This window comes from Acidocella aminolytica 101 = DSM 11237, from assembly GCF_900129125.1.
Lineage (GTDB): Bacteria > Pseudomonadota > Alphaproteobacteria > Acetobacterales > Acetobacteraceae > Acidocella > Acidocella aminolytica.
Genome location: NZ_FQVJ01000009.1, coordinates 1 through 55,784, shown reverse-complemented (window position 1 = coordinate 55,784; position 55,784 = coordinate 1). Strand labels below are relative to the sequence as shown.

The following is a 55,784-nucleotide window of genomic DNA, read 5'->3' as shown; positions in this document are numbered from 1 at the left end:
GCGAGCGCGGGCGTGATGGTGGCCACACAATCGTTGCGGGAAGAGCTGGCGGGGCGCGGGTTCAGAAATCTTCGCCCTTGGTCGCGCGGTGTGGATTTGGAAGCGTTCAGCCCCAAACCGCGTGAGGACTGGCCCTTCCCGCACCCAATCTTTGCTTATGTCGGCCGAGTGGCGGTGGAGAAGAATTTGCGGGCCTTTTTGGCGCTAGACCTGCCCGGCTCAAAGCTGGTCGTGGGCGACGGGCCGCAGCGTAAGGCGCTGGAAGCTGAATTTCCTACGGCACATTTTGTGGGCGCCCGGCACGGCGCGGCCCTGGCGGCGGCTTATGCTGGGGCAGATGTATTCGTGTTCCCGTCCAAAACCGACACATTCGGGCTGGTGGTGCTGGAAGCCCTGGCCTCGGGCTTGACGGTGGCGGCTTATCCGGTGACCGGGCCGAAAGATATTTTGGGCGAAGCGCCGGTGCCAGTTGGCGCGCTAGATGATGATTTACGCACCGCTTGCCTTAAGGCTTTAGACATAGACCGGACCAATTGCCGCCCCTATGCGGAATGTTTCTCCTGGCGGGCCTGCGCGCAGCGTTTCATGGATAATCTGGTGCCGACGCGAGAGCTAGTGCACTGACTCATTCGGATGATTCAGTGATTTGACTGAGCTTTTCGAAGGTCGATGCCGCCGTTGCGGTCCAGACAAATGGGTTGGAATTCTTGTTGTACGCTTTGATGTAGCGCTTGATGGCGACTTCGAGATCCGCAACGGATTTGAAGACGCCTCGGCGGATTTTGCGGCGGGTAATGATCGAGAAAAATCCTTCGACGGCATTGAGCCGCGACGCTGAGGTTGGCGTGAAATGGAACGTCCATCGCGGGTGGTTCGTAAGCCGTTCGAGAACCTCGGGATGTTTGTGGGCGGCATAATTGTCGACGATGGCGTGGATGGCTTTGCCAGCCGGCACGTTCCGTTCGACGGCGTTGAGAAAGCGAATGAATTCTTGATGTCGATGCTGCTTCATGCAGCGTCCGATGATCGTCCCATCAAGAATATTCAACGCAGCAAAGAGCGTCGCCGTGCCATTGCGCTTGTAGTCATGGGTCATCGTTCCGCATTTTCCTTGCTTGAGCGGCAAGCCCGGCTGAGTGCGGTCGAGCGCTTGGATTTGGCTTTTCTCGTCGATGGAGACGACGACGGCGTGAGCCGGCGGATCCATGTAAAGGCCAACGACGTCCTCGACCTTCTCGGCGAATTTTGGATCGCTGGAGCGTTTGAATGTGCGCAAGCGGTGGGGTTGCAGACGATGGGCCGCCCATAGGCGCTGGACGGCTCGAAGCGAAATGTTGAACGCCCTGGCCATCGCGCGGCCGGTCCAATGGGTGGCTTCTCCGGGAGATTCCGAACAGGTCGGCTCCAGTACTTTCGCGATGGTCGTGGCGGACAGCGGCATCTTGCCGGGTTTGCGCGTCTTGTCATGCAGGAGCCCATCGACGCCTTGCTCGCCGTATCTTTGTTGCCAGCGCCATACGGCGGGACGCACTGAGCCAGCTTGCGTGTCACTTCAAGCGCCGGTAAGCGTTCAATCGAGAACAAAACGATCTTCGCCCGCTGGACATCCTTCAGCGGGCGGTTACGGTCGCCGATAATGGCGAGCAGTCGCTCGCGATCTTCCACAGGGACGATGACACTGACGGTTTAGGACATGTCACAAGATTCGCATGCCCGGCCAAAAATGTGAATCTTATGAAAGCGCCAATGCACTAGTATGTTAACGGAAGCTTGTGAGACGCCGTTTTTGTAACAAGCGTCCACAAAACTTTCCGCAATAAGAAAGACCCCTTACGGGACCTTTCTTCGTCTTAGATCGCCAGCAGCAGGCGACGAGGATCCTCAATGCTTTCCTTCACGCGGACCAGGAAGGAAACCGCCTCGCGGCCATCGACGATACGGTGATCGTAAGACAGCGCCAGATACATCATCGGGCGGATTTCGATTTTGCCGTCCACCACCACCGGGCGCTCCTGGATCTTGTGCATGCCAAGAATACCGGACTGCGGCGGGTTGATGATCGGCGTGCTCATCAGTGAGCCATACACACCACCATTGGTGATGGAGAAGGAGCCGCCGGACAGTTCCTCCAGCTTCAGCGTGCCTTCCTTGGCGCGCTTGGCGAAACCGGAGATCTCGGCTTCAATCTCGGCGATTGACTTGGTCTCCGCGTCGCGGATCACCGGCACCACGAGACCATTCGCACCGCCAACGGCAATACCCATGTTCACGAAGTTCTTATAGACGATCTCGTCACCGTCGATCTCGGCATTCACCGCCGGAAACTCAGCCAGCGCCGCGCATACCGCCTTCACAAAGAAGCCGTTAAAGCCCAGGCGGATGCCTTTGTGCTTCTTCTCGAAGGTGTCGCGGTAGGAGGCGCGCAGGCCCATCACCGCGCTCATATCCACCTCGTTGAAGGTGGTGAGCATGGCGGCGGTGTTCTGCGCTTCCTTCAGCCGGTTGGCGATGGTCTTACGCAGGCGGGTCATCTTCACCCGCTCCTCGCGCACATCGGCGGTGCGCGGCGCCTTGGCGGCGGGCGCGCCCTGGGCAGCAGCGGGCTTGTTCACGAAGGCCAGAACGTCACCCTTGGAGATGCGGCCATCTTTGGCGGTGCCAGACACATCGGCCGGGTTCACGTTCTTCTCGGCCATCATCTTGGCGGCGGCGGGCAGGGCGCCCACGCCAGGACGGGCCACCGGGCCGGGAGCTTCCTGCTGGGCGTTCACGCCGGTCTTGGGGGCGGAAACTTCAGCGGGCTCTTTCTTCGGCGCGGCGGCACCGTTTGCGTCCACACGGCCCAACAGATCGCCGGGCACAACCTCGGCCCCTTCCTCAGCGGCGATTTCGGAGATCACGCCAGCTTCCGGCGCGTTCACCTCAACGGTGACCTTATCCGTCTCCAACTCGACGATGGGCTCGTCCGCGGCAACGGCCTCGCCAACCTTCTTGATCCAGCGGGCGATGGTGGCGGAGGCGACACTCTCGCCAAGCGTGGGAACCTTTATATCGGCCGACATGGAAACTCCTGCTTTTTTGTCGTATGGGAGGGGTTAAACGGTAAGCGCCTCGTTGACCAGGGCAGCTTGCTCAGCGGCAAAAGCCTTAGCCAGACCAGCGGCGGGAGACGCCATGGGTACGCGGCCCACGTAGCGGGGGCGCGTCGCGGCGTTGCCCAGCGCGGTGAGCACTTTTTCGATACGGCGGTCAACGAAGAACCAGGCGCCATTATTCTCGGGCTCCTCCTGGCACCATACCACTTCCGCGTTCTTGTAGTCCGCGATCGCAGCTTTGAGCGCCTTCGCCGGAAAGGGGTAATATTGCTCCAGACGCACGATGGCGACATCCTTGATGCCCCGCTCGCGGCGCTCGGCCAGCAGGTCGTAATAGACCTTACCGGAGCAAATCACCACGCGCTTCACCTGGTCGGGCGCCACCAGCGTGTCGATCTCGGGGATCACGAACTTGAAGCTGGTGCCTTCCGCGAAATCCGTCAGCGGCGACACGCATAGCTTGTGGCGCAGCAGAGATTTCGGCGTCATTAGGATCAGCGGTTTGCGGTAGTTCCGCTTCATCTGGCGGCGCAGCGCGTGGAAATAGTTGGCCGGGGTGGAGATGTTGCCAACGATGATGTTGTTCTCAGCGCAAAGCTGCAGATAACGCTCAGGGCGGGCGGAGGAGTGCTCCGGCCCCTGACCTTCCTGCCCATGCGGCAGCAGCATCACCAAACCGGACATGCGCAACCACTTGGTTTCACCGGCGGCGATAAACTGGTCGATGATCACCTGCGCACCATTGGCGAAGTCGCCAAACTGCGCTTCCCACAGCACCAGTGTGGAGGGGTCGGCCACGGTGTAGCCATACTCGAAGCCCAGCACACCGACCTCAGAGAGCAGCGAGTTGAAGATCTCGATACGCGCCTGGTTTTCATCGATATTGTTCAGCGGCACATATTCATTCTGGTTGGTCTGGTCCACCAGCACCGCATGGCGCTGGGAGAAGGTGCCGCGCTGCACGTCCTCGCCCGAGAGGCGCACGCGGTGGCCATCCAGTTGCAAGGTGCCGAAGGCCAGGGCTTCACCGGTGGCCCAGTCCAGCCCTTCGCCGGTCTCGAACATCTGCTTCTTGGCGTCGAGTTGGCGGGCGATCTTCGGGTTCAGGTTGAAGTCCTGCGGCGGGGTGTAGAGCGCCTTGCCCACTTGCTGAAGCTGCTCCATCGGGGCGGCAGTGACACCGTCATGCTGCTCACCATCGTCACCGGCCTGCTTCAGCCCGGCCCAATGGCCTTCCAGCCAATCCGCCTTGTTGACCTTGTAGTCCTTGGCACCTTCGTAAGCGGCTTCCAGCTCCTTGGCGTAATCATCCAGGATCGCTTTCGCCTCATCGGCGGTCACGGAACCTTCCTGCTCCAACTTCTCGGCATAAAGGGCGCGGGTGGTCTTCAGTGCGCGGATCGCCTTATACATGATCGGCTGAGTAAATGCCGGCTCGTCATTCTCGTTATGGCCATGACGGCGATAGCAGACGAGGTCGATCACCACGTCGGTTGAGAACTCGCAGCGGAACTCAGCGGCGATCTGCGCGGCATAAACCACGGCTTCTGGGTTATCGCCATTCACATGGAAAATCGGCGCCTGGACGGACTTAGCAACGTCCGTGCAGTACATGCCGGAGAAGGCGTGGGCCGGAACCGTGGTGAAGCCAATCTGGTTGTTCACTACCAGATGCACGGACCCTCCGGTGCGGTAGCCGATGAGCTGGCTCATCGCCAATGTTTCATACACTAGCCCCTGGCCAGCGAAGGCAGCGTCGCCATGCATCTGAATCGCCACGGCGGATTTGCGGCTGGTATCGCCCGCCATATCCATGCGCGCGCGGATCTTACCGACCACCACCGGGTCCACTGCCTCAAGATGCGAGGGGTTGGGCTGCAAGGAGAGGTGAAGCTGGTTGCCGTTGATCACCAGATCAGTCGAGGTGCCGAGATGGTATTTCACGTCGCCGGAGCCTTGCACGTCATCCGGCTTGAAGGAATTGCCCCCGAATTCGGAAAACAAAGCCACCAGCGGCTTCTTGACGATATTCACAAGGGTATTCAGGCGACCGCGATGCGGCATGCCGATAGCCACCTCGCGCACGCCCTTGGCAGCGGCAGCCTCGATGATTGCGTGCAGCGCGGGAATGGTGCTCTCACCGCCCTCAAGCCCGAAGCGCTTAGTGCCGACAAAGCGCTTCTGGCAGAAGGTCTCGAAGGAGTCAGCTTCCGTGAGCTGCTTCAGGATCTTCGCCTTGGCCTTCTTGTCGTAAACGGAGAGCCAGGGCGCGCCTTCAATCTTGCGCTGGATCCAGCTTTTCTGCGCCGGGTCCTGGATGTGCATGAACTCAACGCCAATCTCGCCGCAATAGGATTTGCGCAGCGCGGCCATCACTTCCTTGAGAGTGGCGGTCTCAAAGCCCAGCACGCCGTCCAGGAAGATCGGGCGGTCGAAATCAGCGGCTTCGGTGAAGCCATACGAGGCGGGATCGAGCTCGGAATGATAGGCCTTGCCTTTAAGGTGCAGCGGGTCGAGCTGCGCTTCCAAGTGCCCTCGCACGCGGTAGGCGCGGATGAGCATGAGGGCGCGGATGGAATCCAGCGTCGCCGCGCGGGTCTCGGCCGGGGCGGCAGTGCTGGGCTTAGCCTGCTTTGGCGCGGCCTCGGCGCTCACGGTCTCGAACACGGAGGGGCGAGGCGCCCAGGAGGCACCGGACGCATCCGTGAAGATGGCACGAGTGTCGTCATCCAACGCCGCAAACAGGGCGGCGAAATCAGGGTCAATGGAACTGGGGGATTCGACCCATTTCGCATAAAGCTGCGCAATGAACTGAGCGTTCGCGCCATTCATCGCCGTCGCAATTACGTCCACACCGGCCATAAACCTATCCTCTCCTATCGAGCCCAATGCTCCGACAGCACAACGAACCTTCCAGCTGTGCGCCATTCAGTACCTTCTTGCGGGGCATATAAGGCACTGGCGTTATTGTACCGTTACCCGTAGCAATGGGGCTGGGTTGCTGAACGCGCATGGTTGCGCTGCAACTGCCCCAGGCTGGGCAACAGGCCGAAAAAAACCCCATGGCGTGACCGCCATGGGGCAAGAAAATCAGGCGCTCAGAGCCTTCAGCATGGTGCTGCCCAGCGAAGCCGGGCTGTCCGCAACGAAGATACCCGCTTCCTTCATGGCTGCGATCTTCGCCTGGGCGGTGTCCTTACCACCGGAGATCACGGCACCTGCATGGCCCATGCGGCGGCCCGGAGGTGCGGTGGCGCCAGCGATGAAGCCCACAACCGGCTTCTTGATCTTGTGCTTGGCCAGGAATTCCGCGCCGTCGATCTCGGAGGGACCACCAATTTCGCCGATCATGATAATCGCCTGGGTCTCATCGTCATGCAGGAACATATCCAGCACCTCGATGAAGTCAGTGCCCTTCACCGGGTCGCCGCCAATGCCCACGCAGGTGGACTGGCCAAGCCCGGCGGCGGTGGTCTGCGCCACGGCCTCATAAGTGAGGGTACCAGAGCGGGAGACGATGCCGATGGAGCCGCGCTTATGGATGTGGCCCGGCATAATACCGATCTTGCACTCATCCGGGGTGATCACACCGGGGCAGTTCGGGCCCACCAGACGGGACTTAGAACCGCACAGCGCGCGCTTAACTTTCACCATGTCCAGCACCGGAATACCCTCGGTGATGCAGACGATCAGCTCAACGCCCGCATCGATGGCTTCCAGGATGGAGTCAGCCGCGAACGGCGGAGGCACATAGATGGCGGAGGCATTGGCGCCGGTCTTGGCCACGGCTTCCTCAACCGTGTTGAACACCGGCAGGTCCAGATGCATCTGGCCGCCCTTGCCGGGGGTCACGCCGCCAACAACCTTGGTTCCGTAAGCCAGCGCCTGCTCGGAGTGGAAGGTACCTTGGGCGCCGGTGAAGCCCTGGGTGATGACCTTGGTTTCCTTATTGACGAGAACGGCCATTACGCAGCTTCCTTCACGGCTTTGACGATCTTTTCGGCCGCATCGGCCAAGTTGTCAGCAGGGATGATGGGCAGGCCGGACTTGGCCATGATGTCTTTGCCAAGCTGCACGTTGGTGCCCTCAAGGCGCACCACCAGCGGCACAGAGAGCGATACTTCGCGCGCCGCCGCGATTACACCTTCCGCGATCACGTCACAACGCATGATGCCGCCGAAGATGTTTACCAGAATGCCCTCGACGTTCGGGTCGGACAGAATGATCTTGAACGCCGCAGTCACACGCTCTTTGGTAGCACCGCCGCCAACGTCGAGGAAGTTCGCGGGCTCGGCGCCGTAGAGCTTGATGATGTCCATGGTCGCCATGGCCAGGCCCGCACCGTTCACCATGCAGCCGATATTACCATCAAGCGCCACGTAGGAGAGCGAGTACTTATTGGCTTCCAGCTCCTTCGGGTCTTCCTCACCTTCGTCGCGCAGCGCCTCGATCTCGGGGTGGCGGTACAAGGCGTTATCGTCGAAAGACACTTTGGCATCCAGCGCGTAGATCTCGCCGGAGCCGGTGACAACCAGCGGGTTGATCTCGATAATCGCCGCGTCCAGCGCCGTGTAGGCATTGTACATAGCAATCAGGAACTTGGTGAAGGTACCAACCTGCTTGCCCTCAAGGCCCAGGCCGAACGCCAGCTTGCGGGCATGGAAGCCGGAAATTCCGGAGGCCGGGTCAATCGGCGCGCGGAGGATTTTCTCCGGGTTGTGCTCGGCGACTTCCTCAATCTCCATGCCACCCTCGGTGGAGGCCATCACGACGATCTCGGAAACCGAACGGTCGATCAGCAGGGAGAGATACAGCTCGCGCTTGATGTCGCAGCCTGCTTCCACATAAACGCGACGGACTAGGCGGCCGGCAGCGCCGGTCTGCTTGGTGATCAGCGTGTTGCCGATCATCGCGGCGGCGGCCTCACGGACTTCGTCCAGGCTCTTGGCCAAGCGCACACCGCCCTTGCCGTTCGGGTCGTCCTTGAACTTGCCCGCACCGCGGCCACCTGCGTGGATCTGGGATTTCACGACATAGACGGGGCCGGGAAGCTTCTTGGCGGCGTCCACCGCTTCCTCGGGCGTCCAGGCCACGTAGCCGTCCAGAACCGCGACGCCATAGGCCTTCAGCAGTTCCTTGCCCTGGTATTCATGTATGTTCATGTGGAGTTTGCCTACCTGTCTTTAAGGTTACAAAGGGGGCGTTGCCGGGGGTGCTACTCCCATTCATCCAGCCCGGCAAGCAGCATTGTGCATCGCGAAAGGCCTAAAAGGCCAAAAAACGTCCTTTCATTGCATGTTATGTCAGATGCGGCAGAGCGAGATAGGTTTCGCTCTGCATCTCTTCGAGTCGGGACGCGGTCCGCTCAAAGATCGAAGCGCCCTCACCGGCCCGGTACAAATCATCCGGGTACGCGGCGGCTGAAGCGTAGAGCTTGCACCGATGCTCATAAAGCGCGTCGATCAGCGTGACGAAGCGCCGGGCCTCGTCAAAATTATCCGGCGACAGCCGGGGGATCCCGTCGATCAAAAGCGTGTGAAAATGGGTGGCGATAGCCAGATAATCCCCCGGCCCGAGCGCCACCTTGCACAGCGCCTCAAAATCGAACCGCGCCACCCCATTGGCGGCCAGCGGCACATTCAGCTTGCGGCCCTGGATCAGCAGGGTCTCGGATTTCGGGGTGTGCCCTTCGGTTAGATGCTCAAATACCCGGTCAATCGCCGCATCACCGCGGCTGTCGGCGGGCACCACCCAGGCCTTCAACCCATGTTCGCGACCGCGCCGGTAATCCTGCTCTGACTCCAGCACCAGCACATCCAGGCGTTTCTTGAGTAGGTCGATGAACGGCAGGAATGCATCGCGCCCCGGTTTCCCTTCATACAGATTATCCGGCAACGTGTTGGAGGTGGCCACCACCACCACCTGCCGGGCGAACAGCGCCTCGAACAGCCGCCCCAGGATCATCGCATCCACAATGTCATGCACCTGGAACTCATCGAAACACAGCAGCGCCGCCTCTCCCGCGATCAGGTCCGCCAGAGGAGGAATCGGGTCGTCGATGGCCGGGTTGCGTTTGATTTCATGGAAGCGCCGGTGCGCCTGCTGCATGAAGTCATGGAAATGGATGCGTTTCTTGCGCGGCACCTCCGCCGCTTCGAAAAACAGATCCATCAGCATGGATTTGCCGCGCCCGACCTCACCGACAATATAAAGCCCGTTCGGGTGGTCTTGCACCTCATCCACCGGCTTGCGGCGCAACATACGGGCAAACCAGCCATTGGGCGGCTGTTTCGGGTTCGGGTCATAGCCGCGCAGCTTGGCCCAGAGATCCTGCAAATGCTCGGCCGCCACGGCTTGCGCGGGGTCGTGTTTCAAAAGCCCGGCCGCGACGCGGGTGCGGTACGCCGCCATGACGCCGGGTTCAATTTTTTCCAACTTGGACATACGGGGCCGCATATTGCGCGCCCTGATGCGGCGCAGCAACCCGCCCGCTTGCATGGCGCCTTGCACGAGACGGGGGAAGCGCCTACCTCTGGCCCCAACGCTTTGCCCTTGCTGCACAAGGATACAACCCATGGATGTCGCGAATTTCCGCGCCCTTCGCGCGGCCGCGGTTTCAACCGAGCCTTTTTCCCATATCCTGCTGGAGCACTTTATTACGCCGGACGCATTGCCCGCTGTGGTTGCGGATTTACCGCCCATGAAAGGGCGCGGCAGTTTTCCTATCAGGGCGCTGAAACTGGGCCCGGCGGCGAAAGCGGCCATCGCGGCGCTGGAAGGCGAGGAGTTCCGTGTCATCGTGGCCGAAAAATTCGGACTGGATTTACAGGGCGCGCCGCTGATGACCACGCTGCGTGGCAATTCCGGCGCGCAGGACGGGCAAATCCATACTGACTCTTCGGCTAAGCGCGTCACCATTTTACTGTATCTTAACCCCGGCAATGGTGTGGCCTGGGCCCGGCATGAAGGCTGCCTACGGCTGCTGCGGGATGGGCAAAATCTGGATAATTACGCCAAGGAAGTGCCCCCCGTGGATGGCACGCTGCTGGTTTTTCCCAACGGCCCGTCCACTTGGCATGGTCACAAACAATTTATTGGCCAGCGCTATGTGGTACAGATGAACTACATGACCACCAGCACCAAGGCGAAGGCCGAGATGCGCCGCCACCATCTCTCTGCCTTCATCAAGCGCGTCACCCGCGCCGCCTGAGCCTCAGCCCAGCCGCACAGCGCCCGTCAGGCTGAGCCGGATTTGCGCGCCGGGCGGGTAATCCGCCGCCCGGCCCTGCGGCAACTCCACCGTCAGGCAGGGGTCCGGACCGCATATCAGGCGCAGCCCCGTGCCGGTCTCCCGCACGGCCCGCACCCGGAAATAAGCCCCCGCCGGGTCCAGACGGATGGCCCCGGCATGGGCAGCCCAGAGCGCGCCGCCGCGTTCAAAAATATTGTCATATCCCAGCAGTTCCGCCGCCACGCGGCTGGCCGGGGCGGAAAACACCGCCCGCGCCGGGCCGTGTTGGATAATGCGCCCCTCCGCGAGTAGCGCCACTTGGTCCGCCCGGGCAGCCACGTCATGGTCATGCGTGGCCGCCAGCACCGGAATCCCGCGGGTGGCGGCGATGTTCGCCAGCCAGTCCAGTGTGGCGTCACGGGTCATCGTGTCCAGCCCGGCGGAGGGTTCGTCCAGCAGCAATAATTTCGCCCCATGCGCCAGGGCCCTGGCCAGCGCCACACGCTTGGCCTGGCCGCCGGACAATTCATCCGGCCGGCGCGCGGCCAACGGGGCCAGCCCCAACCCATCCAGCAAGGCCCGCGCCTGGGTTAGTCGTTCCGGCCGTCTTAGGGCATAAGCGGTGTTTTCCAGCACCGAGAGATGCGGAAACAGCAAAGTGTGCTGCGGCAGATAGCCGATGGGCCGCCGCTCTGGCGCCAAGCCGCCCCAAGGCGTGCCCTGCCCCGGCAACAGCCCGGCCAAAGCCCGCAACAGAGATGTTTTGCCAACGCCCGAGCGCCCCAGCAACGTGGTAAAGCCGCGCACCGTAAAACACGCCCGCATACAAACCGGCGCGGGCAGCGTGTAGTCGATCTCGATGCTGTTCACGCCGCGCGAGCCTTGAGTCCCAGCCAAAGCGGCACCGGCAGCGTGACCAGCAGAAACACCACCACCAGCGGAAACACCGCCTGCAACCCGAGATCCTGCACATCCGTCCATAGCTGCACCGGCATCCCGGCCGGATAATAGGCGACGATCAAAATCACCCCGAATTCGCCCAGCGCCCGCACCCAGGCCAACGACAAAGCGGCGGAGAGTCCCCGGCCCGCCAACGGCAGGGTCACACGCAGCCGGGCCTTCCATAGCGGGTCACCCAGCGTGCGCGCCAGTTCCTCATAATCCTCGGGTACCTGGGCAATCGCCCCGCGCGCGGCGATCACGTAAGTCGGCAGCGCTGCATAAATGGTGGCCAGCAGAAACGCCGCCGGGGTGTTGGTCAGCACCACGCCCAGCGCCCCAAACGCCCGTCCCAGCGGCGCCGCCGGGCCGTACACCACCGACAGCAAAATCCCTAGCGCCAGAGTTGGCATCAGCATCGGCATCAGCACAATCGCCTCCGCCAGCATCACCCACCGCCCGCGATGCCGGGCCAGATAAAACGCCAGCGGCGTGCCCAACAGCAAAATCACCAGCATAGCCAGCGCGCCCCCCAACAGCGAGGTGGCGATGGACGCCCAGTCCTGCGCGCTCAGCCACGCGCCCTGCCACGCCACGCCACTGGCGAACAGGCCGGAGAGCGGCAAGGCCAGAAACATCAGCACAAACAGCAGGAAGGCGGCGCGCAGCACGTCAGATCGCGCGGCCCAATCCCAACCCATACCCGTAACGCTTGAAGATAGCCTGCCCATCCGACCCGGCCAGGAACGCGACATATTCCGCCGCCGCCTTCGGGTCAGACGCCGCCTTCAGCGCCATGGCGTAGAATACCAGCGGACTGGGATGGATGGTTCTAGTCTGGCCATTCTTCTCCTTCAGGGTCAGGCTGGCCTGGTCATACACGCTTTTGGCCAGAGCGGGGTTGGAGAGATTAACCGCGTCCGGCAGCTCAATAAACGGCAACTGCTGCGAAACCACGGCGCTCTTATACCCCAGCGTCGCGTCAATCTGCCCGGCCTCCAACCGCGCCAGCAAGGAAGGCTCTGCGAAAATCTGCGCGGGGTTGAGCACCGCCCCCGCCACCTTCGCCGCGAAACTCGGGATTTTGTAATAAATCCCGGCCAGTTGCAGGGCGAACAGCACATATCGCCCCTGCGGGTCGGCGGTGGGGTCGGTGCGACCCAGGCGGATGGCCGGATCCAGGAAGATCTTTGTCCAGTCCGCCCCCTTGGCGGCCTTGAACCGCGTTGCGAATTTGGAGAACGGCGAATAGGCCAGAACCATGGAGGTGCTGGCCACCGGCACCGCTTTGTCCGCCAGCCCAGCCGCGCGCACAATCTTCGCCGGACCGGCGGACACGGGCACAAAGACATCCGGCTTCATCGCCCCGCCGGAGATTAGATGCGCCAGCGCCACCGCGCCATGGCCAATGCCATGCACCGCTGTTCCGGTCGCGGCGGTAAAGGCGGGATTGAGCCCCTGATCCATCAATCTTCCCATCGATCCGGCGTAGGCAACGGTGATGCTCTCCCCTGCGAAAGCACGCGATGCGGCGGACAAGGCCAGTGAGGCGGCAAGCAGCAAACGGCGCGAAACAGGCATGGCGGACCTCCGATATGTTCATGAAAACATATCGTACAGCCCGGGTGACGGTCAAATCCGGCCCGTGCTTAAATGAAACCATGGCCGAAGACCAAACCCTCAAGCTGCGCCTGCGGCTAAATAGCGCCCAGGGCGTCGTGATGGGCCCAGGGCGGGCGGAGTTGCTGGCGTCGATCGCTGAAACCGGTTCCATAGCCGCAGCCGGGCGGCGCATGGGCATGAGCTATAAGCGCGCCTGGAACCTAGTTGAGTCCTTGAACAACAGCTTCACCGCCCCTCTGGTGGAAACCGCCAAGGGTGGCGCCAGCCATGGCGGCGCCCGGCTCACCGCATTGGGTGAGGAGCTACTGGCCGCCTACCACGCCCTGGAATCAGCCGCCCTGCACGCGGGGGCCGATGCTTTAAAGCGTTTCGACGCCGTTCTAGCGGTTCCGCCCACGCGAAATCCCCGCTAGGGTGTGTCCGCGATGCTGACCGACCTGCCCAATCTGCTGACCCTTTCGCGCATCTGCGCCATTCCCCTCCTGGTGCTGCTGGAGGCGATTGGCGCCCCTTGGGCGGATTTTGGTGCAGCCCTGCTGTTCACCCTAGCGGGCATCACCGATTATCTGGACGGCAAGCTGGCCCGTGAACGCGCCCAACTGTCGGATTTCGGGCGGATGCTGGACCCGATTGCCGACAAGCTGCTGATCGGCGCCACGCTGATGTGCCTGGTCGGCTTCAACCACATGCCTTCTTACGGTATTTATCCCGCCATCGTGATCATGCTGCGGGAGATTTTGGTCTCCGGCCTGCGGGAATATCTGGCGGGCATCCGCATCGGACTGCCGGTCACCAAGCTCGCGAAATGGAAAACCGGCGTGCAAATGGTAGCCCTTGGCCTACTGCTGCTGGGCGACCAGGGCGCGCGTTTCATGGGACTGGGCGGGCTGCCGGTGGGCGGCATCGGCTTTGTCATGCTCTGGCTCGCCGCCGTGCTCACGCTGATTACCGGCTGGGACTATCTCACCGCCGGGCTGCGCCATGCGGGCGTGAACCATCCCGCCCCCTGACGCAATTTGACCATTCTCGCCATCTCTGGCTGGTCTGGCGCGGGTAAAACCACGCTCATCACTGCCTTGATTCCGCTGTTCAAGGCGCGGGGGCTCAGCGTTTCCAGCCTCAAACACGCGCATCATAACGTGACGCTGGACAAGCCCGGCAAGGACAGTTTCCGCCATGCCGAGGCAGGCGCGCAGGAGGTTATTTTAACCACCGAAGGCGGCTTTGCGTTATTCTCCCGCACACCCGCGCAGCTGGAGACACTGCTGCGCCGGCTGCTGCCGGTTGATCTGGTGCTGGTGGAGGGATTCAAGCAAGAGCCCATCCCGCGCCTTGCGGTTTATCGGCCCAGCCTTGGTAAGCCCGCCCCCTGGCCGGACACTCATCTTCTGGCCATCGCCACGGACGAAACGCTGCCGGATTGTCCCGTCCCCGCTCTCCCGCTTGATCAACCGCGCGTAATCGCGGATTTCCTGATTCAACAGCTTGAGTTAAACAAGCCCTGCAATCGCTGAAGGAGCAGAGTCTTTGCGCATCCCCCTTGCCCTGTTGGCCGCTCTTTCCCTCACTAGTTGCGCCGGCGGGGGAACCTTCCTGGAGCATTCGGTCTGGCCCGGGGGCAACCCCAACGCCCCTGTCGCCAATAGCGAAACCGCCCAGCGCGCCCTGGGCGACAGCCCGGCCATCACGCCGCTGCAAGTCCAGGCCGGGGATGTCTGGCCCGGCCCGGTCAAGCCCTTCCCGACCCTCAGCCAAGTGGAACAAAACGCCTCGCTGCCGCTGGGCCAGGGATATATTCCCTCCCTGCCCTCGCCATATCCGCCTGGTCCGAAAGGCCATATCAACGGCGCTGAGAACGTGACCGTCGGGGGCGCGCTTTACCCCACGCAAGACGGTCAAACCGTGCCGATTCCCGCCACCCCTGGCGACGCGCGCTAGGCCGCCCATGCAAATCCTCTATTTTGCCTGGCTGCGCGAACGCATCGGCAAAACCGGCGAGGAGCTGACACCCCCCTCAACCATAACCACCGCCCGAGCCTTGGTTGGCTGGCTGCGTGGCCAGGGGGCCGGGTACGCGGCGGCCTTCGCGGATGAGAAATTGATCCGCTGTGCGATCAACCAGGAATTCTGCCCGCTCGACTCATCCCTAGAGGGCGTGCGAGAGATCGCGTTCTTCCCGCCCGTAACCGGAGGCTGACCCGTGCGGCTAGTGGCGGTTCAAGAGCAGGATTTCGACTCAGGCGCGCTACTTGCCTCATTAAACAATGGCGCGACCGGCGGCATTGCCAGCTTCACCGGTATCGTCCGGCAGAATGAGACAGGCACGCTGGCCGCCCTGCGACTGGAACATTATCCCGGCATGACCGAAGCCGCGCTGGAAAAACTGGCGGACGAGGCCGCAACGCGCTGGCCCCTGACCGGCTGCGTCATCATTCACCGCGTCGGGCTGCTGCTGCCGGGGCAAAATATCGTATTCACCGCCACCGCCAGCGCCCACCGCGCCGCCGCGCTGGCCGCCACCGCCTATCTGATCGACCAGCTGAAAACCCGCGCCCCCTTCTGGAAGGCCGAGGAAACCACCGGCGGCGAAACGCTCTGGGTGGCAGCGCGGCAGACAGATCATGACAGTGCCGCATCCTGGCACAATGAGGCCCAAAATTTGCCGCACGGCACGGGTCGTTTATAGGAACCTCATCATGGACCTCAAAGATCACATTCGCGGTATCCCGGATTTCCCGAAACCCGGGATTCTCTTTTACGATATTTCAACCCTGCTCCGGGACGCCGATGCCTGGCAGGTGGCGATGGGCCGTATGGCCAACCGCGTGCGGGCTTATCACCCCACCGTTTTGGCCGGTGTGGAAAGCCGTGGCTTCCTGCTGGCCGCGCCGCTGGCACTGAAGCTGGGCTGCGGGTTCGTGATGTTGCGCAAGCCCGGCAAACTGCCCGGCGCCACCGTGGGGCTGGATTACGCGCTGGAATACGGCACCGACCGTATCGAGATTCAGGCCGACGCAGTTGAGCCCGGCGCGCGCGTGGTGGTGGTGGATGATTTGTTGGCCACCGGCGGCACCATGGCGGCTGGCATCAAGCTGCTGCAAAATGTGGGCGCTGAAGTTGCCGCCGCCGCCGCCGTGATCGAACTTACCTTCCTACACGGGCGGGACAAGCTGGATGTCCCGGTCGAGACCTTGGTCCAGTACGACAATTGACGAAACCCTGGCCGTGCGTAATCTCCCAGACTTCGAGACAAGGCGGAGTCCGACCAAGATGAAACGCCGGCATTTGCTCGGTGCGCTGGGCGCGGCGGCCCTGCTACCAAACAACGCGCTGGCCCAGACCGCGCAGCGCCCGATTACCCTGCTGGTGGCGGGGCCAAAAGGCGGCCAGACCAGCCGCTGGGGTAGTGCCTTCGCCCTTGCCATGTCGGACACATTTCCCGGCACACCGAACGTCGTGGCTGAACCCATCGGCGGGCTGGATGGCGTTACCGGCGCCAACCGGCTGGATGCGCTGCTGGTACCAGATGGGCACAACGGCGCCATCCTGCCTGGCGTCACGCTAATTGCTTACCTCACCGGGGATTCACGGGTTCACTACGACCCCACCCATTGGACCCCGCTGCTGGCGGGCTGCAATTCCGGCGTGCTGATGCTGCGCGGCCCCAAGGGCACGGTGCCCACGCTCAACACGCTGCAAAAAATGGCCCCGCTGCGGATGGGCGCGGCGGGACTGCAAAGCAACGACATCGCCGCGCTGCTGGCACTGGCCCGGCTAGGCATCCCCACCGCGCCCATCTTTGGGCTACATGATAGCGCGGAGAAAATCCGCGCCTTTATCGCCGGTACGGTGGATGCCGTGTTTATCTGTGGCGAGGGCGTGCCGGAGGACATTACCCCGCTGCTCGCCTCCGGCGCGGTGCCTGCTTTCTGCATCGGCGCGCCTGGCCCTGGCGGCACGGCAGGGCCAGACCCGCTATTCCCTGGCCTGGCCTTGCCTACCGCACTGGGCCCCGCGGTCAGCCCGTTGCTGGATTCCACCTATGAGGCCGCTGCCGCCGCCGCGCGGCTGGATTTCATGCTGGTGCTGCCGCGCCTGACCGACCCCAACGCCGTGGCCCTCTGGCGCAGCGCCACCATGAACAGCGCGAAAACCCCAGCCGTTCACGCCGCCGCCGAGGCCAGCTCCATCACGCTGCAGCCTGCCCCGGTTCTGGCCAACGCGCTCACCGCTTTGTCGATCGTGCCGACGGAACAGCCGAAATTGCTGTCCTTCCTGGCCAAAACCTATGGCTGGCAGCCGGGCTGACCTTGGCCAAGCCGGTTAAAACCTATGCCTGTACCGCCTGTGGCGCGGTATTTCCAAAATGGGCCGGGCGTTGCGAGGCGTGCGGCGAATGGAACACGCTGGAAGAACAGACTGCCCCCAAAACCTTGCCCGGCGGTTTGAAAGACAATGCGCGCCGCACCGGCAGCAAGCTGGAATTTGTTGGGTTGGCGGGCATTACCCCGCCGCCGCCGCGCGTACCCACCACCATCACGGAGTTCGACCGTGTTCTCGGCGGTGGGCTTGTGCCCGCGTCCGTCGTGCTGGTGGGCGGAGACCCGGGCATCGGCAAATCCACCTTGCTGCTCCAGGCCAGCGCGGCCTTGGGCCGAGCCGGACAGGAGGTCGTATATATCTCCGGCGAGGAATCCATCGACCAGATCCGCATGCGCGCCTTGCGGCTGGGCCTAGCCAACGCCCCCCTGCATCTGGCCGCTGCCACCCAGCTTGGCGACATTCTCACCTCACTGCCGCATTTCCCCAAAGTCGCCTTGGTGGTGATTGATTCCATCCAGACCATGTGGGCGGAAGGGATTGATTCCGCCCCCGGCTCGGTCACGCAGGTCCGCGCCGCCGCGTTTGAGCTGATCCGCGCCGCCAAAACCCAGGGCTTCGCGCTGCTGCTGGTGGGTCACGTCACCAAGGAGGGCGCGCTGGCTGGCCCCCGCGTACTGGAGCATATGGTGGACGTGGTGCTGCATTTTGAAGGCGACCGGGGCCACCAGTTCCGCATTCTGCGCGGCATGAAAAACCGTTTTGGCGCCACGGATGAAATCGGCGTGTTCGAGATGACCAGCCAGGGGCTCTCGCAGGTAGCCAATCCCTCAGCGCTGTTTCTGGCGGAGCGGCGCGGCAATGTGGCGGGCAGCGCGGTGCTGGCGGGGTTGGAAGGCTCACGCCCCGTGCTGGTGGAAATTCAGTGCCTGCTGGCCTCCAACCCGGGCGGCTCGCCCCGGCGCTCTGTCATTGGCTGGGATTCCGGGCGGCTTTCGATGCTGCTGGCGGTGTTGGAAACACGCTGCGGGCTCAAGCTCGCCATGAATGATGTGTATCTCAACGTCGCGGGCGGTTTGCGGGTGAATGAGCCCGCGGCGGATCTGGCCGTGGCAGCTGCCCTCATCTCCGCCGCCTCGGACGTGCCCACCGACCCGGAAATGGTATTTTTCGGTGAAATCGGCCTCTCGGGCGAATTACGGCAGGTGGCGCAGACCGAGCTGAGGCTGAAAGAGGCCGCGAAACTCGGCTTCGCTCGTGCCGCCGGGCCAAAACGCGTGGCCGGCGGCACGAACAAGCTGAGCGTACCTAAAACACTCTCCATGATTGAGATTGGGCATTTGACAGATCTTGTGAGTATTATCGCCACCGGGCAAAAACCAGGCGCCAAGCGCGAGGAGGGCGAATGACCTGGGTTGATGGGGTAATACTGGGAATCGTGGCACTCTCCGCCGTGTTCTCGATGGTACGCGGCTTTGTGCGTGAGGTTTTGGGCGTTGCCGCCTGGATCGGCGCGCTGTTCGCGGCTTTAAAATTTTACGCCCCAGTACAGCCTTATGTCGCCTCTCTGCTGCCGCACGGCATGTCACATTTCGCCATTTACGGCGCCATGGCGGCGGTGTTTCTGATCACGCTGATCATCCTCAGCATCCTAAGCGCGCTGATCGGCGGGCTCGTGCGGGATTCCGCGTTGTCCGGGCTGGATCATTCACTGGGGCTGGTTTTTGGTATCGCGCGCGGGGCCGTGATTATCTTTCTTGGCTATATCGCGCTCGGCATGGCAGAACCGGCCACAAGTTGGCCCCAGCCCGTGGCACATGCCCGCTTTCTGCCGCTGGCGCAGGAAGGCGCCACTTGGCTCACCGGCTTTCTACCGCAGCAATATCAGCCAAAAATCCAGTCCTTGCCGGGAACGCTGGTGCCCGCCGCCACCACGTTGATGAAACAGCCCGTTGAAGGCAGCGCGCTTTAAATAAAATCCTGCAGCAACGGCCCAAACCCGCGCCGGTGATGCGGGCAGGGACCGTGTTCCAGAATTGCGGCGCGATGCACAGCCGCCGCGTACCCGGCATTCTTTGCCCAGCCATAATGCGGGTAACGCGCATCCAGCTGCCGCATCAGCCTGTCTCGGATTTCCTTGGCCACGATTGATGCCGCCGCGATTGAGAGGCTCAGTCCATCCCCGCCCACCAGCGTCGTGCAGGGAATGGCAATGCCGGGTGTCTTATTGCCGTCCACCAGCACATGGTCCGGCACCAAAGGCAGCGCCGCAACCGCGCGGCGCATCGCCAGAAACGAGGCATGCAGGATGTTCAGCCTGTAAATCTCCGCGACAGAGGCCGCGCCGACTCCAATCTCCGCCTTTGACTCCCGCAACGCCAACAGCGCCGCCGCGCGCTTTTTCGGTGTCAGCTTCTTGGAATCATCCAGCATCGCAGTTAGCTTTTCCGGCAGCACAGCAGGCAGAACCACCGCCGCCGCCAGCACCGGCCCGGCCAACGGCCCACGCCCGACTTCATCCACCCCAGCCACGCGCCCACCCAGCGCCGCTTCACGCGAAAAATCAGGCATCCCGTTTCGCCCCGAAAAACTCTTTCAACAACGCCGCGCACTCCTGCTCCCGCATCCCGCCGATCACCTCCGGCTTATGGTGCGTGGTGGCGTGGGCAAAAAGGCGCGGCCCATGCTCCACCGCCCCGGTTTTGGGATCGTAAGCGCCAAATACCAGCCGGCCGACCCGCAGCGCCGCAACCGCCGCCGCGCAAAAGGCGCAGGGTTCCAGCGTTACCGTCAGGGTGCAATCGGCCAGATATTTCTGCCCGCGCGCCGCCCGCGCCGCGCTCAACGCCAGAAACTCCGCATGGGCCGTGGGGTCTTGCCGCTCTTCCACCTGGTTGGCGGCCACGGCCAGCACGGCGCCGGAAGCATCCGTCACCACCGCCGCCACCGGCACCTCACCCGCCATGGCGGCGCGGCGCGCTTCGTCCAGAGCCATTTGCATAGGCGAGGTCATGACCGCAGCAATTGCCTCAACCCTCCGGAAAGGTCTAGTTGGAGCCATGAAAAAACGCCCCTTGATCGGCCTGACACTGGATGCGGAACCCGCCGGCGGCTGGTCCAAATATCCCTGGTACGCGCTGCGCCAGAATTACACTGAAGCCGTGACCGCCTTTGGCGGGCTGGCCGTGGCCCTGCCGCACGATCCTGACCACGCCGAGGATTATCTGGACCGGCTGGACGGGTTGATTGTTACCGGCGGCGCGTTCGATGTGGACCCCACTTTGTATGGCGACATCGAAACCCACGACACCGTGGCCCTGAAATCCGACCGCACCGTGGCGGAACTCGCCCTTCTGCGCGGCGCCATGGCGCGGAACATGCCGGTTCTGGGCATTTGCGGCGGGCAGCAGCTTCTTGCCGTGGCGCTGGGTGGCACGCTGCACCAGCACATCCCGGACGCCATCCCCGGCGCGTTGGAGCATGAGCAGAAAACCAGCCATTATGAGCCTGGTCACAAGGTAGAGATTCTGGTTGGCACCCAGCTGTTCGGCGTTACGGGGCCGGTGATGCAGGTCAACACCTCCCATCATCAGGCGGTGAAATCCGCCGGGCGCGGGGTGGTGAACGCCATCGCCCCGGACGGGGTGATTGAAGGGCTGGAGGACCCGGCACAAAAATTCTGCATCGGCGTGCAATGGCACCCGGAATATCTCGTGGATGCGGGCGACGCCGCCCTTTACCGCGCCTTCCTGGCCGCCTGCCATGACTGAGGAGACCGCAGAGCGCGGCGAGCGCATCGCCAAATTCCTCTCCCGTGCCGGTGTAGCTTCCCGTCGTGACGCGGAAGCTATGATCGAGGCCGGGCGCGTGCGGATGAACAACGAGGCCGCGACCCATCCCGCCATGTTCGTGAAAAAAGGCGATCTGGTGGTGGTCGACGGCAAGCCGGTGAACGAGCCGGAACGCACCCGCCTGTTCCGCTATCATAAGCCCGACGGTCTCGTGACCACACACAAAGACCCCGAAGGCCGCCCCACCGTTTTCGACTCCTTGCCGCCAGGAATGCCCCGCGTCATCTCCATCGGGCGGCTGGACCTAACCTCCGAAGGGCTACTGCTGCTCACCAATGACGGCGAACTCTCCCGTCGTCTGGAACTGCCGGACACAGGCTGGCTGCGCCGTTACCGGGTACGCGTGCATGGCGGCGTCTCTCAGGAAAAAATTAGGCGCCTCGCGGAAGGCATGGTGGTGGAGCGCGTGAAATATGGCCCCATCGAAGCCGCGATTGATTCCGTGCAACGCTCCAACACCTGGCTTTCCATGAGCCTGCGTGAAGGCAAGAACCGCGAGATCCGCCGCGTGATGCAGGCGCTGGAACTCCCGGTTACCCGCCTGATCCGCGTGGCGTATGGCCCGTTCCAGCTTGGCAACCTACCGCGTGCTGGCATTGAGGAGGTGCCGGGCAAAATTCTGCGTGAGCAAGTGCCGGGCCTATCCAAATGACAGGCCCAAAACTTATCGCCGGGCGCTGGAAGGGACGCAAGCTGCTGGCGCCGCAAGGGCATGACACACGCCCCACCAATATCCGCGCCCGCCAGGCGGTGTTCGATATTCTCGCCCACGCCCCCTGGTGCGATCTACAGGCCGCAAACGTGCTGGACGTGTTTGCGGGCACCGGCGCCTATGGGCTGGAAGCTCTGTCTCGCGGCGCCGTCTCGGCCAGTTTTATCGAGCACGCCCCGGCCGCTCTGTCCGCGCTGAAAGCCAACATCGCCGCCCTGAAGCCCGAGAACGCCCGGCTCATCGCCGCCGATGCGCTACACCCGTCCACCGGCACGCCGCATGATCTAGTGTTTCTGGACCCGCCTTACGGCCAAGCCCTGCTGGCCCCTGCCCTGGACGCCTTGGCCGCCAAAGGCTGGCTTGCCCCCGGCGCCATCATCGTCGCCGAGTTGGGGCCAAACGACACGCTGGAGATCCCCGCCCCCTTGGCCGAGCGCACTCATGGCAAGGCGCATTTAAAAATCTGGCGGGTTTAATCCATATTGGCCAAGGCGCGCAGCCCTGGCAGATCAAGCCGCAACAGGCGCGGCGTCACCCGACGGATCAGCCCCTCATTTTCCAGTCGGGAGAAAGCCCGCGTCACCGATTCCGGTGCGGCGCCGAGATAATCCGCGATATCATAACGCGACATCGGCAAATCCAGCATTTGTTGGGCTTCGTTGAAATATTGCGCATGTTGCGCGCAATCCAGCAGAAACGCCGCCAAGGCACGGCTAGTCTTCAAACGCCCCACCACGATCATCTGCCGTTGCGCCGCCCGCAGCTCATGGATCGTATGCACCAGCACATGCCGCTGCACACGCGGATTCTCTTCCAGAAACATATCAACCTTGCGGACCGGAAGTTCATAAACCGTGCAGGGTGTAACTGTCTCAGCCGTGTTGAAATAAAAGCCCGTTTCCTCCAGCCCGAACAAATCGCCCGGCCAATGAAACGCGACGATATGGCGTTCCCCATCGGGCAACATGCGGCTGACCTGCACAATGCCCGTGACCAGCAAATAGAGCGACCCGGCGACCCCGCTTTGTTCAAAAATCCGTGTCCTCGCGGTTTTGAACTCAACATATTTTGCCAGCTTAATCAGCGCCGCTTCGTCATCCGGTGACATACGCAGCCATGCCGAGGCCAGCTTTATCGCACGACTTTCTGGTCCTGCCATCATTTCATCTTTCATCAGACCTCACCCAGCGCACGGCTGACTTTTGTCAGTGCGCGCCGTGGCTAGTCTCAGCATCTCTAACCGCCAGAACCGGTATAGCATTGACAAACCGCAAACCGGACAACGCAAAGAGGAGTAGTTATGCGGGAAAAATCGATCGAACAATTCATTGCTGAAACCAACATCGAGAATTTCCGCCGCCGACTGATCAACGCGCCTGACGAGCAAACCCGCGCCCTGCTCACCGACCTGCTGCGCGCCGAGGAAGCCAAGCTGGTGGCCTTGAAGAAGTCATCTGAAGCTCAGTAAAGGTCGAAATACTCCGCCGTCTCGGCGGCGGGGATCTCATCACGCAGACGGTTGATTTCGGCGGTTTTTACAATGGTGTAAACCTTCATGAACGCTTCGCCCAGCATCTCAGTCAACTCATTATCTGCCCGCAACGCCGCCAGCGCTTCATGAATTTCCGTTGGCAATTTCTTGAAAGAGCTGTCCGCTTCCTTCAACCCGTTCCTTTGCGGGGTCAGCACGGCCTGCTGTTCCACCCCCAGTAGCCCTGCCGCCAACGTGGACGCCGCCGTGAGATACGGGTTGGACAAAGCCGACGGCACCCGGACCTCCAGATGCTGCCGCTTATCCTTCGACGCCTTGATTCGCACGGAGGCTGAACGGTCCTCCACCCCCCAGGAGACATTGGACGGCGCGAACGTCCCCGGGCGGATCCGCCGGTAGCAATTCGGTGTGGGGTTCCAGATGGCCTGCGCGGCTGGAGCGTGGTCCAGAATCCCTTGGATAAAGCTTTTCATCAAGGCGCTCATCCCATCCGGGTCCGCCTCATCCAGAAACAGGTTCTTGCCCGTCTCCAGATCGTACAAGGACAAATGAAAATGCGAGCAACTGCCGGAGAGATGCGCATAAGGCTTGGTCATGAAAGTGGCCAGCAGCCCCTCGGTACGCAGATATTCCTTCACAGTATTCTTAAATACAAAGGCCCGGTCCGCCGCCGCGATGCCATCAAGTGCCGCGAAATTCAGCTCCCACTGCCCCGGCCCAAACTCACCATTGGCAGTGATCATATCTACACCGCTGTCCTTCAGCACCCGCATCAGCTTATCAAGGACCGGATGCCGGTGCGTGACCGCGGTCACGAAAATTGGCGCGCCAGCATAAAGCGGCTGCCTGGTTTCCAGATCGACCACATAAAACTCGAACTCATGACCCATCTTCACGCCGAATCCCCTTTCGGCGGCTTTCGCCAACATCGCTTTCAGCACGGTACGCGGGGCGGCCATCTGCGGCGAACCATCATACCATTTTGTATCGCAGATTACCCGCGCTGTTTTGGCCATCCAGGGCACATCGCTCACCGTCTCCGGGTCCGGCACCATCAGGCAGTCCGCGAAATTGATATCCTCATTATAGCCTGTGCCCGGAATGGGGTTGGAGGATGTGTCCAGCGTGACGGTGCCACCATATAAATTCAACCCATTACGCGTGTAAGACGCCACATGGTCAATCGGCACGGTCTTGCCACGCGAGAGCCCAGCCAGATCCGGCAGCTCAAAGCGCACATACTCTATACCTTTTCTGCGCAGGCTGTCGGCGAAGGTGGCGGCACTTTCCGACGTATGAGAGAAATACAGGGACATTCCGGCTCCAGCTCTGAAAGTTTAGGCCCAAACTCAAGCAAGAACCACGCCACCCCTAGGGCCGGACGGCAGCGCGGGTGAAGAAGCTCAGCCAGGGCGGGCGCGGCGTGCCCGCATCCGCCTGCCAGTGGGAAATGGTAACACCCGAGGCCGTGGCCAACAGCCAGTAACGTGCCGCACCATCCACCGCGCCGGTCTGCACCGCAATCTCCCGCCCCCCGGCCAGAAACTGCCAGCTTTGAATCACGCCGTCGCGCGGGGTAAAGCGCACAGCCGGGCGCCCCGCATGCCAGACCACCAGCGCCAGCGGGCACGGCTGGTTTTGCTGGCAGGCATCATATTCGGCAAGCCAGCCGATGCTGTGGCGGTCCGGCGAAATGCGAATTTGCGCGAAATAGATCTGCTGGCCTTCCTCGTCCTTATCGCGCTTCACATGAACAACGCGGCCATTCTTGTATTTAATAACCAGAGGTCCCGAGCCATCGCCCCGGGCCAGCTTGCCTTGCGGTGGCACCGCATAAGGGTCATCCGGCCCGGCAACAGCATTGGCGCTGGCTACCATCGGCATGGCCAGCGCCGGCACGGCCCCCAGGCAGAACAGCCCCGCCAGCAGGAGACGCACCGCCCGCATCAGGCTGGCGCCAGGGTTTGCACGGCAATATCCAGGAAGTTGCCAAACAGCTTTTGAGACGCCTGATACAAGGCTGGGAATTGCGCATTCACCTCCGCCTGCATCAAATCCAGCCCGCCGGGTCCGCGCACACGTTCCAGCGCCGCCTTGTATTCCGGCAACCCCGCCCATTCAGCCGTGGTGGTGTGGGTCAACTCCATGTGAAACTGCATCCCGTAAGCACACCGCCCCCAACGCTGCGCCTGGATCGCGCAGCCCGGTGAGGTAGCCAGGGAGACTGAATGTTCCGGCAAGCGCTTCACCTCCGCCCCATGCCACTGCATACACGGCCAGCTTTCCGGTAATCCGGCAAAGATCGGGTCCGCCTCAACCCGCACCTGGCTGATCCCCACCTCGGGCACGTCCATCGGCCCAACCTCTCCGCCCAGCCCTTGCGCCAAAAGCTGATGCCCCAGGCACATGCCCAGATAAGGCCGCCCGGCGCGCACCCATGCGGTCACAGCCTTCATTTCATCCAGCAGCCAGGGGAATTGCGCCGTCTGCCACACATCCTGCGGCCCGCCCATCACCAGCAGCACATCAAACCCTTCCAGATCCGGGATGCTCTCGCCTTCATCCAGCTCCACCGCATGCATGGTGCAACCCCTTGCCTTCATCACCTCACGGAAATTACCTGGATGTTCCGAAGCGACATGCTGGAATACGAGAATTTTCAAGGGCAACACTCCTATTCTTTTGGCTTGCCCCACTATTGCAAGGAATATTTTTTTCGTGAAGCACCCGCCCACGAAAAACCCCCTCCCGCCACAGGCGAAAGGGGGTTTTGTAACCGTTAACGCCCGAAGCAGGCGTCAGCGACCCATGAAATTACCGGGTCTTTTCCATGGCAATCATCATCTGCGCGGTGTCCTCCGCTGGCAGGGCCGAGCGCAAGGAGAGCCAGATGATGAAGATGCTCCACAGCCCGACAAGCACAACACCCGGCCAGAACCCAAGCACGCCATAGCCACCGCCAACATCGCCCAGCGCCGAGAGCACCCACATGCCGCCGAACCAGGGCAACAGCCAGCCGATATAATGCCAACCGAATTCAGATGCTGGCTTGTGCAGAACCAGGTGGAAATACCCGGCATACGCCAGGAAGCCGACCAGCAGCAGGATGAACAGGAAGCTGTCCGTCTCAAACCCAGTCCAATAAATGACCCAGTTGCTGCAAATGAAGGCCGCGGGGGCGATGATATTCGCACCCCAGAGCGTGAAGGAGCGCTTCAGGTCCGGCTGGTTGCGGCGCAGCACCATCAGCACAATCGGCCCGAGACCATAGGTCAGCACGGTGATCGAGGTGATATAGCCAACCATGAGCTGCCAAGCCGGGAAGGGCAGCAGAAACACCACCCCCACAACCCACATCACGGCCACGGCGGCCCACGGCACCTGGGCTGAGTTCAACCGCCGCAGCCAGCTTGGCCCGGCATTCGTCTCACCCACCGCGAACAAAATACGCGCGCCGCCGGTCACATAGATCAGCCCGCAGCCGCCTGGGGAAATAAAGGCATCGACATAAAGCAGCGTCGCCATCCAGCCAATGCCGAGCGTGGCCGCCAGGCCGGCGAAGGGACCCGCCGCGCCGGTAAAGTCCAGATGCGACCAGCCTTGTGCCAGATTGCCAGGTTGCAGCGCCATCAGGAACGCAACCTGCAACAAAATATAAATCACCGCCGAGAGCAGCACGGAGCCGATCACCGCCAGCGGAATGTTCCGCCCAGGATTGGCGCTTTCACCGCCCAGATCAATCGCGGCACGGAAACCAAGATAAGAGAACACGATACCCGCCGAAGGCAGCGCCGTGAACACGCCGGAGAGCTGATACCCGGTGGGGTCGGCCTTCCACACACCCCAATGGGTGCTGGCGGCAATCAGCACCACCACGGTCAATACCGGCACCGCGATCTTCCACCAGGTGATCGCATTGTTCACCGCCAGCAATGTCTTCACCGCAAACAGGTTCAGCACCGCCAGCACGCCCAGCAGAAGCGCGCATACAATAAATCCGGTCGCTGTCAGCAGACCGGAACTATGAGGCTGTATGAAATAAGGCAGATAGTTATTGGCGTAAGTGACAATCGCTTCTGCTTCCACCGCGGGCACCGCAACGTAAGAGAGAAACAGCATCCACCCCCAAATGCGGCCCAGCCCCTCGCCATGGCTGGCGTGGCTCATATGCACCAGCGCGCCGCTGCGCGGGAACAAAGCGGCCAACTCCGCGAAGCATAGCGCGATCAGCATGATGATCACCGCGCCGACAACCCAGCTCCAGATACTCAGTGGGCCCGCGATGCGCGATGCATGAAATGCACCGAACAGCCAGCCAGATCCGATCATACTGGTGGTACTGGCGAATAATAATCCGATGATATGCGCGTCGCGCCTCAAGCCGCTGGGTTTGCCTGCCGTCTCTGATACGGACATCAGCCTCTCCTTTTTAATGCAAACAAGAACTGGCTAAATCCCATGCAGAATCCAGGCCAGCACCAGACTTAAAAGCCGTTCTACGCCCGCATTCAGCATTACAGCAAGGCAATTTTACCGGACCATGACAAGAATAGCGCCAAATGCCTCTCGGCGGGACTCGCAGCTGCATGATATGAATTCATATGCCTATTCGCCGTCTTGCTGAAACGACCATCAACCGTATCGCCGCCGGTGAAGTGATCGAGCGCCCCGCCGCCGCGGTGAAGGAGCTGATAGAAAACGCCCTGGATGCCGGCGCCAAACGGGTTGAAGTGATTCTCGCGGGCGGCGGGATCGAGCGGATCGAAATCATTGATGACGGCCACGGCATCCCCGCCGAGGAACTGCCCCTGGCGATCGAACGCCACGCCACCTCCAAACTGCAAGACGAAGCCCTAGTGCAAATCTCCACCCTCGGCTTCCGGGGCGAAGCTTTACCCTCCATCGGGGCCGCCGCCAAGCTCACTCTCATCAGCCGCCCGGCCGGGCAGGACTCCGCCTGGCGGATTGACGTTGCAGGCGGCGCCATTAGCCCCGCACGGCCCGTGCCCGGTACCAAAGGTACCCGCGCCATTGCCGAAGATCTGTTCTACGCCACCCCCGCGCGGCGCAAATTTCTCCGCGCCCCGCGCGCCGAGGCCGAAGCCGCCGAGCGCACGGTCTGGCGCCTCGCTTTGTCCGCCCCGCATGTCGCCTTCCGCCTGGTTTCGGATGAACGCGTGCTGTTCGATCTCCCCGTCCAGGACGACCTCGCCCGCATCGCCGCCTTATTCGGACGTGAGGCCGCCAATGCCATGCTGCCGCTGGAGGCCACGCGCGATGATGTCCGCCTCTCCGGTCTCATCGGTCCCGCCAGCCTCAACCGCGCCACCGCCCGGCTGCAAAGTTTTGTGGTGAATGGCCGCCCGGTACTGGATTCCATGCTGAAACTCTCGCTGCGCCTTGCCTACCGGGACGTGATTCCCACCGGGCGTTTCCCCGTGGCGGCGTTACGGCTGGACCTGCCGGACGAAGCCCTGGATGTGAACGTCCACCCCGCCAAATCCGAACTGCGCTTTGCTGACCAAAACGGCGTGCGCAGTCTGGTCATCGGCGCCATCAACCGGGCGCTGGCGCAGCCAGTCAGCCTCGGCACGGCCCCCACCGCCACACTAAGCCTCGCTTTGCGGCCACCGCCCTCCAGCCCGCGTCACACGCCGCCCCCGCCCCCCAGCCGCATTGCCCGCGGCTTCGCAGAAACCGAACTCGCCCTCGTCACGCCGCCCGCCGCCCGGCCGGTTTTTGAATCCCCCGCTCCCGCGCCAGAACCTGCCACACTGGAGCATCCACTCGGCGCCCCCCTGGCCCAAATTCTGGACACTTATGTGCTCGCTTTGGCCTCAGACGGCGCCCTCGTCATCGTAGATCAGCACGCCGCGCATGAGCGGCTAACCGAGGAACGTTTGCGCGCCCAGTTCACCGAAGGCCGTATTGCCTCCCAGCCCCTATTGGTGCCGGTGGTGGTGGATTTCCCGCCCATGGAAGCCGCCCGCCTACTCGCGGAAACCGAAACCCTCGCCAAGCTCGGCCTGGAGATCGAGGAATTCGGCCCCGGCGCAGTATTGGTCCGCAGCGTGCCCGCCGCGCTGAAAAACCCGAATGCCGCCGGACTCCTGCGCGACCTCGCGGAGGAGTTCGCCGAAACCGGCACGCCTTTGGCTTTAGAAGCCAGGCTTGATTCCGCCTTGGCTCGGCTGGCCTGCCATCATTCCATCCGCGCCGGGCGCCGCCTGCAACGTGAGGAGATCGACGCCCTCCTGCGTGAAATGGAAGCCACGCCACGCGCTGCCACCTGCTCCCACGGGCGTCCCACATTTCTGAAACTCACCCGCACGGACCTCGAAAAACTCTTCGGCCGCCGGGCTTGAGCCGCACCGCCTCCGCCGCCATGCTCCCACGTGGACAAGGAGTGGATAATGCGGAGCGAAACCGAAGCGCTGATCAAAAACTATTACACCGCCTTCAATAACGGCGACTGGGAAGCCATGCTTGCCTTACTGAGCGAGGATATGTGGCATGACATCAACCAGTCCGGCGCGGAAACCGGCAAGGATGCATTCCGTGCCTTCATGGCCGAAATGCACCGCTGCTACCGCGAGCGGCTGGAAAATATTGTGGTCATGTCTGACGAAACAGGAACCCGTGCGGGTTCGGAATATGTGGTGCATGGACAATATCTCACCACCGCCGAGGGCCTGCCCGAAGCGCACGGGCAAAAATACATCCTGCCAGGTGGCGCGTTTTTTGATGTCGCCAACGACAAAATCACCCGCGTCACCAATTATTATAGCCTCCAGGACTGGCTGGATCAGGTTTCCCAGCCCTGAACGCAAAAAGGCCGAAGCATTGCTCCGGCCTTTCCATTTCGGCAAATTGTTTCGATTAGAACAGTAAGCCAGCTTCCAGAGTGCCAACAAACTGAAAGTTGCCATTGCCGCTGTTACCATAACCGCCACCGCTGGTCTTGGTCAGCAGGTAGTTCGCACCAGCGTTCACGCGGGCAAAAACGTCCTTATACTGCCAAGTCGGGGAGACGGCCAAGCCAACGGCCTGATCGTTCGGAGTGACGAACCAAGCATACTGGCTGCCGATGGACTTTTCATACTGCACCCAACCGCCGATGGAGTACGGGGTGTTGGCGAAGCTATAGTCAGCAAACACAGCCGCACCGAAGTTGGAGGTGTACTTGCTGATGTTCGCCTTCGCGTCCGGCTTGGCGTACACATACTGCACTTCCGGCACCAAGTTCAGGTTGCCATGAGTCCAGCTATAGAACGCGCCGAACATCTGGGAGTTGATAAGATTGGTGATGCTTCCAACCTGCGAGCCGTAAGAGGTCACGTTCGGGCCGGTGGTGCGGCCGAGATTGCCACCATAATACACATACAGTGAGTTATTATCGTCGAAGCTGTAATCAACGGAGGCTTGCAGGAAGTTGAACACATTGGTGTCCCAGCCATCGCCGAATTCAACCGTGGCGGTCAGCGGGCCTTGGCTGTAGGTCGCGGACACGCCCTTGGACTGGCTGTTCTCCACATACCAGATATCGGTGACCATCTGGGTGGCATTATTCCAGTCGATGCCGGACTCGTAACCTTCTACGGAGCCGATCATACCGGCGGAGAAGGTCACCGGCGAATCAGTCGGCGCAACGGTGATGTAACCGGCATAAAGCGGGCCGGTCTTGAACTTGCTGATGCTGGTCTGACCCGGGCGGCTGAACAGCGTGCCCACCGGAATCGCTCCACCATTGGAACCAACTTCAATAGTGTACTGCAGAACGCCGGAAGTCTTCTCCAAATTGATCAGCGCGCTGCCAACATTCATGCCGGTATCCGGCTGATGCCCCGCGAGGCCGGAGGTGTAGGAGCCGTAACCGTCCATGCCACCGCTAAGCTCAAGAGTACCAAGTGGGCCGCCATCGATCTTAATCGCGGTCGGGCCGTTCATTGCGTGAGCCGCATTCATAGCCATAAGAGAGGACGCAGCCATAAAGCCCAGTCCCAGAAGTTGCCGACGCATCTTAATCATTATGCCTCCTCAGTGCGCATTTTTCCGCGCGTGATGCCTAAAGCGTAATCCGACAGCGCCACAAGCAACGGAAAATCGCCTGAACATGCGCCATCGACGGTAACCAATTCGCAATCTACATGCCAACCATTCTAGAGCGCCAGTTCAAACAGCACAGCATTTCGCTTTGCGGGGAGCCTGTGGCTGAAATGACACATTTTGGGGCATAGGCGCTTGAGTTTATAGCTTTAATATTTCCGAAGCTTTACTTTTGTGCATTCATATCAATCCCACTGGGCACAAAAAACCCCGCTTTAGGCGGGGTTTTTTCAAAAGCCGTCGGGTCCGGTTTTCAGCTCATTTCAGCCAAAAGGCTGGGCTGTGTATCGCGTGCCTCGTTATTATCGGTCAGCGCAATCGGGTAATCGCCTGTGAAGCAGGCATCGCAGAAAGCAGGGGACAATGCATCGCGCCCTGGCTTGCCCAGCGCCTTATAAAGCCCGTCGATGGTAATGAAAGAAAGGCTGTCTACACCAATCAACTTCGCCATTTCGTCAACGGAGTTGCGGGCCGCCAGCAGTTTGCCGCGCTCCGGCGTATCGATACCGTAGAAGCAGGAATGGGTGGTCGGCGGTCCGGCGATGCGCATATGCACTTCCTTCGCCCCGGCCTGGCGCACCATCTCCACAATTTTCTTACTGGTAGTCCCACGCACAATGGAATCATCTACCAGCACGACACGCTTGCCCTCAATCATGGCACGGTTTGCCGAATGTTTAAGCCGCACGCCAAGATGCCGGATCTGATCGGTCGGCTCGATGAAGGTACGCCCCACATAATGGTTGCGGATGATGCCCAGCTCGAAATTGATGCCAGAGGCTTCCGCGAAACCCATAGCGGCGGGAACGCCGGAATCAGGTACAGGCACCACCACATCTGCCTCGGCGGGCGCTTCCATGGCCAGCTGCGCGCCAATCTTCTTGCGCGCGCTGTAAACGGAGTTGCCTTCCATAAGGGAATCCGGCCGCGCAAAATAAATATATTCAAACACGCAAAAGCGCGGCTTCTGCGGAGTGAAGGGCTTGATGCTCTGCACGCCGCTATCGTCAATCAGCACGATCTCACCCGGCTCAACATCGCGCACAAACTCCGCGCCAACGATATCCAGCCCGCAGCTTTCGGAGGAGAGCACCCAGCCCGCCTTGCCATCCGCGCCGCTCAGCTTGCCCAGCACCAGCGGCCGCACGCCCAGCGGGTCACGCACGCCAATCAAGTGCTCATTGGTCAGCGCGACCAAGGAGTACGCGCCGATCACCTGCTTGATCGCGTCGATCAGCCGATCCACCACATTAGAATAAAGTGAAATCGCGATCAGATGCACGAACACTTCCGAGTCCATAGTGGACTGGAACAAGCACCCCCGGCGGGTGAGTGCCTTGCGCAGCGTATGCGCGTTGGTGAGGTTGCCGTTATGGCCAACCGCAAAACCGCCAAACTCGAATTCCGCGAACAGCGGCTGCACGTTACGCAGCACCGTGTCGCCCGTGGTGGCGTAGCGGTTATGGCCAATGGCCCTCGGACCGGGCAGCCCAGCCATCACCTTGGCATCGCCGTAATTATCGCCCACCAGCCCCAGCCCTTTGTGGGAGTGAAAGCGCACCCCGTCATGGGTAACTATGCCGGTGGCTTCCTGGCCGCGATGTTGAAGCGCATGCAGCCCGAGTGCCGTGATCGCCGCCGCGTCCGCCACGTTCCAAGCGCCGAATACGCCACATTCCTCATGGGGCTTGTCGTCGTCGATCATGCTGGTCCCGCCTTGCTCATTCGCGCCACCAACTAGCGATGTGACAGCCATATGTCGAGGCGCGGCGACGCATAAGAGGACCCACACTCACACAGTTTACCCAACCGAGGCCAAAGCTGCCCCTAAAATCGTCAGAAAAAGCTCGGTCTGGCTGGCTGAAACACAGAGCGGCGGGCTAATCCGCAGAGCTTGGCCCTCTAACCCGGCTAGGCTGGTAAGAACAAAACTCCGGCGCAACGCCACGGCCAAACGCCGCGCCCCTTCAGGGTCCGGGGTCTTTTTGTCCTGATTCAGAACATCAAACCCAAGCACCAGCCCCGCCCCCCTGATGGGGCCCATGCACGCATATTGCCGCGCCAGCGTTTCCAACCCGCGCCGCAGGCTGTCCCCTATACGCACGGCATTGCGCAATAGCCCCTCGGCCTGGATCACATCCAGCATCGCGAGCCCGGCCGCCGCCGCCACCGGGCTGCCGCCCACATGCGCCAGCCCCGGCACGCGTTCCACCGCGCGGGCAAAATGATCTTGGCGCATCACCACGCCGCCCATCGGGTAGGCATTCCCCAATGCCTGCCCCAGCGTCACGATATCCGGCACCACCCCATGCCGGAGAAACGCCCACATCGCCCCGGTGCGGCCCGGCCCGGTCTGGGTTTCATCGGCAATCACCAGCCCGCCACCCCTCCGCACAGCCGTGGCCGCCGCCGCCCACAAACCCGGCGGGTCCACAAAAACACCGTCCGTGGCAAAGGCGCTGTCCAGCACCAGCGCGGCCACGCCCTCACCCACCGCTGCCAGCGCGGTAGCGGCCTCTTCCACCTGGGCCGCGAACCACGCCTCTAATGCCCTCCCGCCCGCCAGGGCCGGGTCAGGAGCCGGAATTGTCCGCACATAAGGCGGCAATTCCTCGCCCATCAACGCCGGAGAGATGTCCACCGCCGCCAACCCGCCATGGCTGGCCCCCCGCGTAACGATAATCCCACGCCGCCCGGTCACGGCCCGAGCTGCCCGCAATGCCAGATCCACGCTCTCCCCTCCCGAGCAGGTCATAATGAACCGCTCCAGCGGCGCCGGAAAATATTTCAGCACCCGGGCCGCATAGCCTTCTTCCAGGCCGGTGAGGCACCGTGCGGCTGTGTTCAGCGTCGCAGCCTGAGCGGCCATGGCGGAGACAATTTCAGGGTGCCCATGCCCCGCCACCGGCGCGCCCGCCGCGAAATCCAGATACCGCCGGCCTTCCGTATCATATAGGTAAACGCCTTCGCCCCGTACCAGCGTCTCCGGCAGATCCTGATACCGCATCGCGGCATGCAGGGCCCTCAAGCTCGACACACGACCTCAAACCACGCCGTAGTTGGCCTGCGCGTCAATGAAACATCCTGTTTTCGCCCTGGGAGGCGTGTGGCTTCCAACAACATGCTCCAAACATCCTCTGAAATACGTTGGAGATACAACATTTTTTCTGTTGGAACTGCAACACATTATTTTGCCTTTTCCACACTGTTTCGTCACGTCATGTTTCATGCAGCCCGCCGCCCTTGCCATACTGGGCTTGCCCCGCCAGAGATGAACCCGGATAACCACCACCGAGATGCCTGCCCTGTTTTCCCTCCACCGCCTAGACCGATATGTATTGGGCCAGCTTGTCCTGGCCCTACTGCTGGTGACCACGGGTCTTGTGGCGCTGATCTGGTTGACCCAGTCGCTGCGCTTCATCCAGATCATCGTCAGCCATGGGCTATCGCCCTTTGTGTTCGTAAAGCTCACGGCGCTGCTGGTGCCCAGCTTTTTGTCCACCATCCTGCCCATCACCTGCTTCATCGTGGTGCTGTTCATTTACGTCCGCCTTTCCGGTGACAGGGAAATGACCATCATGCGCGGACTGGGCCTGTCGGATTCACGGCTCGCCCGCCCGGCGATGATTCTGGCGCTGGCCACCACCATCATTGGCTACGGGCTCAGCCTGAGCGTGGTGCCCTGGACGCTTTCCGTGTTCCGCACCTATCAATATGAGATCCGCAACCAGATCGCCGCGTTTCTGCTGGAGCCGGGCGTCTTTACCCCAGTTTCCAACAATATCATGGTCTATGTGCAGTCCCGCACCGCCAATGGCGGGCTCAAGGGCATCATCATCGAGGATAACCGCAACCCCAGCGCACCGGCCACTATTCTAGCCCGCACAGGGGAGCTGATCAGTTCCGGCACCGGCCCCGTGGTGGTCCTGCAAGACGGCTCGCGCGAGCAGATCGACCCCAAAACCGGGCAGCTCGACATGCTGACCTTCAAACGCAACACCCTATCTCTGGCCAAGGCCGCGCAGGCAGGCAACCCAGTTAGTGACGACGCGGCCGAAAAACCCTTGTCCCAGCTGTTCCGGCCCCCCGCCAATCTACCCAAGGATGACCGCGACAAATGGAAGGTGGAAGCCCAACGCCGCCTGTCCGCGCCGCTTTCCACCCTTGGCTATACGCTGGTGGCGCTGGTGGCCGCATTGGGCGGCGGGTTCCGGCGCCATGGCGGGCTGGCACGAGTGGTCGGCGCAGTGGCCATTGTCACCGGACTGGTGGCGCTGGGGCTTGGGGTCAGCAACCTCGCCGCGCGCAACACGGCCTTGCTGCCATTAATGTGGATCTGGGTACTGGTGCCGCCCATCACCGGGCTGTTCCTGCTGCTGCGCCAAGGCGCCCCGCGCGCATGAAACTGCCGGTTACCATCTCGCTCTATTTCGGGCGGCATTTCATCACGGCGGTGCTCGCTATGGCGGCCGGGCTGGCCGGGCTTGTCGCCTTATTCGACTTTCTGGAGCTACTGCGCGAATCCGCCACGGCGCCGCGCGCCACGTTCGGCATCCTGCTGGAGATCGAGGCGTTGCGCCTACCCTGGAGCTTCATGCAGATCATCCCCTTCGCGGTGCTGCTGGGGGGCATCTATGCTTTCTGGCGGCTAGCCCGCTCGTCCGAACTAGTGGTGGCACGCGCCGCAGGCATCTCCGCCTGGCAGTTCCTGGCTACGCCGGTATTTGTCGCCTGGCTACTGGGGGGGCTTTGCACCACCGCGCTCAGCCCGGTTTCCGCGGTGATGTATGGCCGCGCCGAACAACTCGACAACAGCTACCTCAAGCCCTCCGGCGGGCCACTCTCGCTCAATGGCGGCTCGCTCTGGGTCCGCCAAGCTGATAAGGGCCTTACCCCCTCCGGCGTGGCGGTGCTGCACGCCAGCAATGTCTGGCTGCATAACCGCTCCTTGCAGGCCAATCACGTCAGCATCCTGCGGCTCAGCTCCGATACCAGCCTGCTGCAACGGCTAGAGGCCCAACACGCCACACTCTCACCCGGCAGCTGGGACCTGCAGGATGTCGCGGTGCTGCAGCCGGACGCCCCACCTAAGCATGTGCAGGACATGACCTTCCCGACGGACCTCACTGTCAACCGTGTGCAAGAGAGCTTCGCCTCCCCCAACGCACTGTCCTTCTGGGCGCTGCCTGGCTTCATTCACCTACTCAAACGCTCCGGCTTCTCGGCTACGCAGCATGAGTTGGTGTTCCAGACCCTGCTGGCGCTACCACTGCTCTGCGCCACCATGGCGCTGGTGGCGGCGGGGTTTTCCATGCGTCCGTCGCGGCGCGGCAGCGCGGGCGCTATGTTGATCTCCGGCGTGGGATTCGGCTTCGCGCTGTTCATGGTCTCCGAGGTCGCCAACCAGTTCGGTACCTCCGGCGCCATCCCCGTGGTGCTGGCCGCCTGGGCACCGGCGCTCTCCGGTTTGTTTTTGGCGCTTGCCTTGTTGCTGCATCTGGAAGATGGCTGATCGCATGACACGTACGGGCCGAATCCTGCTGCTTCTCGCCTCCACCTGCCTGGGCGCCCCCGCCCTGGCGCAATCCGTGGGGGCCCTGGTCTCCGGCCCGGCGCCGTCGGGCAACAAAAACGCGCCGGTCAGCTTCACCGCGGATAGCCTGACTTACGACAAAACCGGAAATCTCATCATTGCCTCCGGCCATGTGACTGCCCTCCAAAACGGCCAGACCCTGCATGCGGACAAGATAACCATCAACCGCAAGACCAATGTGGTCACCGCCTCCGGCCATGTGGCGCTGGTGCAGCCAGGCGGCGAAACAGTTTATGCAGACCATGTCGTGCTCTCCGACAACATGAAGAACGCGGTGATGAAATTCGTCGCCGCGCGGCTGGCGGAGAATGCCCGCATCATCGCCAATGGCGCGCGCCGCTATAACGGAAAGATCGACGAGCTGTCCAAGCCCGTCTATTCTGCCTGCAATCTGTGCAAAAGTGATCCTCGCTCGCCCCCCACCTGGGCCATCCGCGCCACCAGCGCCACGCGCGACCTCGAACATAAAATGATCGAGTTCCGCAACGCGACCCTGCTTTTAAAGGGCGTGCCGGTCTTCTGGCTTCCTTACATGACGGAACCCGACCCATCGGTGAAACGCCAGACAGGGCTGCTCATCCCCTCCGCAGGCGCCACCTCGCAGCTCGGCGCGTTCGCGATCATTCCTTATTACATCACGCTCGGCAAATCTGCGGACCTCACGCTGGCCCCGGTTCTAGCCACCAAGCAGGGCCCTGCGCTGAAGGCAGACTACCGCGAATCCTTCAATCACGGCTATCTGGACGTAAAGCTCTCCGGTGGACGGGACCGAGGGCATTTCGGCAACTCGATTTTCGCCAACGGCACGTTCGACATCAATAATAACTGGCGCACCGGCTTCTCCTTCAACCGTGCCTCCAACCCGCAATATCTGGACGACTTCAGTATCCTGCCGAATGCGTCCTATCTGGAGAGCAATATCTATGTGGAAGGCTTCGGCGCCGGGTCCTATGCGCGGCTCGACGCACAGACCTATCAGGGCCTCGTCGCCTCGGTAAACCAGAGCGAGTTGCCCATCGTCGCACCTTATGGGCAATATCATTTCGTCTCTCAGCCCGACCGCTTGCTCGGCGGCACCTTCCGGCTGAATATGAACGTCTTTAACGTAATGAGGAATGTAGGCACCAACACTAGGCGGCTGGCCTTCATCCCGTCTTACAGCGTGCCCTTCATGCTGCCGGAGGGCATTACCGGCACCGCGCGCCTGCAGCTTGATGCCGCCTATTACAATGCCGACAAGCTTAACCAGCAGCCCAATTACAGCACTATCCAGCAAAGCAGCATCGGCCGGGCGCAGCCCTACGGCGCAGTGATGCTGCGTTGGCCCTTTATTCGCTCAACCGCGCATTGGGGCAGCCAGCTGATCGAGCCGATCGTGCAGTTCGTTGCCTCTCCCGTCACCGGCATTTCGGAGAATTATAAAATCCCGAACGAGGACAGCCTTGATCTCGAATTCTCCACCGCAAATCTCTTTGCCCTCAACCGCTACCCGGGCATCGACCGGCTAGAAGGCGGCGCTCGGGTGGATTACGCCCTGCACGCCGCCTGGTATCTGCCGCGCGGCATGACTGTGGACGGGTTAATCGGCCAGTCTTACCGCTTCCATAAAGATTACGTGTACCTGCCGGCCTCAGGGCTTCAGGATAATGTCTCGGACATCGTCGCTGGGCTGGAGGTCGCTCCAACCCCCTGGTTCAATCTCGCTTATCATGGCCGCCTCTCACATAAGAGCTTCGGCAACCGAATGACCGATCTGGCCGCCAATTTCTCCACCGGACCACTGAATTTCTCCACCGGCTATCTCTACACCAGCACCAACCCCTACGCGCTGTACGACAATACCGTACAAGGGCAAGTCATCAATCTCGACCCGCCCGCCGCCTATTTCACATCCCGCAAGGAAATCACGGCCAGCGTTTCCACCCATTTCGGCCCGTGGAGTCTTTCCGGCGGCATGCAGCGCAACCTCGAAACCAGCCAGTTTGACGAGATCAACGCCGCCGCGGGCTGGCAGAATGACTGCTTCGGGGTCAATTTGATCTTCTATAAGCGCTATACCTCCTTCAATCTGGACAATGGCAGCACGCTGGTACTGCTGCAGTTCAATTTCAAAACTCTTGGAACCGTCGGATTCAACGCCCTATGAAATTTCTGCTCCGCGCTGCCCTACTTGCCACGGTCTGTGCAGGCCCCGCCTTTGCGCAAAGCCTTCACAGTCCTACGTCCCTGCCAGCACCGGATTCCGCCAGTATGGCAGCGGTGGTCAACGGCCAGATCATCACCACGCAGGATGTCACGGCGCGAGCCCGGCTACTGGCCTTATCTATGGGCATGCAGCCCAACGCGCAGATTATCCAGCGGCTGATGCCGCAGGTCAGCAAACAGCTAATCGACCAGACCCTGCAACAACAGGAAATCAACAAGCTCGGGATCACCGTCTCCAACCAGGAGGTTGCGGACGCGATCTCCCATATCGAGCAAAGCAACAACATCCCGGCGGGCGGGCTGCAAACCCGGCTTGAGGCTGCGGGCGTGCCTTATTCCACCCTGCTTAGCCAAATCCGCACAGGCATTGGCTGGCAGAAGGTGCTGCACAAGGTGCTGGGCCCAGGGCTGGAACCAACCCCGGGCGATATCGCGGCCCAAAAAACCGCCCTCAAGGCCAATCTCGGCGCAACGCGCTATCATCTGGCCGAAATCTTCATCCCCGTCACCGACCCCAGCGACGAGACCACGGCGCAGAATTTTGCCAATACGGTCATTGCCCAGCTTCGCCAGGGGGCGCCCTTCCCCATCGTCGCGGCGCAGTTCTCTCAATCCCAAACCGCGCTGTCCGGCGGCGATCTCGGCTATGTGCGGCTCAGCCAGTTGGACGCCTCGGTTGCGGCCACGGTGAAACAGATGCCAATAGGTGCCATCTCCAACCCCATCCGCGTGCCCGGAGGCTATGAGATCGTTCAGCTTGAGGACAAGCACGATATCGGCAACCAAGTGCAGACCATCTTGGATATCCGCCAGGCTTATGGCCAATATCCGCAGCCGGTGTCGGACGGACAACTCGGCCAGGCGCAGATCAACTTCATCAATCAATTCATGACCAAGGCCCAGAACGCCAAGAGCTGTTCAGCGGTCGAGTCCCTGAACGCCGCCTATGGGAATGTCCACCCCTCCAATCCGGGGCCGGTCAATCTCGCCACGGTCACCCCGCCCGCCTTCCAAAAAATTCTCGCTAGCCTGCCGCTCAATACGTTGAGCCGCCCGCTGGTGGAAGCCGCTGGCGTGTCCGTGGTGATGGTCTGCAACCGCGCCCAGGAAAAAGCCCAGCTTCCCTCTGACAAGGATATCAGCAACATGATCGTGGAGCGCCGGGTTGAACTCGCTTCGGAGCAGATGATGGACCAACTCCGTCACCGCTCCGTGATCCTGCAAGACTAACTCCGCAATGCTTCGTAGCCTGTATGACCGGGTGTTAGCGCTGAGCGCCAGACCCAGCGCTCCGCTTTGGCTGTTTCTCGTCGCCATGGCGGAGGCCAGCTTCTTTCCGCTGCCACCGGATGTGCTGCTGATCCCCATGGCGCTCGCCGCCCCCCAGCGCGCCTTGCTGTTCGCGCTCATCGCCACGGTGGGCAGCGTGCTGGGCGGCGCCATCGGATATGCCATCGGATATGCGCTGTTTGTAAAACTGGCACAGCCGATCATCCATCTCTACCATTACGAAGCCTCTTTCACGGCGTTCCAGCATAAATTCGCGGAGTACGGTGCGGCGATCATCCTGATCAAAGGCCTGACGCCCATTCCCTATAAAATCGTCACTATCGCCGCTGGCGCTGCCAAGTTTAACTTTTTTTTATTCATGGTTCTCAGCTTCGTGACACGCGGCGCGCGCTTCCTGCTGGAGGCCGTTCTGCTACGACTGTTTGGTGAACCCGCCAGAGACTTTATCGAGCGCCGACTCGGGCTGCTGACCGGACTATTCGCCGTCCTTCTGGTTGCAGGTTTCGTTATTCTTAAATTTTCCTAATCGATTCAAAAAGCGTCTCAATTTGTTACAACCCCCGCGATATGATTATAAATTTATGTCAATTCAAGGAATTGCATAATTTCGTCTCAGCAATCATACTCCAATTCAATCTAAACGGGTGTATGAATGAGGCGCGAGAAGCGAGAGCGGCAGGGTAAAATTCTAACGGCGTTAAGTAGCGCCCCCAGCCTACGGGTTGCAGAACTTGCACAAAAACTGAACGTCTCAACCGAAACAATCCGTCGTGATTTAGATGAACTGACCCAGGCTGGCGTCCTCAACCGTACATATGGCGGTGCGGTCCGGGCTATGAATACAGAACCCGGCAGCGCGTTCCAGGGGCGCAGCCTGCCGGCGCACCAAAAACTCGCCAAAGCCACGGTTGAGCAAATTGCCGACGCCCGAATTCTACTGATCGGCAGCGGCATTACCGCCGTCCATGTGGCGCTTGAGATCGCCGCCCGGCTGAGGGACATCATGGTCGTCACCCATTCCTTCAGCGTCGCAGCCGCGCTGGGTAGCAACACCACAATCAAAGTGATGATGATCCCCGGCTTTTACCATGCCGGAGAAGCCAGCACGACAGGCGGCCACGCCATCGTGTTCCTGCAAAGCCTCTACGCGGATTATGTCATTCTCGGCCCAAGCGGCCTAACCAAGGACGGCCCCAACGACGCCCTGCCCGAGATCGCCGCGATCAATACCGCCATGCTGGCCCGCGCCTCTAAAAGTATCCTCATTGCCGATCAGGGCAAATTCAACCAACTGTTCGCCACGCGCTTCGCCAACTGGCAGCAGGTGAACATGTTGGTAACAGACGGCCAACCGCCCGACGAACTTCACCAAAGCATGGCGCAGCACCGGGTCCAACTGATCCTGGCCTGAGACTCAGGCCGCCGCTTCCAGCGCCTCAGCAGCTTCCAGCCACGTCATCTCGGCGGCCTCGATCTCGCTTTTCAAGGCCCCCAGCCGCAGCGTGATCCTGTTCAGCTCCACCGCCTTGGCTGGGGCGTAAATGCCCTCATCCGCCAGCTTCGCCTCCAGCGTCTCTTTCTCCGCTGTCAGCTTGTTCAACGCAGTTTCCGCCGCCTTTGCCGCTTTTTGCAGCGGCGCCAGCCGGGCGCGCGCCTCGGCCCTTGCCGCCTTGTCGTTCTTCTTTTCCTCCACCTTCCTGGCTTGGGCGGGGGCCCCGCGCTCGCTCATGGTCGCGGCATAAGCGGCCAGATCGCCCTCGAACGGCGTTACCTTCCCCTTCGCCACCAGCACCAGCCTGTCCGCCGCCAATTCGACCAGATACGGATCGTGGGAGATCAGCACTACCGCCCCCTCGAAATCCGTCAGCGCCTTAATCAGCGCGTCGCGGGCATCAATATCCAGATGGTTCGTCGGCTCGTCCAGAATCAACAGATGCGGCGCATCCCGCGTGGCTAGCGCCAGCAGCAGCCGCGCTTTTTCCCCACCGGACATCTGCCCCACCGGCGTGTTTACCCTGTCAGCGTCCAGCCCAAACCGCGCCGCCTGGGCACGGATCTGGGGTGGCAAAGCTTGCGGCAGCGCGCGGGCCAGGTGGTCATAGGGCGTGTCCGTCAGCACCAAATCATCCTCCTGATGCTGGGCGAAATACCCCACGCGCAGCCCCTTCACCCGGAATTCACGCCCCCGCATGGCCGCGAGCCGTCCCGCCAGGAGCTTCGCCAGAGTGGATTTGCCGTTACCGTTCTGCCCCAGCAACGCAATTCGGTCTTCCATATCAATCCGCAAAGACACACCCGAGAGCACCGCCTTGCCGTCATACCCAATCTCCACGCCCTCAAGCTGGAGCATCGGCGGCGGCAACTCTTCCGGCGAAGGGAAAGAGAACTCCGTCGCCTGCCCCTCCACCACCGCATCAATCTGCGGCAGCTTCTCCAGCGCCTTCAACCGGCTCTGTGCCTGCCGAGCCTTGGTGGCCTTGGCGCGGAAGCGGTCCACAAACGCCTGCATATGCGCTCGCTGCACCGCCACCCGCTCGGCCGCGCGAGCCTGTTGCAAGGCGCGCTCGGTCTTAATCCGCACAAACTCGGCAAACCCGCCTGGCGTCATGGTCAGTTTGCCGTTATCCAGATGCACGGTGGCCTCCACCGCCTTGTCAAGCAGCTGCCGGTCATGGCTCACCAGTAAAATCGCACCGGGGAATTTCTGCAAATAACCCTCCAGCCAGAGCGTTGCTTCCAGGTCCAGATGGTTTGTCGGCTCGTCCAGCAACAACAGATCAGGCTCGGAGAACAGCACCGCCGCCAGTGCCACGCGCATCCGCCAACCGCCGGAATAGCTGCTCATCGGCCGCGCTTGCCAGTCCTCGTTAAACCCCAGCCCGGCCAGAATGGACGCCGCCCGCGCGGGCGCTGACTCAGCACGGATCGCCAGCAGCCTTTCATGAATCTCCGCCAGCCGTTCAGCCGGTGTCTCCGGGTGCTCCGTCGAGTGCAGCAACTCGGCGCGCTCGACATCCGCCGCCAGCACCACATCCAGCGGTGTAACATCCCCGCCCGGCGCCTCCTGCGCTACATATCCCAGCCGCACCCGGTTGCCGAGCATAACCTTGCCGCCATCAGGCTGGATCCCCCCGGCGATCAGCTTCAGCAGGGTCGATTTCCCAGCGCCGTTACGGCCGATCAGGCCAACATGCTTGCCTTCATCGAGCAACAGCTCCGCATGTTCCAGCAACGGGCGGCCAGCGATGGCGTAGGATAGATCTTCAAGACGCAGAACACTCATGGCTTTCCCTGTATATTAACCGGCCAGGGCTTGCCCAGCCTTGGCCGCCCGGCTATTGCGCCCGCAACATTCACAGGAAAGCGATAAACCATGGCCATTGAACGCACACTCTCTATCATCAAGCCGGACGCCACCCGCCGTAACCTCACCGGCAAGATCAACGCCAAGTTCGAAGAGGCCGGTCTGACCATCGCCGCCACCAAGCGCCTGCAACTCACCAAAGCACAGGCCGAGGCGTTCTATGCCGTGCATTCCGCGCGTCCGTTCTTTAACGACCTCGTCTCCTTCATGATCTCCGGCCCGATTGTGGCGCAGGTCCTGGTGGGCGAGAACGCCGTGGCCAAGAACCGCGAAATCATGGGCGCCACCAACCCGGCCAACGCCGATGCCGGCACCATCCGCGCCGAATTCGCCGAGTCCATCGAAGCCAACTCTGTGCATGGCTCTGACAGCCTGGAGAACGCCGCCAACGAGGTCGCTTTCTTCTTCGCTGAAATCGAGATCGTCGCTTGATTTCGTCAAGGGCCGCGTACAACGCGGCCCTTATTCTTTACGCCGCGCCATGCCAGTCCCGCAGCGCCAAACGCGGCCCAGCCGCCATCCATGCTCAGCTCCGCTCCCGTCACATAAGACGCCGCGGATAAGCACAAAAACAAAATTATTTCGCAATTTCCTCCGGCCGCGCCATCGGAATCCGCCCCGGTCACGATGGCTGTTTCCATGACAATCTACCTCCTGTTTTACCGAAGGAAACTAAAATCCCGCGTCACACGCCTCAATGAATTTTCAGGGGTTTGTCTTGGAGTTCCGGGTCTTACGCCGCGCCTGCCAATTATCCCATTTCTGCTGCACCCAGCCCAGCCCGTGCAACGTGGCGCGGCGGACGGGCGGAATATCTTCCCCCACCAAAATCGCGCCGAGTGGCAGCATCCAGATGCCCAGCACCGGCAAAAAGCTGAACACCCCGCCCAGCATCAACGCGCCCCCCACCGGCAGGCGCACCCATTTCGCCTGCGGCCGGATCAGCCATTCATAAGACCTCCGGAAAGTATGCGGCAGCACATTAAGTAACCGGAGAAGACGCGGGTCATGCTGGGCTTCCATAAGGTTTATTATGGGATGAGACCGGTCAAAAAACGAGTCACCCTCACGCCACAACCTCCACTGTCAGCAAAGCGTCATCGGGCGGGGTTTTCAGCCCATCCAGGTCAATCAGTACCCGCCGCTCCGGCACGGCCTCCACCCGACGGCGATACAATACAATCGCCCCGGCGCGCACCCGCAGCAGCCCTTTCACCGGCGCGGCAACACGCACATAAAGCCGACCGCGCAGAGGCGCCACATGCGCCAGTGATTGCGGCAGCACAAACCGCACCGCCGCACCGGCTTCTATCGCCAACGCCCCCTCCAGGCTGGGCAGGCCGCCGATCAGATCATCCGCGATGAAATCGCCCGTGGTCTGCCCAGCCTGGAAATTCCAGCCAGCCCCCTCCGCCGCGCCCAGCACATTGCCCATGGCGAAGAACGCCGTATCCGAACAACGCCCGTACTGGTCCACCGCCGGACCGCCCGCCCCATGGTCCAGCCGGAGATGGCTGTCGCGCACCAGCCCCACCTCCGGCTGCAGGCCACCCGTTACCAGCACGCCGTCACAGGCCAGCACCTGCCCGTTGGAGAGCACAACGCGCTCCACCCCGCCCTCGCCTTCAATCCGCTCGATCTCCGTGCCCAGACGTAGCCGCGCCCCCGCCAACCGGGCATACAGCGTCAGCGGCCAGCTTACCGCCGGGCGGGGATTGGCCTCCACCATCGCCACCGGGCGCATCCCCTGGCGGCGGCAAGTGGCTAGGGCGGACAGCGAGACCCGGTCTCCGCCCACCAGCACCGGGCAGCGGCAAGGCAATGCCGCCGCATCAGGGGGCAAAGCTGAACTGTCCAGCACACCTAGCCGCCCCGCCGCATCCGCGCGCCAGTCTTCCACACGCCGCGCCCTGGCGCCCATGGCCAGCAACACGCGCCGTGCACGGACCTCACGCGTTCCCTTCGGCGTTTGCACCACCACGCCGCCGCCAGGGCGCAAAGCCGTTACCTCCTGGCCGGACCAGATCTCCACCCCCGCCGCCTGCGCCCAGGCCGCGAGCTTGGCCGCGTAAGACGGGCCGCTCAAAAACCGCCCAAACTCCCGGAAGCCGAAGAACGAATGCAGGGCCCGGCGCGGCATACCGCCCAGCGCGTCCTCTCGTTCGATGATTGTTACACGTGGAACATCGCGCGCCTTCAGCCGCAGCGCCGCCGCGAGCCCGGCCGGTCCGCCACCGACCACCAGCACATCCCGCACGGCTTCACCCATCGGCATAAAAACTAAGCATGACGCCAACAGGACAACGCGCGCGCCGCGCCGTCAACGCCGCCTTCTCAGGGTTTCTTCCAAAACCCGCCGAAAAGCCCATAGCCAAACGCGCCCGCGCAATTATATTGCGTCTATATAAGCTGGGGATTGCATGCAGACTGAAACCGAACCTCTCGTACTGGACGAGATCGACCGCAAGATTCTCGCAGAGCTGCAAGAGGACGGGCGCATGACCAATGTGGAATTGGCCCGCCGCGCCGGCATCTCGCCCCCACCCTGCCTGCGCCGTGTGCGGCGGCTCGAGGAAGCCGGATACATCAAAGGCTACCACGCCGACACGGACGGCCATAAGCTCGGCTGGCAGATCGCCTTTTTCGTGATCGTGGGGCTGGAGAGCCAGAAGCTCTCAGTGCTGGAGGCATTCGAGGCGCTGGTGGCGACTTGGCCGGAAGTGCGGGAATGCCACATGATCCGCGGCGGCGGCGATTTTCTGCTGAAGCTGGTGGCGCGCGACGCAGCACACGAAAACCAGCTCACCCAGCGCCTGACGAACGCCGCCCATGTGGCCCGCGTGCAGACACTGCAAACCATCCGCACCAGCCGCGCCCTCTCGGGCGTGCCGATGGACAGGCTTTATGGCTGAAACCGGGCTCATCCTCCTCACGCTGCTTGTGGGAGGGTTGTGCCATTTCGTGCCCGCACGGCTACCGTTTCTGCTGCCGTTCGTGTTCAATCCACTAGCCTTCGGGGGCTGTTTGCTGCTGGGGTTCTGGTACTGGCGAGGGGTACGACGCCTGCCGCCCGGCGCACGGCCCAGCCTGCTGCGGCGCTGCTTTTTCAGCGCGGCGGTGCTGGGCGTCTGGTTCGTGCTGCAAACGCATTTTGAGTATCTCGCCCAGCACATGTTCTTCCTCAACCGCGCTCAGGCGCTGGTACTAGGCATGGTCTCGCCTTTCCTCGCGGGTCTCGCCTGGCCGGGTGAGGCTTTAAAAGCCGGGGCGCCGGGCTGGGTAAGCCACGCGGCAGCGCCAGTTTGGCTGCTTTTGCGCTGGCTCTCACACCCGCTGGTGGCGGTGGCAGTGTTTCTGTTCTTCACCGATATCTGGCTGGTCCCCGCCGTGCATTTCGCCGCGATGATCGACCCCACGCTTTATGCGGTCATGACACTCTCTTGCGTCACGGCCGGGGTGCTGTTCTGGCATGTGGTGCTGGACCCCCGCCCAAAACCACCTTGCCGCGTCTCTTATATTTTCCGCGCGGGCACGGGGTTTCTGGTGATGTTTCCACAGATCGCGGTCGGCGCCTATATCGCCCTCACCAGCCGGGATCTGTACTCGTTCTACGCGCTGTGCGGGCGGCTGTTTCCCAGCATTTCCCCGGCCACGGACCAGCTGTTCGGCGGCATGATCCTGTGGATTCCGCCTGGCATGATGAGCGTGATCTCTCTGGTGGTGATTCTCAACGCGTTGCGGATCGCCGAGGAAAAAGCCGCCCAGGCGATGCCGGTTCCGCCCGGCGCCAAAATTCATGAAGCAAAATGGACGGGGCGCTGACCGCCCCGCTCGGTCTGGTCAGCCCTTAAGGGCGGCGGCCGCCTTCGCGGACTCGGTAATGGCGTCCCAATCCTTCGCCTCGATGGCGGCGCGCTTAACCATCCAGGACCCGCCCACGCAGATCACGTTCGGCAGCTTTAGGTAACGCGGCGCGATCTCCGGCGTGATCCCGCCCGTGGGGCAGAATGTCAGCTGCGGCAAGGGCGAGGCGATGGAGGAGAGAAACGGCGCGCCGCCCGCCGCCTCGGCCGGAAAGAATTTCGCGAAGCTGTAACCGCGCTCAATCAGCCGCATCGCCTCTGAGGCGCTGGCTATGCCGGGCAGCGGGGCGAGATCGGCATCTTCCGCCGCGTCCAGCAGCTTGCGGGTGGTGCCAGGGGATACCGCGAATTTCGCCCCCGCCTTGGCCGCCTGCTTGTAATGTTTTGGCGTCAGCACAGTGCCTACACCCGGCACCGCACCCTCAACCTCAGCCGCCACAGCGCGGATTGCCTCCAGCGCCACCGGGGTACGCAGCGTGATTTCGATGGCTTTCAGCCCGCCTTTCACCAAGGCACGCGCCAGCGGCACGGCTTCCTCAGCGCTCTCCACGATCACTACCGGAATCACCGGTGCAAGGCGCATGATGGTTTCAAGACCGTCCTGTATCATGTTCATTCATCCTGGAATGTGAAAATGGTGGCGCCTGCATCGGCTCGTCCGGCCAGATGGCGGAAAGGCGCAAACAATTCCCGCCCGGTGCCGTAATGGTTAGGGGCAAGGTCGACCTGCGCGTCGGGCCGGGCAGCCCATTCCGCCTCGGGAACCAGTGCCGCCAACGTGCCCTTGGTGGCATCCACCCGCACAATGTCGCCATCCTTCAGCTTGGCCAGCGGGCCGCCCGCCAGCGCCTCGGGCGTCACATGAATGGCAGAGAGCACCTTGCCGGACGCGCCGGAAAGGCGGCCATCTGTCACCAGCGCGACCTTGAAGCCTTTATCCTGCAGCACGCCCAGAGGCGGCATCAGCTTGTGGAGTTCCGGCATGCCGTTGGCCTTGGGGCCCTGGAAGCGCACCACAACAACAACATCCTTGTTCAGCTCCCCGGCTTTGAACGCCGCCTGCACGGCCTCCTGGTTGTGGAACACCCGGGCAGGCGCCTCGATGATATGGCGCTCTGGCGCCACGGCGGAGGTTTTCACCACGCACTGGCCCAGATTACCCTGCAGCAGCGCGAGCCCGCCGGTGGACTGGAACGGGTTGGCGGTGGAGCGCAGCACCTTGTCATCCCCGCTCACCTCCGGCGCGTCACGCCAGGCAAGCTCGCCATCCTGCAAATAAGGCTCTCGGGTATAGGCTCTGAGGCCTTGGCCCATCACCGTGCTCACATCCTCGTGCAGCAGCCCGGCGCTCAGCAGCTCGCGCACCAAAAAACCGGTGCCGCCGGCGGCGTGGAAGTGATTCACATCCGCCAGGCCGTTCGGGTAGATGCGGCACAGCAGCGGCGTCACGGCGGCGAGGTCTGAGAGATCCTCCCAGGTTAGGGTGATACCCCCAGCAGCCGCCATGGTCAGCAGATGGATGGTATGGTTGGTGGACCCGCCAGTGGCATGGAGCGCCACCACGGCGTTCACGAAGCTGCGCTCATCGATCATCCGGCCCACCGGCAGATACGCATCCCCCAGCGCGGTCAGTGCCATCGCGCGTTGCGCGGCGAAGCGGGTCAGCGCATCGCGTAGCGGAGTGCCGGGATTCACGAATGCCGAGCCGGGCACATGCAGTCCCATAATCTCCACCAGCATCTGATTGGTGTTGGCGGTGCCGTAGAAGGTGCAGGTGCCCGGCGCATGATACGCCTCGCCCTCGGCCTTCAGCAGCGCGGCACGGTCCACCTTGCCCTCAGCAAACAGCTGGCGGATCTTCGCCTTTTCACTGTTGGGCAGGCCGGAGGGCATCGGCCCCGCGGGAATCAACACGGCAGGCAGATGCCCGAAGGTCAGCGCGCCGGTGACCAGCCCGGGCACGATCTTGTCGCAAATGCCCAGGAAGCAGGCGGCATCGAACGTATTGTGGCTGAGCGCCACGGCGGTTGAAAGCGCAATGACATCGCGAGAGAACAAAGAGAGATCCATCCCCGCCTCGCCCTGGGTCACGCCGTCGCACATGGCGGGCACGCCGCCCGCCACCATGGCCACACCGCCCACCGCGCGCGCGGCCTCGCGGATGAGTTCCGGGTAAGTCTCATACGGCCGGTGGGCGGAGAGCATGTCATTATAAGCGGTGACAATGCCCAGGCTGGCCCCCTGGCCCTCGCGCAGCATCGACTTATCCGCCACGCCGCATCCGGCGAAGCCATGCGCCTGGTTGGCACAGCCCAGCGCCTGACGCTTGGGCTTGCTGCTGGCGGCGGCGGCCACGCGTTGCAGATACAGGTCCCGGCGTGGGTGGCTGCGTTCAACAATACGCGCAGTGACCTCGGCAATGACTGGATGCACCATTTCCTCCAACTCCCGTCAGGCGGCCTTCAGGCGGCCAGATTAAAATTCTTGAGTACGTTTTCCACCAACGCGCCGGATGACTCGCCGGTATCAAGCGTCAAAGCAGGTTCGTCCGCGGCGGGCTCCTCCAACGTGGCAAATTGGCTGGAGAGCAGGCTCACGGGCATATAATGGCCTTGGCGCGTCGCCAAACGCTGCTCGATCAGCTGGAAGCTGCCACGCAGATACACGAAACGCAAATCCGTGGCCCCGGCGCGGATGATCTCCCGATAGCTACGCCGCAAGGACGAGCAAGCAACAATTCCGGCCTTGCCCGCCGCGCGCCAGTTCTGGATGGTCTTGGCGATTTCCTGCAGCCAGGGCGCGCGGTCGGCATCCGTCAACGGCACGCCCTGACGCATTTTTTCAACATTCTCAGCCGGGTGCAGCGCGTCGCCTTCCGCGAACTCCCAGCCCAGCCGTCCGGCCAGGAGGGCCGCGACGGTGGATTTGCCACAGCCCGACACCCCCATGACGACGATGAAACGCACGTTGCTCATTCCGGTGACGCGATCGGTTCGATCCGCCCCAGCACCACAACGTAGAAGAAGATGCCGACCAGAAGCACCACGCCCGCCACCAGAAAGGCGGTGGCGAAATTATCGGTGGCGCCGACGATGAACCCGGTGACGATCGGCGCGATGACGCCCATCATGTTATTCAGGAAGTTCATGATGCCGCCAATGGTACCCGTTCCGCCCTTCGGTGCAATCAGCGAGGGGATGGACCAGCCGATCGGCGCGGAGGCGGCGAGGCCGGAGAGGGCAATGGAAATCCAAATAATCGCCCAGACCGGATTGGTGGTCTGGGTGGCGCCGAACACAGCCAGGCCGAACAACATGCCAACAATCAGCACCGTCTTGCGGACCTTGGTTTCATCATGACCCGCGGCAACCAGACGGTCCACCAGCAGCCCGCCGAACACAATGTCCGACACCGTGGCGCAGGCCCAGGGGATGGTGGCGAAACCAGCGGATTTGATGATGCTCATATGCATCGTCTCCACCAAATAGCCCGGCAGCCAAGTCAGGAACAGGTAAAAGCTATAGCCATACGCTGCGAAGCCCAGGCTCAGCCCCCAAACCTTAGGCTGGCGCAACAGATAAGCCAGCATGGAGCCCGCCCCGGCGCTGGATTCACCCTCCGGCGTGGCGCCGCCTTCGAGGATATAGCGATGTTCATCCGGCGTCAGGGCCGGGTCCATCGAGGGGTCGCGGTAGATGAAATAAAAGGCCAGGAAATACAGGAAGCTGAGAATGGCAGTCACGCCAAACCCCCAGCGCCAGCCGTAATCAACCACCACAAAGGCCACCAGCGGCACACCGATGACGTTGGAGAATTTCGCCGCCGCGTCAAACAAGGAGGTGGCGACGGAGCGTTCCTGGCGCGGGAACCAATAGCCAGTGGCCTTGGCGCTGGCCGGGAAACCCGGCGCCTCGGCAATGCCCAGCAGCAGGCGCGCCACGAAAATGCCGCCAAATCCACCGGTCAGCGCTACCGCCCCCGAGGCTATGGACCACAAAAACGCCCCCCAGCGCCCCACGCGGGTCACGCCAAACCGATCCAGAATCAGCCCGGCCGGAATTTGCAGCAGCGCGTAAGACCAGAAGAAGGCGCTGAACAACAGCCCGACCTCACCCGCGCTCAGATGAAACTCCGCCTTGAGCTGCGGGGCCGCGACGGAGAGATTGATGCGGTCGATATAATTGATCAGCACGCCGGTGCCGAGAAGCCCGCCGATGACCCAACGGCGGCGCGGAATTTGCGTGGACAGGCTGGCCATGCTTCCTCCAGATACGATTGTTGTTATGGCGCTGTTAGCGCTAACATGGGTGGCTGTAAAGCCAAAACTGGAGGGTGAGCAGATGTCCGGCCGGAAACCGCGTTCCACCGCCACGGGCCGCGTAACGATGCAGGAGGTGGCAAAAGCCGCCGGAACCAGCATGATCAGCGTGTCACGGGCGTTTCGTGATTCAGCGATGGTGAGCCCTGAGCTGGCCGCGCGGATTAAAGAGGCCGCCGCGGCGCTTGGCTATGTGCCGGACCGGGCGGCGAGCGCGCTGGCCTCGGCTCGGTCGATGAATGTGGCGGTAGTGATCCCCTCGCTCACCAATACCGTGTTCGTGGAGATGCTGGCGGGTATTGACGAAATCCTCTCCCCCCAGGGGTATCAGATGATCACCGCCACCAGCTTTTATGCCCCCGCCGAGGAACTGCGGCTGCTGCGCGGGCTGCTCGCCTTTCGACCGGACGGCGTGCTGCTTACCGGAATCGACCACCTGCCCGAGACGCTGAAGCTGCTGACTAGCTCCGCCCGACCGGCCGTGCATATGATGGAATTGAATAACCAACCCGGCAGTTATTCGGTTGGCTTCTCACAGGAGGAGGGCGGCGCAGCGATTGCGCGGCATTTTGTCGAGCGCGGTTATAAGAAAATTGGGTTCGTGGCGGCGCAGCTTGACCCGCGCACGCTTGCGCGCGGGTCCGGCTTCCGGCAGGCGCTGGAGGCCGCTGGGCTGGGTGCGCCGCGTGAGCTGATGGTGCCGGAGCGCTCCTCCATCGCGCTGGGGGCGACGCTGCTGGACCGGATGCTGGCGGCGTACCCGGATACGGATGCGGTGTTTTTCTGCAACGACGATTTGGCGCAGGGCGCGTTGTTCCGGTGCCAGCGACGGGGCATTGCGGTGCCGGGGCAAGTGGCGCTAGCCGGGTTTAACGACCTGCCAGCCTCCGCCTGCACCACCCCGGCGCTGAGCAGCGTGGCCACGCCGCGTTACCAGATTGGCCGGGAAGCCGCGAAGATGCTACTGGAGCTAATGGCCGGGCGGGTGCCTGCCTCCTTCCGGCTGGATCTGGGCTTTACCCTGAATATCCGGGAGACGAGCTAAGGCAGTTATTCGTCCCGGCTGCGGTCCACCATGCGGCGACGGGCCTGGGTAATGTGAAACTGCATGGTCACCTGGGCGGAATCCGGGTCCTGCAATTTGATCGCTTCCAGGATCAGCGCATGTTCCCGCAAAACTTGGCTAGCGCGCTCACGCGGGCTGGTGCGAGTAAGGTGCAGGGAGACATTCATGAAGCCGGTAACAGCCTCGTGCAGATGCTCCAACAAGGAGGCGTAAAAGCTGTTACCGCTGGCCTCGGCGATGGCCCGGTGGAAGGCCATATCTGCGTCAGGTGTCATTAGCCCGCGCTCAGCCTCCAGACGAAACCGCTCATGCGCAGCTTCGATAGCGGTGAGCTCAGTCTGACTGCGGCGCTCGGCCGCGTGGCGGGCGGCGCTGCCTTCAAGCACCAGACGCACCTCGATGGAACGCAGATATTCCGCCACCTGCTGCGGCTGGGCGAAACTCGCCAAACGCTCCGCGGGGCGGGCCATGACGTAGGTGCCCGAGCCCTGGCGGGCATGCACCAGCCCATCCGCGCGCAGACGTTGGAGGGCCTGACGCACCACCGGGCGGGAGACGCCAAACATCTTGCACAGATCAACCTCCGCCGGGAGGCGCGTGCCCTCCGGCAGGCGGCCGGAGACGATTTGTTCTAGAATCTGACCATAAAGCTGGTCACCCATACGTTGACGGCGCGTCAGTATCAGACCAGGCGTTTCGGGCTCGGCCAGTCTTGTTTTGCGTAACGGCAGGTCGGCCAACTCGCTAACTCTCCTTTTTCGGCCCAGCATAGCCGAAACGCCTCAAACCGCGAAGAGCGCAACGCGCCGAGGGCAGGAGATCATGTCAAATCCATCAACGCGAAGCTGCCACCCTGGAAAATCCAGTTAGGATCGCGGGCGTGCAGCACCTCTTCAGCGTAGTCCTCAGCGTTCTGTTTCGGCACATAGCCGAGAACGGTAGCGGCGAGGCTGTTGTCCCACCAAGAGCGTGTATTGGCCGACACGCCCCAGACCGTGAGACAACCAACATCCGGGACTGTGGCGGCACGCCAGACGAGATCCTCAAGGTCGTCATAACCCAGCCAAGTGGAGAGATGGCGGGGTTCGGTGGGGCGCTCTATGGCGCTTCCGATGCGCAAGGAAACGGTTTCAATACCAAATTTGTCGAAATAAAGCTGGCCCATCACCTCGCCCCAGACTTTGGAGAGGCCGTAATTCCCATCCGGCCGCACCGGGTCTGACAGTTTGAGAGGCTGGCCCGCCGGGTACATGCCAATGGTATGGTTGGAGGAGGCGAACACCACGCGCTTGACCTGATGGCGGCGCGCGCCTTCGTAAAGGCGCTGCAAGGCGATGAGGTTGTTCTGGATAATCTCCGCCAGGGGTTTTTCGACCGAGCTACCGGCCAGATGAATCACGACATCCGCTCCGGCCAGGGCCGCGTCCACCGCTGTGTCTTCGCGCATGTCTCCGGCCAGCACGCGTTCTTCCGGCGCAACGGGCTCAGGCAGGCGGTGGCCGGAAGCAGTGAGCGCCGCCCCCCTAGCGATTAAACGAGGTCGCAACACACGGCCTAGCGCACCGCCCGCGCCGGTGAGGGTGAGGTTGAACTTGGCCATCAATGCGTTTCCGCTTTCTTGGCGCGGCCGACGATCTGCGTGGGGTCGACAAAGCGCAGCGCGATAATCAGGCAGACGAGGCTGGTGACCATGTAGATAACCGCCATGGCGTCGATGGTCTGGTTGGCTCGCATACCCGCCGCGAACACGGAGTAATATAGGGCAACGACCAGCGTTTGGTTGTCTGGACCGGCGGTGAGGAAGGTGAGTTCAAACAGCCCGATGGTACGCACCAGCACCAGCACCAGCGCAGCCAGGATACCAGGCAAGAGCAGAGGCACCATTACACTGCGGAACAAGGCCCATGTGCCCGCGCCAAACACGCGCGCCGCCGCTTCCACACGCGGGTCGATCTGTTCAATGAATGGCACCAGGATGAAGATAACGAAGGGTACGCTGGGCATGAGATTCGCGAGGATAACGCCGGTGAGCGTACCGCCTAGCCCAAACTGGTACAGCACCGAGGCCAGCGGAATACCGTAAGTGAAAGGCGGGATAATAAGCGGCAGCAGGAACAGCAGCATCACTGCGCGCTTACCGGGGAAATCCCGCCGGGCGAGTGCATAAGCTGCGGGCACGCCCAGCACGGCGGAGCCGATGAGCACCGCGCCCACAACCTCCAACGTAACGATGAGCACACCGCCGAGCTGGAAACTTTCCCAGGACTGGCCGTACCAACTGGCGGTGAAGCCGTTGGGCAGCCAAGTACCGAACCACGCGGTACCGAAGGAATCCACCACCACGCTGAACACGATGCCCGCGAGATTGAGGATGAAAAACCCAACTAGTGTCCTGATCGGAAAGTAGTCTACATTCTGGCTAAACCTTAAACTTGGGGAGGCTAGGATGTCGAAGGGTCGTGCGGTTGCTGTCATGTTGGATGATGCTGAGGAAGCTGCCCTGACGGCTCTGATCCGCAAGCATGGAGCGCCACAGTCGCTGGCATTACGTGCCCGCATCGTGCTTGCCGCGGCGGACGGTCTAACCAACAAGGATATTGCGACGAAGCTGAATGTCTGCGCCCATACCGCTGGCGTGTGGCGCAATCGGTTTGCTCGCGATGGTCTGGATGGGCTGTACGATGAGCCCCGCCCCGGGGCACCGCGCCAGATTGGT

The 55,784-nt window shown here is 62.1% G+C and carries 58 protein-coding genes and 1 pseudogene (1 of these 59 running past the window's edge); 29 read left to right on the top strand and 30 right to left on the bottom strand.

Going from position 1 to position 55,784, the window contains the following annotated elements:
• A protein-coding gene (locus tag BUB54_RS06740) for a glycosyltransferase family 4 protein (protein ID WP_048879708.1) crosses the window boundary here: on the top strand, positions 1-624 show its 3' portion. 441 nt of this gene lie to the left of the window's left edge; the window shows 624 of its 1,065 coding nt (coding positions 442-1,065); its start codon lies beyond the left edge, outside the window; its stop codon occupies positions 622-624.
• A gap of 1 nt (position 625) precedes the next feature.
• Here the strand turns inward: BUB54_RS06740 and BUB54_RS06735 are convergent.
• The 6 genes and pseudogenes from BUB54_RS06735 to zapE form a co-directional block, all read right to left on the bottom strand.
• A pseudogene (locus BUB54_RS06735) lies at positions 626-1,674 on the bottom strand (IS630 family transposase).
• Positions 1,675-1,850: 176 nt separating this feature from the next.
• A complete protein-coding gene (odhB, locus tag BUB54_RS06730) occupies positions 1,851-3,062 on the bottom strand; it encodes a 2-oxoglutarate dehydrogenase complex dihydrolipoyllysine-residue succinyltransferase (protein WP_048879648.1) in 1,212 nt (403 codons plus the stop codon).
• A gap of 33 nt (positions 3,063-3,095) precedes the next feature.
• Positions 3,096-5,957: a 2-oxoglutarate dehydrogenase E1 component gene (locus BUB54_RS06725; protein ID WP_048879649.1), complete on the bottom strand. Its 2,862-nt coding sequence runs from the start codon at positions 5,955-5,957 to the stop codon at positions 3,096-3,098.
• A gap of 228 nt (positions 5,958-6,185) precedes the next feature.
• Positions 6,186-7,061, bottom strand: a complete 876-nt coding sequence (sucD, locus tag BUB54_RS06720; RefSeq protein ID WP_048879650.1) for a succinate--CoA ligase subunit alpha — start codon at positions 7,059-7,061, stop codon at positions 6,186-6,188.
• Positions 7,061-8,257, bottom strand: a complete 1,197-nt coding sequence (gene sucC / locus BUB54_RS06715) for an ADP-forming succinate--CoA ligase subunit beta (RefSeq protein ID WP_048879651.1) — start codon at positions 8,255-8,257, stop codon at positions 7,061-7,063. The genes sucD and sucC overlap by 1 nt, the downstream gene beginning before the upstream one ends.
• Before the next feature lie 136 nt (positions 8,258-8,393).
• Complete coding sequence (gene zapE, locus BUB54_RS06710) at positions 8,394-9,506, bottom strand: cell division protein ZapE (protein ID WP_175556476.1); 1,113 nt, start codon at positions 9,504-9,506, stop codon at positions 8,394-8,396.
• A gap of 163 nt (positions 9,507-9,669) precedes the next feature.
• Between zapE and BUB54_RS06705 the strand changes: the two genes are divergently transcribed.
• Positions 9,670-10,305: a 2OG-Fe(II) oxygenase gene (locus BUB54_RS06705; RefSeq protein ID WP_048879652.1), complete on the top strand. Its 636-nt coding sequence runs from the start codon at positions 9,670-9,672 to the stop codon at positions 10,303-10,305.
• 3 nt (positions 10,306-10,308) lie between these two features.
• Here BUB54_RS06705 and BUB54_RS06700 read toward each other — a convergent pair whose 3' ends face one another.
• From BUB54_RS06700 to BUB54_RS06690, 3 genes are read right to left on the bottom strand one after another with little or no spacing between them, the layout of a single operon-like run.
• On the bottom strand, positions 10,309-11,196 hold the full coding sequence (locus BUB54_RS06700) for an ABC transporter ATP-binding protein (RefSeq protein ID WP_052948415.1): 888 nt from the start codon (positions 11,194-11,196) through the stop codon (positions 10,309-10,311).
• Positions 11,193-11,966, bottom strand: a complete 774-nt coding sequence (locus BUB54_RS06695) for an ABC transporter permease subunit (RefSeq protein WP_048879653.1) — start codon at positions 11,964-11,966, stop codon at positions 11,193-11,195. Before BUB54_RS06695 ends, BUB54_RS06700 begins: the two co-directional genes overlap by 4 nt.
• A complete protein-coding gene (locus BUB54_RS06690) occupies positions 11,938-12,846 on the bottom strand; it encodes an extracellular solute-binding protein (RefSeq protein WP_048879654.1) in 909 nt (302 codons plus the stop codon). Before BUB54_RS06690 ends, BUB54_RS06695 begins: the two co-directional genes overlap by 29 nt.
• Positions 12,847-12,866: 20 nt before the next feature.
• On the opposite strand from BUB54_RS06690, the gene BUB54_RS06685 reads away from it, so the two are divergent.
• Genes BUB54_RS06685 through BUB54_RS06640 form a run of 10 tightly spaced genes read left to right on the top strand, consistent with a single transcriptional unit; the run spans position 12,867 to position 19,180 of the window.
• Positions 12,867-13,301, top strand: coding sequence for a winged helix-turn-helix domain-containing protein (locus BUB54_RS06685; protein ID WP_244890756.1), 435 nt, complete (start codon positions 12,867-12,869; stop codon positions 13,299-13,301).
• Between the two features lie 12 nt (positions 13,302-13,313).
• Positions 13,314-13,898 carry a CDP-diacylglycerol--glycerol-3-phosphate 3-phosphatidyltransferase gene (gene pgsA, locus BUB54_RS06680; protein WP_048879655.1) on the top strand — a complete coding sequence of 195 codons (585 nt, stop codon included), beginning with the start codon at positions 13,314-13,316 and terminating at the stop codon, positions 13,896-13,898.
• A gap of 6 nt (positions 13,899-13,904) precedes the next feature.
• Positions 13,905-14,402, top strand: coding sequence for a molybdopterin-guanine dinucleotide biosynthesis protein B (gene mobB / locus BUB54_RS06675; RefSeq protein WP_048879656.1), 498 nt, complete (start codon positions 13,905-13,907; stop codon positions 14,400-14,402).
• 13 nt (positions 14,403-14,415) lie between these two features.
• Positions 14,416-14,826, top strand: a complete 411-nt coding sequence (locus tag BUB54_RS06670; RefSeq protein ID WP_048879657.1) for a hypothetical protein — start codon at positions 14,416-14,418, stop codon at positions 14,824-14,826.
• A gap of 7 nt (positions 14,827-14,833) precedes the next feature.
• The gene (moaD, locus tag BUB54_RS06665; protein WP_048879658.1) at positions 14,834-15,085 is read left to right on the top strand and encodes a molybdopterin converting factor subunit 1; all 252 of its coding nucleotides are present in this window, start codon (positions 14,834-14,836) and stop codon (positions 15,083-15,085) included.
• A 3-nt stretch (positions 15,086-15,088) separates the two neighbouring features.
• Positions 15,089-15,574: a molybdenum cofactor biosynthesis protein MoaE gene (locus tag BUB54_RS06660; protein ID WP_048879659.1), complete on the top strand. Its 486-nt coding sequence runs from the start codon at positions 15,089-15,091 to the stop codon at positions 15,572-15,574.
• Positions 15,575-15,584: 10 nt separating this feature from the next.
• The gene (locus BUB54_RS06655) at positions 15,585-16,100 is read left to right on the top strand and encodes an adenine phosphoribosyltransferase (protein ID WP_048879660.1); all 516 of its coding nucleotides are present in this window, start codon (positions 15,585-15,587) and stop codon (positions 16,098-16,100) included.
• 58 nt (positions 16,101-16,158) lie between these two features.
• Complete coding sequence (locus BUB54_RS06650; protein WP_048879661.1) at positions 16,159-17,196, top strand: hypothetical protein; 1,038 nt, start codon at positions 16,159-16,161, stop codon at positions 17,194-17,196.
• A 2-nt stretch (positions 17,197-17,198) separates the two neighbouring features.
• Positions 17,199-18,617, top strand: coding sequence for a DNA repair protein RadA (gene radA, locus BUB54_RS06645; RefSeq protein WP_048879662.1), 1,419 nt, complete (start codon positions 17,199-17,201; stop codon positions 18,615-18,617).
• Positions 18,614-19,180, top strand: coding sequence for a CvpA family protein (locus BUB54_RS06640; RefSeq protein WP_048879663.1), 567 nt, complete (start codon positions 18,614-18,616; stop codon positions 19,178-19,180). Before radA ends, BUB54_RS06640 begins: the two co-directional genes overlap by 4 nt.
• Here the strand turns inward: BUB54_RS06640 and BUB54_RS06635 are convergent.
• A complete protein-coding gene (locus BUB54_RS06635; RefSeq protein ID WP_048879664.1) occupies positions 19,177-19,779 on the bottom strand; it encodes a ribonuclease HII in 603 nt (200 codons plus the stop codon). The genes BUB54_RS06640 and BUB54_RS06635 overlap by 4 nt on opposite strands.
• Complete coding sequence (locus BUB54_RS06630; protein ID WP_082075727.1) at positions 19,772-20,209, bottom strand: nucleoside deaminase; 438 nt, start codon at positions 20,207-20,209, stop codon at positions 19,772-19,774. The genes BUB54_RS06635 and BUB54_RS06630 overlap by 8 nt, the downstream gene beginning before the upstream one ends.
• Before the next feature lie 58 nt (positions 20,210-20,267).
• Here BUB54_RS06630 and BUB54_RS06625 point away from each other — a divergent pair, with 58 nt between their 5' ends.
• Genes BUB54_RS06625 through rsmD form a run of 3 tightly spaced genes read left to right on the top strand, consistent with a single transcriptional unit; the run spans position 20,268 to position 22,247 of the window.
• Positions 20,268-20,978 (top strand): gamma-glutamyl-gamma-aminobutyrate hydrolase family protein, encoded by a 711-nt coding sequence (locus BUB54_RS06625; RefSeq protein WP_048879666.1) that lies wholly within the window; start codon positions 20,268-20,270, stop codon positions 20,976-20,978.
• Positions 20,971-21,711, top strand: coding sequence for a pseudouridine synthase (locus BUB54_RS06620; RefSeq protein WP_048879667.1), 741 nt, complete (start codon positions 20,971-20,973; stop codon positions 21,709-21,711). The genes BUB54_RS06625 and BUB54_RS06620 overlap by 8 nt, the downstream gene beginning before the upstream one ends.
• On the top strand, positions 21,708-22,247 hold the full coding sequence (gene rsmD / locus BUB54_RS06615) for a 16S rRNA (guanine(966)-N(2))-methyltransferase RsmD (protein ID WP_048879668.1): 540 nt from the start codon (positions 21,708-21,710) through the stop codon (positions 22,245-22,247). Before BUB54_RS06620 ends, rsmD begins: the two co-directional genes overlap by 4 nt.
• Here rsmD and BUB54_RS06610 read toward each other — a convergent pair.
• Complete coding sequence (locus BUB54_RS06610) at positions 22,244-22,945, bottom strand: Crp/Fnr family transcriptional regulator (protein WP_048879669.1); 702 nt, start codon at positions 22,943-22,945, stop codon at positions 22,244-22,246. The two genes, rsmD and BUB54_RS06610, sit on opposite strands and share 4 nt — an antisense overlap.
• Positions 22,946-23,071: 126 nt before the next feature.
• On the opposite strand from BUB54_RS06610, the gene BUB54_RS20715 reads away from it, so the two are divergent.
• Positions 23,072-23,239, top strand: a complete 168-nt coding sequence (locus tag BUB54_RS20715) for a hypothetical protein (RefSeq protein WP_158320133.1) — start codon at positions 23,072-23,074, stop codon at positions 23,237-23,239.
• Here BUB54_RS20715 and BUB54_RS06605 read toward each other — a convergent pair.
• The 4 genes from BUB54_RS06605 to BUB54_RS06590 form a co-directional block, all read right to left on the bottom strand.
• Entirely contained in the window at positions 23,233-24,579 is a 1,347-nt protein-coding gene (locus BUB54_RS06605; protein ID WP_048879670.1) for a glutamine synthetase family protein, read from the bottom strand. The genes BUB54_RS20715 and BUB54_RS06605 overlap by 7 nt on opposite strands.
• Before the next feature lie 55 nt (positions 24,580-24,634).
• Entirely contained in the window at positions 24,635-25,210 is a 576-nt protein-coding gene (locus BUB54_RS06600; RefSeq protein ID WP_048879671.1) for a hypothetical protein, read from the bottom strand.
• Entirely contained in the window at positions 25,210-25,926 is a 717-nt protein-coding gene (locus tag BUB54_RS06595; RefSeq protein WP_048879672.1) for a type 1 glutamine amidotransferase, read from the bottom strand. The genes BUB54_RS06600 and BUB54_RS06595 overlap by 1 nt, the downstream gene beginning before the upstream one ends.
• Before the next feature lie 151 nt (positions 25,927-26,077).
• Positions 26,078-27,679 (bottom strand): APC family permease, encoded by a 1,602-nt coding sequence (locus BUB54_RS06590; protein WP_048879673.1) that lies wholly within the window; start codon positions 27,677-27,679, stop codon positions 26,078-26,080.
• A 185-nt stretch (positions 27,680-27,864) separates the two neighbouring features.
• On the opposite strand from BUB54_RS06590, the gene mutL reads away from it, so the two are divergent.
• On the top strand, positions 27,865-29,628 hold the full coding sequence (gene mutL / locus BUB54_RS06585) for a DNA mismatch repair endonuclease MutL (protein WP_048879674.1): 1,764 nt from the start codon (positions 27,865-27,867) through the stop codon (positions 29,626-29,628).
• A 48-nt stretch (positions 29,629-29,676) separates the two neighbouring features.
• The gene (locus BUB54_RS06580) at positions 29,677-30,087 is read left to right on the top strand and encodes a ketosteroid isomerase-related protein (RefSeq protein WP_048879675.1); all 411 of its coding nucleotides are present in this window, start codon (positions 29,677-29,679) and stop codon (positions 30,085-30,087) included.
• 55 nt (positions 30,088-30,142) lie between these two features.
• Here BUB54_RS06580 and BUB54_RS06575 read toward each other — a convergent pair whose 3' ends face one another.
• From BUB54_RS06575 to BUB54_RS06565, 3 genes are all read right to left on the bottom strand, one after another.
• A complete protein-coding gene (locus BUB54_RS06575; RefSeq protein ID WP_048879676.1) occupies positions 30,143-31,291 on the bottom strand; it encodes a porin family protein in 1,149 nt (382 codons plus the stop codon).
• Between the two features lie 331 nt (positions 31,292-31,622).
• Positions 31,623-33,074 (bottom strand): amidophosphoribosyltransferase, encoded by a 1,452-nt coding sequence (gene purF / locus BUB54_RS06570; protein ID WP_139284819.1) that lies wholly within the window; start codon positions 33,072-33,074, stop codon positions 31,623-31,625.
• Positions 33,075-33,170: 96 nt separating this feature from the next.
• Positions 33,171-34,406 (bottom strand): aspartate aminotransferase family protein, encoded by a 1,236-nt coding sequence (locus tag BUB54_RS06565; protein ID WP_139284818.1) that lies wholly within the window; start codon positions 34,404-34,406, stop codon positions 33,171-33,173.
• Between the two features lie 259 nt (positions 34,407-34,665).
• Between BUB54_RS06565 and lptF the strand changes: the two genes are divergently transcribed.
• The 6 genes from lptF to BUB54_RS06535 all read left to right on the top strand — a co-directional run bounded on the left by lptF (position 34,666) and on the right by BUB54_RS06535 (position 41,868).
• On the top strand, positions 34,666-35,772 hold the full coding sequence (gene lptF, locus BUB54_RS06560) for an LPS export ABC transporter permease LptF (RefSeq protein WP_048879679.1): 1,107 nt from the start codon (positions 34,666-34,668) through the stop codon (positions 35,770-35,772).
• Positions 35,769-36,881: an LPS export ABC transporter permease LptG gene (gene lptG, locus BUB54_RS06555; protein ID WP_048879680.1), complete on the top strand. Its 1,113-nt coding sequence runs from the start codon at positions 35,769-35,771 to the stop codon at positions 36,879-36,881. The genes lptF and lptG overlap by 4 nt, the downstream gene beginning before the upstream one ends.
• The gene (locus BUB54_RS06550) at positions 36,874-39,108 is read left to right on the top strand and encodes an LPS-assembly protein LptD (protein ID WP_048879681.1); all 2,235 of its coding nucleotides are present in this window, start codon (positions 36,874-36,876) and stop codon (positions 39,106-39,108) included. Before lptG ends, BUB54_RS06550 begins: the two co-directional genes overlap by 8 nt.
• Complete coding sequence (locus BUB54_RS06545; RefSeq protein ID WP_048879682.1) at positions 39,105-40,397, top strand: peptidylprolyl isomerase; 1,293 nt, start codon at positions 39,105-39,107, stop codon at positions 40,395-40,397. Before BUB54_RS06550 ends, BUB54_RS06545 begins: the two co-directional genes overlap by 4 nt.
• 7 nt (positions 40,398-40,404) lie before the next feature.
• The gene (locus tag BUB54_RS06540; RefSeq protein ID WP_048879683.1) at positions 40,405-40,983 is read left to right on the top strand and encodes a YqaA family protein; all 579 of its coding nucleotides are present in this window, start codon (positions 40,405-40,407) and stop codon (positions 40,981-40,983) included.
• 126 nt (positions 40,984-41,109) lie between these two features.
• The gene (locus BUB54_RS06535) at positions 41,110-41,868 is read left to right on the top strand and encodes a DeoR/GlpR family DNA-binding transcription regulator (protein WP_048879684.1); all 759 of its coding nucleotides are present in this window, start codon (positions 41,110-41,112) and stop codon (positions 41,866-41,868) included.
• A gap of 3 nt (positions 41,869-41,871) precedes the next feature.
• Here the strand turns inward: BUB54_RS06535 and BUB54_RS06530 are convergent, their stop codons facing one another.
• On the bottom strand, positions 41,872-43,740 hold the full coding sequence (locus tag BUB54_RS06530; RefSeq protein ID WP_048879685.1) for an ABC-F family ATP-binding cassette domain-containing protein: 1,869 nt from the start codon (positions 43,738-43,740) through the stop codon (positions 41,872-41,874).
• Positions 43,741-43,830: 90 nt separating this feature from the next.
• Here BUB54_RS06530 and ndk point away from each other — a divergent pair, with 90 nt between their 5' ends.
• Positions 43,831-44,253, top strand: a complete 423-nt coding sequence (gene ndk / locus BUB54_RS06525) for a nucleoside-diphosphate kinase (RefSeq protein ID WP_048879686.1) — start codon at positions 43,831-43,833, stop codon at positions 44,251-44,253.
• Between the two features lie 5 nt (positions 44,254-44,258).
• On the opposite strand, the gene BUB54_RS06520 is transcribed toward ndk, so the two are convergent.
• The 3 genes from BUB54_RS06520 to BUB54_RS06510 all read right to left on the bottom strand — a co-directional run bounded on the left by BUB54_RS06520 (position 44,259) and on the right by BUB54_RS06510 (position 46,096).
• A complete protein-coding gene (locus BUB54_RS06520; protein WP_048879687.1) occupies positions 44,259-44,462 on the bottom strand; it encodes a hypothetical protein in 204 nt (67 codons plus the stop codon).
• Positions 44,463-44,526: 64 nt separating this feature from the next.
• Positions 44,527-44,844, bottom strand: coding sequence for a hypothetical protein (locus BUB54_RS06515; protein WP_052948416.1), 318 nt, complete (start codon positions 44,842-44,844; stop codon positions 44,527-44,529).
• 43 nt (positions 44,845-44,887) lie between these two features.
• Complete coding sequence (locus BUB54_RS06510) at positions 44,888-46,096, bottom strand: NAD(P)/FAD-dependent oxidoreductase (protein ID WP_048879688.1); 1,209 nt, start codon at positions 46,094-46,096, stop codon at positions 44,888-44,890.
• Between the two features lie 145 nt (positions 46,097-46,241).
• On the opposite strand from BUB54_RS06510, the gene BUB54_RS06505 reads away from it, so the two are divergent.
• Together BUB54_RS06505 and BUB54_RS06500 are read left to right on the top strand one after the other, a co-directional pair.
• Positions 46,242-46,733 (top strand): Lrp/AsnC family transcriptional regulator, encoded by a 492-nt coding sequence (locus tag BUB54_RS06505; RefSeq protein WP_048879689.1) that lies wholly within the window; start codon positions 46,242-46,244, stop codon positions 46,731-46,733.
• Positions 46,726-47,643, top strand: coding sequence for a cytochrome c oxidase assembly protein (locus tag BUB54_RS06500; RefSeq protein WP_048879690.1), 918 nt, complete (start codon positions 46,726-46,728; stop codon positions 47,641-47,643). The genes BUB54_RS06505 and BUB54_RS06500 overlap by 8 nt, the downstream gene beginning before the upstream one ends.
• A gap of 18 nt (positions 47,644-47,661) precedes the next feature.
• Here the strand turns inward: BUB54_RS06500 and eda are convergent, their stop codons facing one another.
• Genes eda through BUB54_RS06480 form a run of 4 tightly spaced genes read right to left on the bottom strand, consistent with a single transcriptional unit; the run spans position 47,662 to position 51,942 of the window.
• Positions 47,662-48,294: a bifunctional 4-hydroxy-2-oxoglutarate aldolase/2-dehydro-3-deoxy-phosphogluconate aldolase gene (eda, locus tag BUB54_RS06495; protein WP_306309086.1), complete on the bottom strand. Its 633-nt coding sequence runs from the start codon at positions 48,292-48,294 to the stop codon at positions 47,662-47,664.
• Positions 48,295-48,296: 2 nt separating this feature from the next.
• The gene (gene edd, locus BUB54_RS06490; protein WP_048879692.1) at positions 48,297-50,120 is read right to left on the bottom strand and encodes a phosphogluconate dehydratase; all 1,824 of its coding nucleotides are present in this window, start codon (positions 50,118-50,120) and stop codon (positions 48,297-48,299) included.
• Positions 50,121-50,146: 26 nt separating this feature from the next.
• Positions 50,147-50,659, bottom strand: a complete 513-nt coding sequence (locus BUB54_RS06485; protein WP_048879693.1) for a gluconokinase — start codon at positions 50,657-50,659, stop codon at positions 50,147-50,149.
• Positions 50,656-51,942, bottom strand: a complete 1,287-nt coding sequence (locus tag BUB54_RS06480) for an MFS transporter (RefSeq protein ID WP_048879694.1) — start codon at positions 51,940-51,942, stop codon at positions 50,656-50,658. Before BUB54_RS06480 ends, BUB54_RS06485 begins: the two co-directional genes overlap by 4 nt.
• A gap of 82 nt (positions 51,943-52,024) precedes the next feature.
• Here BUB54_RS06480 and gntR point away from each other — a divergent pair, with 82 nt between their 5' ends.
• Positions 52,025-53,047: an HTH-type transcriptional regulator GntR gene (gene gntR / locus BUB54_RS06475; RefSeq protein WP_048879713.1), complete on the top strand. Its 1,023-nt coding sequence runs from the start codon at positions 52,025-52,027 to the stop codon at positions 53,045-53,047.
• Positions 53,048-53,052: 5 nt separating this feature from the next.
• On the opposite strand, the gene BUB54_RS06470 is transcribed toward gntR, so the two are convergent.
• From BUB54_RS06470 to BUB54_RS06460, 3 genes are all read right to left on the bottom strand, one after another.
• A complete protein-coding gene (locus BUB54_RS06470) occupies positions 53,053-53,808 on the bottom strand; it encodes a FadR/GntR family transcriptional regulator (protein ID WP_241869426.1) in 756 nt (251 codons plus the stop codon).
• A gap of 80 nt (positions 53,809-53,888) precedes the next feature.
• Positions 53,889-54,668 carry an NAD-dependent epimerase/dehydratase family protein gene (locus BUB54_RS06465; RefSeq protein ID WP_048879695.1) on the bottom strand — a complete coding sequence of 260 codons (780 nt, stop codon included), beginning with the start codon at positions 54,666-54,668 and terminating at the stop codon, positions 53,889-53,891.
• Entirely contained in the window at positions 54,668-55,543 is an 876-nt protein-coding gene (locus BUB54_RS06460) for an ABC transporter permease (RefSeq protein WP_244890754.1), read from the bottom strand. The genes BUB54_RS06465 and BUB54_RS06460 overlap by 1 nt, the downstream gene beginning before the upstream one ends.
• Between BUB54_RS06460 and BUB54_RS06455 the strand changes: the two genes are divergently transcribed.
• Positions 55,515-55,784: helix-turn-helix domain-containing protein (locus tag BUB54_RS06455; RefSeq protein WP_139284817.1), on the top strand; the 270-nt coding region annotated here is incomplete at its 3' end. The genes BUB54_RS06460 and BUB54_RS06455 overlap by 29 nt on opposite strands.

Bases quoted from the DNA above. Each gene is read 5' to 3' on its own strand.
- odhB (WP_048879648.1), bottom strand. From the start codon at position 3,062: ATGTCGGCCGATATAAAGGTTCCCACGCTTGGCGAGAGTGTCGCCTCC.
- BUB54_RS06725 (WP_048879649.1), bottom strand. From the start codon at position 5,957: ATGGCCGGTGTGGACGTAATTGCGACGGCGATGAATGGCGCGAACGCT.
- sucD (WP_048879650.1), bottom strand. From the start codon at position 7,061: ATGGCCGTTCTCGTCAATAAGGAAACCAAGGTCATCACCCAGGGCTTC.
- sucC (WP_048879651.1), bottom strand. From the start codon at position 8,257: ATGAACATACATGAATACCAGGGCAAGGAACTGCTGAAGGCCTATGGC.
- zapE (WP_175556476.1), bottom strand. From the start codon at position 9,506: ATGGCGGCGTACCGCACCCGCGTCGCGGCCGGGCTTTTGAAACACGAC.
- BUB54_RS06705 (WP_048879652.1), top strand. From the start codon at position 9,670: ATGGATGTCGCGAATTTCCGCGCCCTTCGCGCGGCCGCGGTTTCAACC.
- BUB54_RS06695 (WP_048879653.1), bottom strand. From the start codon at position 11,966: ATGGGTTGGGATTGGGCCGCGCGATCTGACGTGCTGCGCGCCGCCTTC.
- BUB54_RS06690 (WP_048879654.1), bottom strand. From the start codon at position 12,846: ATGCCTGTTTCGCGCCGTTTGCTGCTTGCCGCCTCACTGGCCTTGTCC.
- BUB54_RS06685 (WP_244890756.1), top strand. From the start codon at position 12,867: ATGAAAACATATCGTACAGCCCGGGTGACGGTCAAATCCGGCCCGTGC.
- pgsA (WP_048879655.1), top strand. From the start codon at position 13,314: ATGCTGACCGACCTGCCCAATCTGCTGACCCTTTCGCGCATCTGCGCC.
- moaD (WP_048879658.1), top strand. From the start codon at position 14,834: ATGCAAATCCTCTATTTTGCCTGGCTGCGCGAACGCATCGGCAAAACC.
- BUB54_RS06655 (WP_048879660.1), top strand. From the start codon at position 15,585: ATGGACCTCAAAGATCACATTCGCGGTATCCCGGATTTCCCGAAACCC.
- BUB54_RS06650 (WP_048879661.1), top strand. From the start codon at position 16,159: ATGAAACGCCGGCATTTGCTCGGTGCGCTGGGCGCGGCGGCCCTGCTA.
- BUB54_RS06640 (WP_048879663.1), top strand. From the start codon at position 18,614: ATGACCTGGGTTGATGGGGTAATACTGGGAATCGTGGCACTCTCCGCC.
- BUB54_RS06635 (WP_048879664.1), bottom strand. From the start codon at position 19,779: ATGCCTGATTTTTCGCGTGAAGCGGCGCTGGGTGGGCGCGTGGCTGGG.
- BUB54_RS06630 (WP_082075727.1), bottom strand. From the start codon at position 20,209: ATGCAAATGGCTCTGGACGAAGCGCGCCGCGCCGCCATGGCGGGTGAG.
- BUB54_RS06625 (WP_048879666.1), top strand. From the start codon at position 20,268: ATGAAAAAACGCCCCTTGATCGGCCTGACACTGGATGCGGAACCCGCC.
- BUB54_RS06620 (WP_048879667.1), top strand. From the start codon at position 20,971: ATGACTGAGGAGACCGCAGAGCGCGGCGAGCGCATCGCCAAATTCCTC.
- rsmD (WP_048879668.1), top strand. From the start codon at position 21,708: ATGACAGGCCCAAAACTTATCGCCGGGCGCTGGAAGGGACGCAAGCTG.
- BUB54_RS06610 (WP_048879669.1), bottom strand. From the start codon at position 22,945: ATGAAAGATGAAATGATGGCAGGACCAGAAAGTCGTGCGATAAAGCTG.
- BUB54_RS20715 (WP_158320133.1), top strand. From the start codon at position 23,072: ATGCGGGAAAAATCGATCGAACAATTCATTGCTGAAACCAACATCGAG.
- BUB54_RS06605 (WP_048879670.1), bottom strand. From the start codon at position 24,579: ATGTCCCTGTATTTCTCTCATACGTCGGAAAGTGCCGCCACCTTCGCC.
- BUB54_RS06600 (WP_048879671.1), bottom strand. From the start codon at position 25,210: ATGCGGGCGGTGCGTCTCCTGCTGGCGGGGCTGTTCTGCCTGGGGGCC.
- BUB54_RS06590 (WP_048879673.1), bottom strand. From the start codon at position 27,679: ATGTCCGTATCAGAGACGGCAGGCAAACCCAGCGGCTTGAGGCGCGAC.
- mutL (WP_048879674.1), top strand. From the start codon at position 27,865: ATGCCTATTCGCCGTCTTGCTGAAACGACCATCAACCGTATCGCCGCC.
- BUB54_RS06580 (WP_048879675.1), top strand. From the start codon at position 29,677: ATGCGGAGCGAAACCGAAGCGCTGATCAAAAACTATTACACCGCCTTC.
- BUB54_RS06575 (WP_048879676.1), bottom strand. From the start codon at position 31,291: ATGATTAAGATGCGTCGGCAACTTCTGGGACTGGGCTTTATGGCTGCG.
- purF (WP_139284819.1), bottom strand. From the start codon at position 33,074: ATGATCGACGACGACAAGCCCCATGAGGAATGTGGCGTATTCGGCGCT.
- lptF (WP_048879679.1), top strand. From the start codon at position 34,666: ATGCCTGCCCTGTTTTCCCTCCACCGCCTAGACCGATATGTATTGGGC.
- lptG (WP_048879680.1), top strand. From the start codon at position 35,769: ATGAAACTGCCGGTTACCATCTCGCTCTATTTCGGGCGGCATTTCATC.
- BUB54_RS06550 (WP_048879681.1), top strand. From the start codon at position 36,874: ATGGCTGATCGCATGACACGTACGGGCCGAATCCTGCTGCTTCTCGCC.
- BUB54_RS06545 (WP_048879682.1), top strand. From the start codon at position 39,105: ATGAAATTTCTGCTCCGCGCTGCCCTACTTGCCACGGTCTGTGCAGGC.
- BUB54_RS06540 (WP_048879683.1), top strand. From the start codon at position 40,405: ATGCTTCGTAGCCTGTATGACCGGGTGTTAGCGCTGAGCGCCAGACCC.
- BUB54_RS06535 (WP_048879684.1), top strand. From the start codon at position 41,110: ATGAGGCGCGAGAAGCGAGAGCGGCAGGGTAAAATTCTAACGGCGTTA.
- BUB54_RS06530 (WP_048879685.1), bottom strand. From the start codon at position 43,740: ATGAGTGTTCTGCGTCTTGAAGATCTATCCTACGCCATCGCTGGCCGC.
- ndk (WP_048879686.1), top strand. From the start codon at position 43,831: ATGGCCATTGAACGCACACTCTCTATCATCAAGCCGGACGCCACCCGC.
- BUB54_RS06520 (WP_048879687.1), bottom strand. From the start codon at position 44,462: ATGGAAACAGCCATCGTGACCGGGGCGGATTCCGATGGCGCGGCCGGA.
- BUB54_RS06515 (WP_052948416.1), bottom strand. From the start codon at position 44,844: ATGGAAGCCCAGCATGACCCGCGTCTTCTCCGGTTACTTAATGTGCTG.
- BUB54_RS06510 (WP_048879688.1), bottom strand. From the start codon at position 46,096: ATGCCGATGGGTGAAGCCGTGCGGGATGTGCTGGTGGTCGGTGGCGGA.
- BUB54_RS06505 (WP_048879689.1), top strand. From the start codon at position 46,242: ATGCAGACTGAAACCGAACCTCTCGTACTGGACGAGATCGACCGCAAG.
- BUB54_RS06500 (WP_048879690.1), top strand. From the start codon at position 46,726: ATGGCTGAAACCGGGCTCATCCTCCTCACGCTGCTTGTGGGAGGGTTG.
- eda (WP_306309086.1), bottom strand. From the start codon at position 48,294: ATGATACAGGACGGTCTTGAAACCATCATGCGCCTTGCACCGGTGATT.
- edd (WP_048879692.1), bottom strand. From the start codon at position 50,120: ATGGTGCATCCAGTCATTGCCGAGGTCACTGCGCGTATTGTTGAACGC.
- BUB54_RS06485 (WP_048879693.1), bottom strand. From the start codon at position 50,659: ATGAGCAACGTGCGTTTCATCGTCGTCATGGGGGTGTCGGGCTGTGGC.
- BUB54_RS06480 (WP_048879694.1), bottom strand. From the start codon at position 51,942: ATGGCCAGCCTGTCCACGCAAATTCCGCGCCGCCGTTGGGTCATCGGC.
- gntR (WP_048879713.1), top strand. From the start codon at position 52,025: ATGTCCGGCCGGAAACCGCGTTCCACCGCCACGGGCCGCGTAACGATG.
- BUB54_RS06465 (WP_048879695.1), bottom strand. From the start codon at position 54,668: ATGGCCAAGTTCAACCTCACCCTCACCGGCGCGGGCGGTGCGCTAGGC.
- BUB54_RS06460 (WP_244890754.1), bottom strand. From the start codon at position 55,543: ATGACAGCAACCGCACGACCCTTCGACATCCTAGCCTCCCCAAGTTTA.